Source organism: Streptomyces sp. WI03-4A (assembly GCF_033792105.1).
Lineage (GTDB): Bacteria > Actinomycetota > Actinomycetes > Streptomycetales > Streptomycetaceae > Streptomyces > Streptomyces collinus_A.
In genome coordinates this window covers 57,672-102,409 of the sequence record NZ_JARAUO010000034.1, presented here as the reverse complement: position 1 = coordinate 102,409, position 44,738 = coordinate 57,672, and the positions used below count along the sequence as shown (strand labels likewise).

Genomic DNA, 44,738 nt, shown 5'->3' with positions numbered 1-44,738 from the left:
GGGCCGGGCCGCCGCCCTGGGCACCCGCGCCGCCCCGGCCGGCGGCACCGGCCTGGGCGGACGGCGCCGCGGTGCTCTCCGGGTCCTCCGCGTCCAGCAGCCGCACGGCGTGCCGGCCGAGCTGGGCCACCAGCGCGCCCGGCAGCCAGGGGTCGCGGGACCGGCCGCCGGCGACGGTGTCCTCCGCTCCGGTCAGCTCCAGGATCCGGTCCAGGGAGGGCCGGGCGGCGGGGTCCTTGCGCAGGCAGTCACGGACGAGGTCCGCGATCCCCTCCGGCAGCCCGTCGAGGTCCGGCTCCTCCTGGGCGATCCGGAACATCAGCGCGTGCACCCCGCTGTCGCTGCTCCCGAAGGGGAGCACGCCGGTGGCCGCGTAGGCGAGCACCGAGCCGAGGCAGAAGACGTCGCACGCGGGCGTGATCCGGTCCCCGCGCACCTGCTCGGGCGCCATGAACCCCGGCGACCCGACCAGGGAGCCGGTCCGGGTCAGCCCGTCCCCGGCCAGCGTCTCCATCGCCCGCGCGATCCCGAAGTCGATCACCCGGGGTCCGTCGATGGTCACCAGCACGTTGGACGGCTTCAGGTCCCGGTGCACGATCCCGGCCGCGTGGATGTCCTTCAGCGCGTTCGCGAGCCCCGCCGCCAGGATCCGCACCGACCGCTCGGGCAGCGCCCCGTGGTCGTGCCCGACGACCTGCTGCAGGCTGGGCCCGGCCACGTACCCGGTGGCCACCCAGGGCACCACCGCCTCGGTGTCCGCGTCGAGCACGGGCGCGGTCCAGTAGCCGCCGACCCGCCGCGCGGCCTGCACCTCCTGCCGGAAGCGCGCCCGGAACTCCTCCTGCTCGGCCAGCTCCTGGCGGACCAGCTTCACGGCGACCGTACGGCCGCGGTCCGACCGGGCCAGGTAGACCTGCCCCATGCCACCCGCGCCGAGCCGCGCCAGCAGCCGGTACGCCCCGATCCGGTGCGGCTCCTCCGCTCCCAGCTTCTCCATCCCCGCGCCGCCTTCCCCCCATAGGTCTGCAACGGACCGAGGATAGTGCGGCGGCCGGGGGCGCCGTGCGGAGCGGGCTCTACGGTTGCGTAACGGCGACAGCCGGGCGGCCGGTACCCACCGCGGCCGCCCGCCGACTTCGACAGTCTGTCGCGGAAACGCCCCGCCCAGGGAACAGGACGCCCATGCCGCGTCCGTATCGCGGGCATTTACCCTCGCCCGCATGACCCCTCAGCCCAACCCCTCAGCCGGCGCCGCCGTGAAGGCCGCGGACCGCGCGCACGTGTTCCACTCCTGGTCCGCCCAGGACCTCATCGACCCGCTCGCCGTCGCAGGCGCCGAGGGTTCGTACTTCTGGGACTACGACGGCAAGCGGTACCTGGACTTCACCAGCGGGCTCGTCTACACGAACATCGGCTACCAGCACCCCAAGGTCGTCGCGGCCATCCAGGAGCAGGCCGCGAGGATGACGACCTTCGCGCCCGCCTTCGCGGTCGAGGCCCGCTCGGAGGCGGCCCGGCTGATCGCCGAGCGGACCCCCGGCGACCTGGACAAGATCTTCTTCACCAACGGCGGCGCCGACGCCGTCGAGCACGCGGTGCGCATGGCCCGGCTGCACACGGGCCGCCCCAAGGTGCTCTCCGCCTACCGCTCGTACCACGGCGGCACCCAGCAGGCCGTGAACCTCACCGGTGACCCGCGCCGCTGGGCCTCCGACAGCGGCAGCGCCGGCGTCGTCCACTTCTGGGCGCCCTTCCTCTACCGCTCCCGCTTCTACGCCGAGACCGAGGAGCAGGAGACCGCGCGGGCGCTGGAGCACCTGGAGACGACGATCGCCTTCGAGGGGCCGGGCACGGTCGCCGCGATCATCCTTGAGACCATCCCCGGCACCGCCGGGATCATGCTGCCGCCGCCCGGCTACCTGGCCGGGGTGCGCGAGCTCTGCGACAAGTACGGGATCGTCTTCGTCCTGGACGAGGTCATGGCCGGGTTCGGCCGGACCGGCGAGTGGTTCGCCGCCGACCTGTTCGGGGTCGTCCCGGACCTGATGACCTTCGCCAAGGGCGTGAACTCCGGGTACGTGCCGCTCGGCGGTGTCGCCATCTCCGGGCGGATAGCGGAGACCTTCGGCAAGCGGCCCTACCCCGGCGGGCTCACCTACTCCGGGCACCCGCTGGCCTGCGCCGCCGCCGTCGCGACGATCAACGCCATGGCGGAGGAGGGCGTCGTCGAGAACGCCGCGCGGCTCGGCTCGACGGTCCTCGGCCCGGCCCTCGCCACCCTGGCCGAGCGCCACCCGAGCGTGGGCGAGGTGCGCGGCACCGGCATGTTCTGGGCGCTGGAGCTGGTGCGGAACCGGGAGACCCGGGAGCCGCTCGTGCCGTACAACGCGGCCGGCGAGGCGAACGCCCCCATGGCCGCCTTCGCGGCCGCCGCCAAGCAGCACGGGCTGTGGCCCTTCGTGAACATGAACCGCACCCACGTGGTCCCGCCGTGCAACGTCACGGAGGCCGAACTGAAGGAGGGGCTCGAGGCCCTGGACGCGGCGCTGAGCGTGGCCGACACGTACACCGTATAGCCGAACTCGAACTGCCCCGCGCGGAACCCGAACGCGTAAGGTGACGTGCTCGTAAGTGAGGACGAGTACGTCACCCGCACGTGTGAGGAGAGGTCCGGACGATGCCCGGCAACGGCGGCGCCGTGACGCGCAGCACCCTGCGCCAGCAGATCGCGGACGCGCTGCGTGACGAGGTGCTGGCGGGCCGTCTCACGCCGGGCCGGGCGTTCACCGTCAAGGAGATCGCCGACCAGTACGGCGTCTCGGCCACCCCGGTCCGCGAGGCGCTGGTCGACCTCTCCGCGCAGGGCATCCTGGAGGCCGACCAGCACCGCGGTTTCCGGGTCCCCGAGTACTCGCTCGACGACTACCGGAACATGATCGAGGCCCGGTCCCTGGTCACCGACGGCATCTTCCAGTGCCTGACCGCCGGGCACCCGGCCTTCACCGACACCGAGAACCCGCGGACGGTGTCCGCCCTGGCGGCGGTGCGCCGGCGCGGCGAGGAGGCGCAACGCGCCTCCGCGTCCGGTGACCTGACCGTGCTGATCGGCTACGACCTGCGGTTCTGGCGCGAGCTGAGCGGCCTGTTCGGCAACCCTTACCTGGCCGACTTCCTGCACCGGCTGCGCGTGCAGTCCTGGGTGTGCGCGGTGCAGCACCTGCGCCGGCTGCCCGACGTGCGCGGCCGGCTGTGGGCCGGGCACACCGAACTGGTCGACGCGCTGGCCCGCCGCGAGGCCGACACCGCCCGCGCGATCGTGGCCGCCGCCAACGAGCACGCCCTGGCCCTGGTCGAACGGCTGGCCGCCGAGTGAGCGGCGCGGCGGAACACGGCGTGCGCATACCCCGCCGGCGGACCGCCGACGGCGCTCCCGGCCAGGTCGGGCTCTCCGTCGTGATCCCGGCCTACAACGAGGAACAGCGCCTCGGCCCCACCCTGGAGGCCATCACCCACTACCTCGCCGCGTACGAGGACACCTGGGAGGTGATCGTCGCCGACGACGGCTCGACCGACGGCACCCGCGAGGTCGGCGCCCTCGACCATCCCCGGGTACGCCTCGTCACCAGCCCCGGCAACCGCGGCAAGGGGCACGCGCTGCGGCTCGGGGTCGCCGCCTCCCGCGGCCACCGGGTCCTGGTCACCGACGCCGACCTCTCCGCGCCCATCGAGGAGCTGGAGCGCCTGGACGAGGCGCTCGGCGGGGGCAGCGCGGCGGCGATCGCCTCCCGCTCGGTGCCGGGCGCCGAGATAGCCGACCGGCAGCACCGGATGCGCGAACTGCTGGGCCGCGCCGGGAACTTCCTGATCCGCCGCACGGCCGTGCCCGGCATACGGGACACGCAGTGCGGCTTCAAGCTGTTCGAGGGCGACCGGGCCCGCGCGGCCTTCGGCGCCGCCCGCCTGGACGGCTGGGGCATCGACGTGGAGGTGCTGCACCACTTCCACCGCGCCGGCTGGCCGGTCGCCGAGGTCCCGGTCCGCTGGAGCCACCGCCCCGGTTCCAAGGTCGGCCCCCTGGACTACCTCCGGGTCCTCGCCGACCTGGTCCGCATCCGGGCCCGTTCGCTGCGCCCCGCCGACCTGTTCGCCGCCGTGCTCTTCCTGGTGATGTCGGTGGCCCTGTACTCCGGCCGCTTCTTCGACCCCTCCCACCGCTATCTGACCGACTCCATGCAGGACCAGAACCAGTGGGAGTGGTTCTTCGCGGTCACCGCCGACAACGTCGCCCACCTGCGCAACCCGCTCTTCACCGACCTCCAGGGCTTCCCGGACGGCGTCAACCTGATGGCCAACACGGTGATGCTGGGCCTGTCGGTGCCGTTCACGCCGGTCACCCTGCTGTGCGGGCCGGCCGTCGCGCTCAGTGTGTGCATGGCGCTGGGCCTGGCCGCGACCGCGGGCGCCTGGTACTGGCTGATCGTGAAGCGGATGGTGCGCCGCCGCACGGCCGCGTTCGTCGGGGCGTCCCTCGCCGCCTTCGCGCCGCCGATGGTCAGCCACGCCAACGCGCACCCCAACTTCGTCATCCTGTTCATGGTCCCGCTGCTCGTCGACCGCGCGCTGCGCCTGGCCGGCGGTGCCCGGGTGGTCCGGGACGGGATCGTGCTCGGACTGATGGCCGCCTACCAGATCTTCCTCGGCGAGGAGCCGCTGCTGCTCGCCGCGATGGGCATGCTCCTGTTCGCCGCCGCCTACGGTGCCGTGCGCCGGGACGTGGCGCGGGCGGCCCTGCGGCCGCTGCTGACCGGCCTGCTGATCGCCGGGGCCGTCTGCCTGCCGCTGGTGGCGTACGCGCTGTACTGGCAGTTCGCCGGGCCGCAGAGCTACGCGGGCATCGCGCACGGCGACAACGCGGGCAACAGCCCGCTGTCCCTGCTCGCCTTCGCCGAACGCTCCCTGATCGCGGGCGACGCGCAGACGGCAGGCCGGCTGGCGCTGAACCCGACCGAGCAGAACGCCTTCTACGGCTGGCCGCTGGTCGCCGTCGCCTTCGCCGTCGCCGTACGGCTGTGGGACCGCGCTCTGGTCAGGGCGCTGGCGTTCACCGCGGTGGCCGCGGCCGTCCTCTCCCTCGGCCCGAGGATCCGCATCCCGCTCACCGACACCGTCCTGCCCGGCCCCTGGGCCGCGCTCGCCCACCTGCCGCTGTTCGAGTCGGTCATCGAGGGCCGGGTGGCGATGATCTGCGCCCCGGCGCTGGGCATGCTCCTCGCGCTGGCCCTGGACCGTGCCGCCGCCTCCACGACCCCGTCCAGCCGGCACCTCGGCGTGCTGGGGGTGGCCTTCGCGCTGCTCCCGCTCGTCCCGGCCCCGCTGAAGTCCGTCGACCGGGTCGCGGTGCCCGCGTTCGTCACGGACGGGGAGTGGAAGTCGTACGTGCGGGACGGCGAGTCACTGGTCCCGGTGCCGCTGCCCGACCCGGGCGCCGCCGAGGCCCTGCACTGGCAGACGGCCGCCCACCTGGGCTTCAGACTGCCCGGCGGCTACTTCAACGGCCCCTACGGCGAGGACCGCGTCGGCATCTACGGCGCCGCCCCGCGCTACACCGCCAACATGCTCCGGGACGTCCGCTACACCGGGCTCGTCCCGGTCATCGGCAAGAACTGGCGGGCCCAGGCGCGGCGGGACTTCGCCTACTGGAAGGCGGGCGCCCTGGTCCTGGCCCCGCAGCCGAACGACGGCGCCCTGCGCACGGTCCTGAAAGACCTCACCGGCCACGACGGCAAGTGGACCGGTGGGGTATGGGTATGGGACCTGCACAAGGGGAACTGACCCCGGTCGCCACCGACTACCCTTCCCTGACCACCTGCTGCCGTGCGTGAACGCGCGCCTGCCGATGCGAGGAGCTCTCTTTGGCCTGTGACCTGTGGCTGGTACCGCTCGTCGACGTGTTGTGCCACACCCCGGACAACCCGTTCGCCGAGGAACTCGCGCACTACAACGACGCACTGGCCGCGGCCGGGCTCCCGCCGGTGCCGGTGTACCAGTACATGCCGGGCCTGTCCGGCGAGGTCGCCCCGGTGGCCGGCTTCGACTACGACGCGCTGCACTTCCTGCGCCGGGTGTACCTGCTCCAGGTGTGCGGGCTGCCGGTGACGCCGGTGGACGAACTCGGCGGCGACTACGAGCAGCTGCTGGAGATGTTCGAGGCGACGGCCCAGCAGTCCCACCTGGTCTGGCACTACGACCACGCGGGCGCCTACGTCCCGGTCGACTTCCCGCACCCGCTGTCCAACGAGGAACTGCTCGCCGGCGGCGGCCCGCTGGGCTCCTCGCAGGCCCTGCTGCGGGAGCTGGAGTTCGTGGCCCCGTCGATCGGCATCGATCCGGCCAATCCGCCGGCCGCGCCGGAACCGCCCTCCGCCCCGACGGAGCTGGAGGAACCGGCGGTCCCGGCGCCGTACGACCCGAGCCCCTTCGCCCGCGAACGCCACGTGTGGCTCGGCCTGCACGCGGCCGCGACGCGCTCGCTGGCGCAGGGCTCCATGATCGTGTTCAGCTGAGCCCGTCGCCGCACGGCCAGCGATCCGGCCCCCCGCCGAGCACCGAGCGCAGCAGCAGCGTGTGCACGAACCGGCCGGGGGCCGTGGGCGGGTACCGCCAGGCGAGCGGCCACGTCTGCCCCTCCAGCGCGGGCACCGGGATGAAGCAGACCCGGTACGGGCCGCTCGTCAGCCGGGTCACCTCCGGGGGCCAGCCGCGGTGGCCCGTGCTGCCCGCCGCCACGAGGAAGTAGACGCACCGCCGCCCGCTGCCCGACTCCACCACCGGCCCCGGGTCGCCCCCGGTCATCCGGGCCAGCCGGTCGGCGACCTCCCGCCCCCGGTCGCCATCGAGCCGCACGGCGTCGAATTGGACTCCCGCCTTGCGGAGTTGGACGCCGGTGGCAGGAACCCATTCCAGGGCGGGGTGACTTTCCGTGTTCATGGGCCCAGTGTCAGTGGGCGTCGCTACCGTCTTCCATGACTCTCCGTCGACCCTTCGCAACGGTCGGGAGTCGGGGCGGAGTGTCGATGACCGGTTGAGTTCGGTTGAGTCCGGGGGTGACCGCGATGGCGCGGGCGGAGAACAAGGTGGAGGCGGGCGGTACGGCGCATCTCGTCGCCGCTCTGGCGAAGGCACTGCGCGAGCAGCAGAGCCTGACGCAGGACGAGTTGGGCAGGCGGATCGGCTACACGGGCTCCGCGATCAGCGCGATGGAGACGTGCGCCCAGCCGGCCAGCGACAAGATGCTGGTGGCCCTTGAGGAGCAGATCGGGGGCGGGCTGGGAGTCTTCGAGAAGGCGCGGAAGTTCATGCTGCTGGACAAGTACCCGCCGCAGTTCAAGAACTTCGCGTTGATGGAGGCGGAGGCGGTGACGCTTTCCTCGTACCAGACGTTCGTGGTCGACGGCCTCTTCCAGACCCCGGCCTACGCCCGGGCGCTGATCGGGGGCGGGTTTCCCCGGCTTCCCGAGACGAAGGTGGAGGAGCTGGTCGAGGCCCGTATCGCTCGCAGGGCGCTGTTCGACAGGGATCCGCCTGCCATGGTCGAGCTGATCCTCGACGAGTCGGCACTCAGGCGGCCGTTCGGAAGCTGGGAGATCCTGCGCGAGCAATTACGCTCGCTTGCCGAGGATGCCGAGAGGGACAATGTCAGCGTTCAAGTGATGCCGATGGAACGGGCGTTGAGGGGCGGCCACGCGGGTGCTCACGGCAGCATGGTGCTGGTCGTGACGAAGGACCACCACCACGTGGTCTACCTCGAAGTGGAGGACCAGAGCGTCCTGGTCAGCGATCCGCCGACGGTGGCTCCCCTCTCACACCGTTATGCAAAGATCCGCACACAGGCTCTGAGCCCGGACGACTCGCTGAGCCTCATCCGAACGCTGGCGGGAGAAGAGCGAACATGACCGGCACCCTGCAGTGGCACAAGTCGAGTTACAGCGACGCCGGGGGCGGGCAGTGCCTCGAAGTCGCCCGCACCCCCGGCCTCATCCACATCCGGGACTCCAAGAACCCCGACGGCCCCCGACTCACCGTCTCGCCGGGGGCCTGGGCCGGATTCCTCAGAACACCGGCGTTCCCGCCTGCGTCAGCTTCCAGTTGGTGACGGCGAAGTCCGCCGGGTCGAGCGTCTTCTTCGTCGTCACGTAGTCGATCATCAGCTGGCGGATCTCGTTCGTGGAGCTGTAGGCGATCTCCGCCGAGGCGATGTGCGGGTATCCCGAACCGCCGTTGGCGCGGTAGTTGTTGACCGCCACGACGAAGACCTGGTCGTCGGCGACCGGGGCGCCCTCATAGGTCAGGTTCCTGATCCGGGAGCCCTCGGGCTGCGCGATGTCGATGTCGTACGAGACGCCCGCCGCCGTGTCGTACATGTAGTCCCAGAAGCTGTTGGCGTTGGTGAGGGTCGCGGTGTCGACCGCCGTGCCGGCCGGGACCTGGTGGTAGTACTTCGCCGCGTACTCCAGGTAGTCCTTGAGCTGGGCGCCCGTCAGCTTCTTGCCGTAGAGGGTGTTGTCGTAGATGTAGAGGCCGGCGATGTCCTTGATGGTGACGCTGCCCCGGGGGATGTCCGCGGTGCGGCTGAAGGGTGCCGCCACCGAGATCAGCGGGAGCGCCGCGTCGGCCGTGGACAGGCCCGCCTTGACCGTGTCGGCCTGCACCTTGTGGATGAAGTCCATGATCGGCACGTCCCGCCAGCAGGAGTCCGCCGCCGAGAGGTCGGCCGTGCAGGTGCCGACCGCCGTGTTCACGTACTTCACCACCAGCTCGTGGTCGGCCTCCAGGAGCTTCCTGATCTCCGGGTCCTCGGCAACGCCGCTGGGGTTGAGGGTCTGCGCCGTCTTGCCCGTCACCTTCCACTGGCCGTGGTGCAGTTCGAGCTCGAAGTCGAAGACGCTCAGCCGGTAGCCCCAGCAGTACGGCTCGGAGAGCAGGACCTCCTCGCCGGTCTCCGCGTTCTTGACGGTGTAGGACGGGACTTCCACGTGGGTGTGACCGACCAGGATCGCGTCGATGCCCGGCACCTGTTCTGCCACCAGGTTCGAGGCGTTCTCGACGTACGGGAGCGCGTCGCCGTAGGACGAGGAGCCGTCAAGACCGGAGTGGTCGGTCAGGAAGACGACGTCGCAGCCGAGCGCCCGCAGCCTCGGCACGTACTTCCTCGCCTGCTCGACCAGGCCCGGGAAGACCATCCGGCCGCCGACGTTGTCCTTGTCCCACAGGGCGATGCCGGGGTTGGTGAGGCCGAGGATGCCCACCTTGATGTCGGGTGCGCCGGGGACCCTGATGCGCTTGACCGTGTACGGCTGGAAGGCCGGGCGCAGGGTCTTGGCGTCGAGGGCGTTGGCGCCGAGCAGCGGGAAGTGGCACTGGCTCTCGAACCGGCGCAGGACGTCGATGCCGTAGTTGAACTCGTGGTTGCCGAGGGCGGCCGCGTCGTAGCGCATGTGGTTCATGGCGACGGCCATCGGGTGCCGGGGGCCGCGCTTGCCGCCCGTGCCGGTGATGGGGTCGACGCGGGCGAAGTAGTAGGCCAGGGAGGTGCCCTGGATGATGTCACCGGCGTCGACCAGCAGTACCCGGTCCTCGCCCTTGGCCTCGCGCTGCCGGCGGACGAGGGTCGCCACCCGGGCCACGCCCACGGAGTTGCCGGCCTTGTCGCTGTAGGCGGCGTCCTTGTAGTAGTCCCAGTCGAAGACGTGGCTGTGGAGGTCGGTGGTGCCGAGGATGGAGAACGACCAGGTGCGGGGCGTCTTCTCGGGCTCACGGCCGGCCGCTTCGGCGGGCGCCGCCGAGACGGTGCCGGCGGCGGCCACGGCCGCCGAGGTGACGGCCGACTTCTTCACGAACTCCCGGCGGTTCATGGGACTGACGGGCATACGGGGCTCCTGGGGTACGCGTGCGCGAGGGCGGGCGGACGGGGCGCGGCGGGACTACACGCGTAGATCGTGGCGCCGGCCGGACGGGCCCGGAACCAGGGGTGAGCCATGTCCAGGTCAAAGATGCGTCAGGGAGGCCGGCGTCAGGGGTGCCGGATGAGGCGGATCACCGGGGGCCACAGCACCCCGGCCGCCATCAGCAGCGAGGGCCCCAGGTGCACCGGGCACACCCACAGCGGGGGCCTGCCGTGCCGGACGACCTCGAAGACGGCCGGGTCAAAGCAGTCCGTGCCGCCGGCGTCGTCGCCCTCACCGCCGTACGGCCCCCGGCACCGTGCGTTCCGGTGGACGCTCATACCTCGATTGTCCCTCGCCCCCGAGGACGTACCCCGGGACGCGGAACCGCCCGCCGATCGCGCCGGGGCGGATCGACGGGCGGAACCGTGCAGCGGTGTCGCGGCCTACAGGAACGAGTTGATCTCGATCGTCTCGTCCCGGCCCGGGCCCACACCGATCGCGGAGATCGGGGCGCCGGACATCTCCTCCAGCGCCTTGACATAGTTCTGGGCGTTCTTCGGCAGGTCGGAGAAGGACTTCGCCTTGGTGATGTCCTCGGACCAGCCGGGCAGCGTCTCGTAGACGGGCTTCGCGTGGTGGAAGTCGGTCTGCGAGTACGGCAGTTCCTCGACCCGCTTGCCGTCGATCTCGTACGCCACGCAGACCGGGATCTGCTCCCAGCCGGTGAGGACGTCCAGCTTGGTGAGGAAGAAGTCGGTCAGGCCGTTCACCCGGGTCGCGTAGCGGGCGATGACCGCGTCGAACCAGCCGCAGCGGCGGTCACGGCCGGTGGTCACGCCCCGCTCGCCGCCGATCCGGCGCAGCGCCTCGCCGTCCTCGTCGAACAGCTCGGTCGGGAAGGGACCGGCGCCGACCCGGGTCGTGTACGCCTTCAGGATGCCGATGACCCGGCTGATCTTCGTCGGACCCACGCCGGCACCGGTGCAGGCGCCGCCCGCGGTCGGGTTCGAGGAGGTGACGAAGGGGTACGTGCCGTGGTCGATGTCGAGGAGGGTGCCCTGACCGCCCTCGAACAGGACGACCTTGTCCTCCTCCAGCGCCTGGTTGAGGACCAGCACGGTGTCGGTGACGTACGGCTTGATCTGCTCGGCGTAGCCCAGCAGTTCCTCGACCACCTGGTCGACGGCGATGGCACGCCGGTTGTACAGCTTGGTCAGGAGCTGGTTCTTGACGTCGAGGGCCGCCTCGACCTTCTGGGTCAGGATCGACTCGTCGTAGAGGTCCTGGACCCGGATGCCGACACGGTTGATCTTGTCGGCGTAGGTCGGGCCGATGCCACGTCCGGTCGTACCGATCTTGCGCTTTCCGAGGAAGCGCTCCGTGACCTTGTCGACGGTCACGTTGTACGGCGTGATGACGTGCGCGTTACCGCTGATCAGGAGCTTGGACGTGTCAACGCCACGCTCGTTCAGACCGCTCAGCTCGGAGAGCAGGACCGACGGGTCGACGACGACACCGTTGCCGATGACCGGCGTACAACCGGGAGAGAGGATTCCGGAAGGGAGGAGGTGGAGTGCATACTTCTGGTCGCCCACGACGACCGTGTGGCCGGCGTTGTTGCCGCCCTGGTAACGCACTACATAGTCCACCGAGCCACCGAGCAGGTCGGTCGCCTTCCCCTTGCCTTCGTCACCCCACTGAGCACCGAGCAGCACAAGTGCGGGCACGCGCGTACACCCCTTCCGGGCGGGGCATGTCCAAGGTCGGGGGCTTGGGCGTAAGGTTCACCGCCGCGCACCACCGCGACCGCCTTTGGTCGCACAACCGTCGGACCGGATGCCCCGGAATAGACGAAGCCCCTGGCGCAATAGCGCAAGGGGCTCTTGCACAAAGATGCTACCCGAGGAAGCGAGGCAGGACCGAGGTGGCGACCTTCGCGACGTCCGATCAGCTGCTGGTGATCATCGATCCGGCGGCACGGCACAGGGACGGGGAGTCCGTACGGATCGCGAAAGACGTGCTCAGCGCGGGTGCGACCACCAAGGTGTGTCTGCCGGACGGGCCCGAGGAATTCGCCCGGGCACTGGGCCGTCGGGGATCCCGGCGCCCGGTCGTGATCGGCGACGACCGGGCACTGGTCCGCGCGGTGACCCTGCTGCACCGCCACCGTGAGCTGGCCGGATGTGCGCTGTCGATGGTGCCGGTCGGGGAGGCCGCGCTCGCGGAGTCCCTCGGTGTGCCGGCCGGCGCGGTGGCGGCGGCCCGTGCCGTGCTGGACGGGGCGGAGCGGCGCCTGGACCTGCTCGTGGACGACAGCGACGGCGTGGTCCTGACCGCGCTCGGCATCCCGGCGGCGCCGGTGCGGGCGGCTTCCGCCGAACCGGTGACCGTGGCTGCGGAGCGCCCCCGGCTGCGCACCCGCTACCGCTCCCTGGTCCGCACCCTCGCCCCGCGCCCCACCCGCCTCGCCGCCGTCCCGGCCCCCGGCCCCTCCCGGCTGCGCGTGGAGGTCGACGGCGACACGGTCGTCGACCTGGACCAGCCGGTGGAGGCGGTGTCGGTGACCCCCGGCAGCCACGGCATCGCCGAGGTGGAGGTACGGCCCCTGTCCCTGGGCGCGGAGGCCACCCCGCTGCGCGCCTCGGGCCGCTCGGTGACGGTGGTCGGCGCGGACTTCCGCTACCGCGCGGACGCGGCGGTCGCGGGCCCGGTCCGCCGCCGCACCTGGACCGTCCGCGAGGACGCCTGGGCCCTGACCCTGCCCGCCCCCGGGTGACCCGGGGGCGCTGGGCCCGCTGATCACCTCAGCTCGACGTCCAGGCCCTCCAGGCCGCGGATCACGAAGTTCGGCTTCCGCTTCGGCTCCCCCGCCAGGCTCAACGTGGGGGCCCGCTCCAGCAGAGCGGTCATGGAGGCCGCGAGCTCGATGCGGGCCAGCGGGGCGCCGATGCAGTAGTGGATGCCCGCGCTGAAGGAGATGTGCGGGTTGTCCCCGCGGGTGACGTCCAGCCGGTCCGGGGCGGTGAAGACGGACGGGTCGTGGTTGGCGGAGCCGAAGAGCATGGCGATCTCCGCGCCGCGGGGGATCGTGGTGCCGTCGATCTCGATGTCGTCCAGGACCCAGCGCTCGAAGAGCTGGAGCGGGGTGTCGTAGCGCATCAGCTCCTCGATCGCGGCCGGGACCAGCGAGTGGTCCGCGCGCAGCGCCGCGAGCTGGTCCGGGTTGCGGAACAGCGCCCACCAGCCGTTCACCGTGGCGTTGACGGTGGCCTCGTGGCCGGCGTTGAGGAGCAGGACGGCCGTGGAGATCATCTCCTGCTCCGTCAGCCGGTCGCCCTCGTCATGGGCCGCGATCAGGCCCGAGATGAGGTCGTCGCCCGGGTTCTTGCGCCGCTCGGCGATCAGCTCGCGCAGGTAGCCGGAGAACTCGACCGACGCCCGCACGGCCCGCTCCGCGGAGTCCCCGGGCGGGTTCAGCTCGTACATCCCGCAGATGTCCGCCGACCAGGGCCGCAGCGGCGCCCGGTCCGACTCGGGGATGCCCAGCATCTCGGCGATCACGGCCACCGGCAGCGGCTCGGCCACGTCCGTCAGCAGGTCGCCGCCGCCCGCCGCCACCAGGCCGGCCACCAGCTCGTTCGCCAGGTTCCTGACGTACGGCACCAGCGCCTCCACCGTGCGCGGGGTGAACGCCTTCGACACCAGCCGCCGTATCCGGGTGTGGTCCGGCGGCTCCAGGTCGAGCATGCCGTGGTCGTTGAGGGTGTGGAACGGCTCGTGCTCCGGAGCGGGCGGGGTCCGGCCGAAGTCCTCGTGGGTGAACCGGTGCTGGTAGGTGCGGCCCAGCCGGCGGTCCCGCAGCAGCGCCGAGACGTCCGCGTGGTGCGGGACCAGCCACTGGTCGGTCGGCTCGTACCGGATCACCCGGCCGCGCGAGCGCAGCTCGGCGTAGGCGGGGTACGGGTCGGCGAGGAACGCCGGGTCCCACGGGTCGAAAGCGAGGTCGGAAGGAGCTGCCATGGACGGACGCTAGCCCGGCTCACCCCGGCGTGACCAGCCTCGCCTCGTACGCGAACACCGCCGCCTGGGTGCGGTCCCGCAGCCCCAGCTTCACCAGGATCCGGCTCACATGGGTCTTGATCGTGGACTCGGCGACCACCAGCCGCCCGGCGATCTCCGCGTTGGACAGGCCGTGCGCGATCAGCACCAGCACCTCCGTCTCCCGCTCCGTCAGCTCCCCGTACGCCGCCTGCGCCGACGGCATCAGGCCGGGCGCCTCGGCGAGCCGGGAGAACTCCGTGATCAGCCGCCTGGTCACCGAGGGCGCCAGCAGCGCCTCCCCGGCCGCCACCACCCGCACCCCGTCCGCGAGCTGCCGCGCCGAAGCGTCCTTCAGCAGGAACCCGGAGGCCCCGGCGCGCAGCGCCTGGTACACGTACTCGTCCAGGTCGAACGTGGTCAGCACCAGCACCTTGGCCGCCGCGTCCGCGGCCACGATCTCCCGGGTCGCCTCGATGCCGTTCAGCTCGGGCATCCGGATGTCCATCAGCACCACGTCCGGGGCGAGCTCCCGCACCCGCTCGACCGCCTCGCGGCCGTTGACGGCCTCGCCGGCGACCTCGATGTCCGGCATCGCGTTCAGCAGGACGGAGAAGCCCTCGCGGACCATCATCTGGTCGTCCGCGATCAGTACGCGGATCGTCATGCCCCGTCCTCGCTCGCGGTCGCCCCGGCCGGCACCGGCAGGAACACGGTGACCTCGTGGCCGCCGTCGGCCGCCGGGCCCGCCGTCATCTCGCCGCCCAGCATCGAGACCCGCTCCCGCATCCCGGTGACGCCGTGCCCGGCGCCGGGCGAGGGCTTGACCAGGTGGGGCGCGGGCGGCGGGCCGTTGACTATGCGCAGGCCCAGGCCGCCGAGGACGTACCCGATCTCCACCCGGGCGTCCGCCCCCGGCGCGTGCCGCAGCGTGTTGCTCAGCGCCTCCTGCACGATCCGGTACGCCGACAGCTCCACGCCCTGCGGCAGTTCGCGCACCGCGCCGGTCACCGTCTTCGTCACCTCCAGGCCGGCCTCCCGCACGTTGGCGAGCAGCGCGTCCAGGTCGGCGAGGGTGGGCTGGGGGGCGTCGGGCGCCTCGTAGTCCTCCGCGCGGACGACTCCCAGCACCCGGCGCAGCTCGGTCAGGGCCGCCACCGCGTTCTCCCGGATGGTGGCGAACGCCTTCTCCAGCTCCGGCGGCGGATTCTCCACCCGGTAGGGCGCGGCCTCGGCCTGGATGGCGACCACCGACATGTGGTGGGCGACCACGTCGTGCAGCTCGCGGGCGATGGTGGTGCGCTCCTCCAGCAGGGTGCGCCGGGAGCGCTCCGCCTCGGTCACCGTCTGCTGGGCGGTGACCTCCTGCTGGGCCTCGCGGCGGATGTGCCGGACGGTGACGGCGAGCAGGATCAGCGCGGAGAGGATCAGCATCGGGCCGACGTCGGTGCTGTAGTGGTCCCAGCCGAAGAGGCTCTCGGCGACGAAGCCGTAGGCGGCGGTCATCACCCACATCCAGGCCGCCGCGCGGGGGCGGGTGCGCAGGGCGACGACCGTGAGCACCACCAGGTGGGTCAGGAAGCTGCCGGGCAGCCACGGCCAGTCGCCCCAGCCGCTCACGCCGCCGAAGACCAGCGCGACCGTGGACGCGGCGAGCGAGCACCAGAACGCCCCGACCGGGCGCACCAGGGTCAGCAGCACCGGCCCCAGCGCCAGCAGCCCGCACAGCAGGGACGCGAGTCCGGCGCCCGCCGTGCTCGCCAGGGCGAAGAGCATGGCCACCACGCCGAGGGCGACGACCACGGCGTGCGGGGCCCAGGCCGCGTACTCGCGCAGGCGGCCCGAGCCGCGCGGGGCGGACGGGCCGTCCGCGCCGGCCCGGGGCAGCGGCCGGTAGGCGAAGGCGTCGTGGAACAGGTCCTGCCGCAGCCCGCGCAGGGCGTCCGCGGCCAGTCGGTACTCCGGGCTGCGCTGCTTGGTCGCACCGCCCCGCGGCACCGACCGCGTCTGGGTCGTCTCGGTCACGTGCCACACGGTAGGCCGGAACGAGTACGCCGGTCGTCACCAGTGAGAAGGGTTCTACGGCGTCCTTCTCAGGTACTACGGGCGCCGACCGGGGGCCGGGTGCGGTGTCCTGGGGCGGGGGTCAGTAGCCGGACGGGCGGACCAGGCCCGACTCGTAGGCGAAGACCGCCGCCTGGGTGCGGTCCCTCAGGCCCAGCTTCACCAGGATGCGGCCCACGTGGGTCTTCACGGTCTGCTCGGCGACCACCAGCCGTCCGGCTATCTCCGCGTTCGACAGGCCCTGCGCGATCAGGGCCAGGACCTCCGTCTCCCGTTCGGTCAGCTCGCCCACCCGCTGTCTGAGCGGGAGGCGCGGGGAGCCGTCCAGGCGGGAGAACTCGGCGATCAGCCGGCGGGTGATTCCCGGGGCGAGCAGCGCGTCCCCGGCCGCCACCACCCGGACCGCCTCGGCGAGCTGGTCGGCCGAGGCGTCCTTCAGCAGGAACCCGGCGGCCCCCGCGCGCAGCGCCTCGTAGACGTACTCGTCCAGGTCGAACGTGGTCAGCACCAGGACCCTGATGCCCGGGTGGTCGGCCGTGATCAGCCGGGTCGCCTCGATGCCGCCCAGCTCGGGCATCCGGATGTCCATCAGCACCACGTCCGGGGCCAGTTCGGCGACCTTGGCGACGGCGTCCCGGCCGTCCACCGCCTGCCCGATCACCTCGATGTCCGGCTTGGTGTTGAGCAGCACGGTGAAGCCCTGCCGGACCATCTGCTGGTCGTCGGCGATGAGGACGCGGATGACACCGGCGCTGCCTGCGGTCATGAGGTCAGTTCTCCTGTCGGGCGGGGTGGGGGCTACTGCGCCGGCGGGGCCGTGAGCGGGGCGCCGTCGCGGGGGAGGAAGGCCGAGACCGCGAAGCCGCCGCGCGGGGTCACGGCCGCGGTGACGTGACCGCCGAGCATGGCCGCGCGCTCCCGCATGCCGAGCAGCCCGTGCCCGGCGCCCGGAGAAGGCGGGACCGGCCGTGCCGGCGGCGAGTTGGTCACCGCGAGGCGCACGCCGTCCGGGAGGTGCGCGACCTCGACCCGGACCCGGGAACCCGGCGCGTGCCGCAGGGCGTTGCTCAGCGCCTCCTGCACGATCCGGTACGCCGACAGCTCCACCCCGGGAGCGTAGGGCCGCGCCCTGCCCTTGGTCTGGGCGGTCACGTCCAGGCCCGCCGCGCGGGTGTTCTCGATCAGCGCGTCGAGCCGGTCGAGGGTGGGCTGCGGGGCGTCCGGGGCCGCGCCGCCGCCTGGGGCGCCGAGACCGTAGGGGTCCTCGGGGTTCTCCGAGCGCAGCACGCCGAGCACCCGGCGCAGCTCGGTGAGCGCCTCCAGCGCGTTCTGCCGGATGCCGTCCAGGTTCTCGATCAGCTCCGGCGTCGGGTCCGTGACGAGGTGCGGGGCAACCTGCGCCTGGATGGAGATGACCGACATGTGGTGGGCGACCACGTCGTGCAGTTCGCGCGCGATCCGGCTGCGCTCCTCCAGCAAGGTGCGGCGGGCCCGCTCCTCGCTGGTCAGGGTGGTCTGCTCGACGAGTTCGGCGCGCGCCTCCCGGCGGCCGCGCAGGGCGGTGCCGAGCACCACGACGACCGTGCAGAGCACCACCGTGACGACCCCGGTGGGCTGGTAGTCCCCGCCGCCCCACACGCCTTCCAGGAGGTAGGTGAGCAGCACGGTCAGGGACAGCGCCTCGACCGACACCCGGGTGCGCACGCGCAGCGCGAGCAGCAGCAGGACCAGCAGGTGGGCGATGATGCCGGCCGCGGTCCAGGGCCAGGTGAACGACGCCCCGGCCGCCGAGTCGAGACCGCCGTGCACCGCGACGGCCCCCACCACGGTCGCCGTCGTCGACAGCCACCAGCCGGCGACCGGCCGCGACAGCGCGAGGACGATCGCGCCGCCCTGCCCGAGGCCGATCGCGAAGGCCGGTCCGAAGGGCAGCCGCCCGTGGTCCCCGAGCTGGGCCGTGGCGCCGAGCGTGACCCCGAACGCGGCCAGGCACAGCAGGCCGTGCGGCAGCCAGCGCAGCCACACCGAGGCGGGCAACGGATCGGGGCGGAGTGTCCACAGGTCGTCGTGCAGCACCGCCAGCCGGCGCCGGGCCCAGTCCGTGAGCACCACGAACACCCGGCCCCCCGTCTCCGTCACGCGGACCACCCTAGGGCTTGTCGCCGAAGTGGGCTCAGGCACGGCGGATCGCCCGCGCGGCCTTCCCGTCCCCGGCCCGGTGCACCCGGACCACCCGGGAGCGCCCGCGGCCGGTGCCGGCGGGACGGCGCCGCGAGCCCTGTTCCCAGGACCGGAACGCGGTCCGGCACAGGGCGAGCACCAGGGCGAACACCGGCAGCCACAGCAGCCGGTACGCCACCCAGTCCAGGCCGTCGGGGACGGTGTGCAGGCCGGGCAGGCGGCCGGCCCGCAGCGCGGTGGCGGTCGTGGCCATCAGGGCCGTCTGGTGCCACAGGAAGATCGTCATGGCGGAGAGGTTGACCAGGGCCACGGCCGCCCAGGCGAGCGGGCGGCGCATCGCCGCGCGCAGCCGGTCGCGCAGCAGCAGGGCGAGCCCGCACTGGGCAAGGCCGAAGGTGACGGCCGCCAGGGTCGGGGGGTTGAGGTTGGAGACCGGGTGGCCCGGCACACCGACCATCGACGCCGGGTAGCCCGCCCCCAGTACGAGCGCGGCCGTGGCCGTCGCACCGCCGAGCAGCAGCACGAAGGCCGCCCGCCGGGACTCCAGTTCGCCGCGGGTCCAGGCGGCGCCCAGGGTGTACGGGACCAGCCAGCCGGCCGCCAGGTTCACCCAGCCCAGCCAGGAGGGGCCGACGTGCAGGCCGAAGCGGAGCAGGTCCACGTGCGCGACGACCGCCAGCGGCCAGAGCGGGCTGAGCCGGGCGACCAGCGGGGTGGCCGCCGTCAGGGCGGCGAAGACCAGGAGGAACCACAGCGGGGACAGGGCCAGTTTGACCAGCGTGTGCAGGGTGCCGAAGGGGGTGCCGGTCAGCAGCAGGGCGGTCGCCGCCACCGTCCACAGGGTGAGGAGGGCGAGGACCGGCCGCAGCAGGCGGCTCAGCCGGCCGCGCAGCCAGGCGCCGTACGGCACGCCGCGGGCGCGGGCCGAGGCATGGCTGCGGGTGGCCACATGACCGCCGACCAGGAAGAAGACGGCCAGGGTCTGGAAGGCCCAGGAGACCGGGGCGAGCCAGGGCAGGTGCTGCAGCGGGCTCGCCGCGCGCAGCGTCCCGTCGTCCGCGACCAGGGCCGTGACCAGCCAGTGGCCGAGGACGACGCCGAGGATCGCGAAGGCGCGCAGCGCGTCGACCGCGCGGTCGCGGGACGCGGGGGTGGCGGCGTCCACCCGGTGGGCACCCTGGCGTATCGCGTGCAGCGCGCGGCGCGGGCCGCGGGGGGCCGGCTCAGACACGGGTCACCTCCGAGGTCTCGCCGAGGGTGATCCGGGCCAGGTTGGTGAGGGAGGCCGAGCCCGGGGTGAAGTAGCCGCTGTGGTCGGCGCCGGCCGCGTCGAAGACCCGGGCGCCGAAAGCGCGGGAGACGGGGTCGGTGCCGAAGCCGACGGTGGTGAACAGCAGGTCGGCGCGGACGTGCGGGACGTGCGCCACCCAGTCGCCGGTGCCGCGGGCCGCCCAGATCCGGGCGCGGGTGCGCAGCCCGGCGGCGGTGCCGGCGCCCGTGCCGGGGCTGCCGACGAGGGCGATGTCGTCGGCGTCCAGGCCGGCGGCGGCCCGGCCGCAGACCACCGAGCCGTAGGAGTGGCAGAGCAGGGAGAGCCGGGACCCGGCCGGTGTCAGCGCGCGCAACTGCCGCACCAGGGCGCGCAGTCGGGGGGCGGCGTGCTCGGCGCGGGTCGTGGTGGTCACCGTGGCGCTGACGGTGCCCGGGGTCCGGTAGCCCAGCCAGGCGACCACGGCGACGCGGGTGCCGGCGGGGGCGCGGCGGAGGAGGTCCCGGTACAGGGCCGCCGCGGCCCGGTGGAAGCGGCCGTAGGTGTCCAGGGAGGTGTCGGAGCCGGGGACGAGGACCGCCACCCGGTCGGCGGCCGCCAGGTCGCCGAGGACCTCGGTGGCGAGGCCGGCGCCGCGGCCGTCGTAGGCGAGCAGGTGCCGGGAGCGGGCGGCCAGCGCGCGGTCGGCGGCGGCGCGGTGCCCGTCGCCGTGCGCGGCGGCCATGCGGGCCGCCTCGGCGGCGTCGGCCCGGTTCGCCTCGTACGCGGTGTGCAGGGTGGCCGGGGTGAGGGGGCCCACGGCGGCGGGCGGCGGCGCGGGGATCCCGGGGCGGGCGGCACCCGCGAGCGGCACCACGAGGGCGGCGGTCAGGAGTGCCGGGATCAGGGCCCGGCGCGCGGTGCGCGCGGCCCGGCGCAGGGTCCTCCGCGCGGTCTTCTCCGTCGGCGCCCGCCCCATGCTGGTCCTCCCCCGTACGCCCGGCCATCGGGCTTGTACGACAGGGAAGTTAGGGAACGGGGGCCGTCGACCGCGTCCCGCTGGAGAGCCGTCCGGCGGCGTAGCTCTCAGGTACTACGGGTATGACCGGGGGCGCCCCCGAGGGGGCCGGACCGCGGACCGGGAACGTGCCAGGCGCGACACCGGCCTTTCTCACCAGGCCAGTTGGGCGATCTCCTCCGCCACCACCGCGCACGCGTCCGCCGCCGGGTCGATCAGCGGGAAGTGCCCGACGTCCTCCAGCAGCGTCAGGCCCACCACCTCGCCGGCCTTGGCCGCCGCGTCCGCGTAGGCCTCGGCCACCGCCTGCGGCACGTCGAGGTCGGCGCGCCCCTGGACCAGGGTCGTCGCGATGCCCGTCGGCAGCAGCAGCGCGGGGTCGGCGTACGGCTGCCGCTCCGCGAACCGGTCGTGGCCGCCCAGGAGTTGGAGGGAGGCGTTCCCGCAGACGTCCAGCTTCTCGGCCATCGCGAGGTCCGCGATCGGGGCGAGCGCGACCACGCCGCGCAGCGGCGCCGGGCCGTCAAGGCGCCACGGGGCGCCGGCGGGCAGGACATGGCGGGCCGCGGCCCACAGGGCGAGGTGGCCGCCCGCCGAGTGGCCGGTGAGGACCGTGCGGCGCTGGTCGGCGCGTGGGAGCAGCTCGCGGGCCAACGCGGGCAGCGCGTCCAGGGCCGCCGCCACGTCGTCGAAGGTGTCGGGCCAGCGGCCGGCCAGGGGGGCCGGGGCCGCGCCGCTCTCGGAGCCGGTGTTCTGCGCGGGGATCTGCGGCTCGCCGCCCCTGCGGTACTCGACGTTGGCCACCGCGAAGCCCCGGCGGGCCAGGAAGTCGGCGAAGGGGGTGATGTGGCGGCGGTCGTAGGGCTCCCGCCACGCACCGCCGTGCAGGACGACGACCAGCGGGGCGAGCGGGGTGTCGGTGCGCGGGACGTAGAAGTCGATCACCTGGTCGGGGTGGTCGCCGTAGGCGGCGGTGGCGTCGGGGTCGACCGGCGGGTGCGCGAAGGCCGACTCCTCCTCGGCGGCGGCGCGGGCAGCGGCGTCGTCGTCCGGCATGCTCCAACCTCTCAGCGGCGAAGGGAGGCCTCCCGGGCCTTCGGCACCGGGGGCGGTTCAGGCGGACCGGGCGGGCATACGTCGTCGGCCGTTGGCCGGGACGGTACCAGGCCCGTGACGTGCGGGGGCGGGACGCGGTCGCACCCCGCCCCCTCCGGTCCGGTCGCGCTAGCCGAGCACCTCGCCCAGCACCCGGGCCGCCCGCTCGGTGTCGGCGAAGCCGACGTACAGCGGAGTGAAACCGAAGCGCAGGACGTCCGGGTGACGGAAGTCGCCCACCACCCCGCGGTCGATCAGACGCTTCATCACCTCACCCGCGTCGGCGCAGCGCAGGGCGATCTGGCTGCCCCGCTCCGCGTGCGGCAGCGGGGTCACGGACTCGACCCGGCCCGGCTCGGTGTACGCGGCGACGCACTCCAGGAAGAAGTCCGTCAGCGCGAGCGACTTCGCCCGCACCGCGGCGACCCGCACGCCGTCCCAGACCTCCAGGGCCGCCTCCAGGGCCAGCATGGACAAGATGTCCGGCGTGCCGACCCGGCCGCGCGGCGCACCGGGCGCCGGGGCGTACGACGGGCTCATCCCGAAGGGCTCGGCGTGCGAGTTCCAGCCGGGCAGGGGCGAGTCGAAACGGTCCTGGAGCTCCTCGCGCACATACAGGTACGCCGGCGAACCCGGGCCGCCGTTCAGGTACTTGTAGGTGCAGCCGACCGCCAGGTCGACCCCGTGCTCGTCCAGCCCCACCGGCAGCGCGCCCGCGCTGTGGCACAGGTCCCAGACCGCGAGCGCGCCGCAGGCGTGGACCGCGGCCGTCAGGGCGGGCAGGTCGTGCAGGCGGCCGGTGCGGTAGTCGACGTGGTTCAGCAGGACCGCCGCCGTACGGCCGGACAGCGCCGACGGCAGCTCGGCGGGCGTCACCGGGCGCAGGGTGCGGCCGGTCAGCCGGGCCGCCGACTCGGCGATGTAGCCGTCCGTGGGGAACGTCGTCGCGTCGACCAGGACCTCGTCACGGTCCGTGCCGGCCATGCGGATCGCCGCCACCAGCGCCTTGAAGACGTTGACGCTGGTGGAGTCGCCCACCACGATCTGGCCCGGGGCCGCGCCGACCAGCGGGGCGATGCGGTCGCCGATCCGCTCGGGCGCCGTCCACCAGCCGCTCTCCTCCCAGGAGCGGATGCGCAGCTCGCCCCACTGCCTGCGGACGACGTCCTCGACCCGGCCCGGCACGTGGGCGGGCAGCGCGCCGAGGGAGTTGCCGTCCAGGTAGACCACGTCGTCCAGGACGAAGCGGGAGCGCAGCGGGGCCAGCTCGTCGGCCGCGTCCAGCTCCTGCGCGCGCGAGACCAGCTCAGACATAGGACCTCGCCGTCCACAGCTCGGGGAAGACGTTCTTGCGGGCACGCTTCTCCAGCCAGGCCACGCCCGCGGAGCCGCCGGTGCCGGTCTTGGCGCCCATCGCGCGGCGGGTGGCGACCAGGTGGTCGTTGCGCCAGCGCCACACCAGCTCGGCCACGTCCGTCAGCGCCTCGCCCAGCCGGGCCAGGTCGGCGTGCTCGTCGCCGGAGTAGACCGCCTGCCAGGCCGCCTCCACGGCGTCCGACGGCTCGTGGCGCAGGGTCACGTCCCGGGTCAGCACGGCGTCCGGGATCGCGTGGCCGCGCCGCGCGAGGAGCCGCACGACCTCGTCGTACAGGCTCGGCTCGTGCAGGGCCTTCTCCAGCTCCGCGTGGACGCGGGGGGCGCCGCGGTGCGGGACGAGCATGGAGGCGGACTTGTCGCCGAGCAGGAACTCCATCCGGCGGTACATCGCCGACTGGAAACCGGAGCCCTCGCCGAGGGCGCCGCGGTAGGCGTTGAACTGTGCGGGGGTGAGCTGGCCGAGCGGCTTCCAGGAGGCGTTCAGGGCCTCCAGTTCGCGTACGGAGCGCTTCAGCGCGGCGACGGCGGTCGGCACGTCGTCCGAGCGGAGCGCCTGCGCGGCGGTCTCCCACTCGTGCACGATCACGGTGAACCACAGCTCCATGACCTGGGTCGTGACCAGGAAGACCATCTCTCCGGGGTCGTCGGAGAGGGTGTGCTGGAGATGGGTGAGCACGTCCGCCTTGACGTAGTCCTCGTACGGCGTGGTGCCTGCGAAGTCGAGATGCGGGGTCTCGGGCTCAGCGGCCTCGTGAGGGAGGTGAGCCGGTTGGGACATCGCTGTCTCCTGTGTTACTCCGGGTAGCGGTCCGCCCCTGCCGATGCCGGCACGGGGGCCCCGGTCCCCAAGCGGAATCCTCCGTAATCCCCCCGGATACGGCAAGGCCCGTCTGCTGCCAGACGGGCCACACCGGTCGCACCCGTACCGGTCAGCCCAGGGTCTGGGCCGCCGTCGGGGAGGAGTCCTTCAGGAACTGCGAGCAGCGCTCGTACTCCTCCTGCTCACCGATCGACTGCGCGGCGCGGGCGAGGGCGTGCAGGGCGCGCAGGAAGCCGCGGTTGGGCTCGTGCTCCCACGGGACCGGGCCGTGGCCCTTCCAGCCGCTGCGGCGCAGCGCGTCGAGGCCACGGTGGTAGCCGGTGCGGGCATAGGCGTACGACTCCACGACCGAGCCCCGCTCGAACGCCTCGTCGGCCAGCTGGGCCCAGGCGAGGGAGGAGGTCGGGTACTTGGCGGCGACATCCGCGGATGCGGTGCCCTGCGCGAGCAGCTCGCGGGGCTCCGGGTCGTCGGGAAGGTGGGTCGGAGGCGGCCCGCCGAGAAGGTTCTCGTGAATCGTCATGCCCCCAGTCTCCCGCACTGGTAGCAGGGACACCCGCCCCCAGGGTCACGAGACAGCAGGCGTCGGCACCGAAAGGGGCGCGGGGAACTGCGCGACCGGCCCCCACGCACCCGCACCCGGCAGCGAAGACCCCGCCCCCTACCTCCCGCTCCGCTCCCCCTCCAGAGGAGGACTCATCACGTTCCCATGCCTCCGGCACTCGGGCCGCCGACACCCAGGCCCCGGCCTCCGCACCAGCGCGAACGCCAACGCCGACCCCACCACCAGAACCGCGGAACAGATGGGCATCGCACGATCGAACGCCGCGTCGAAAGCCGCGGGAACCCGATACGCCTCCGGCCCCATCCCCGTCAGCAGCGGCAGCGCCGCCACCGCGATCAGCCCCGCCGCCCGCGCCGCCGCGTTGTTGATGCCGCTGGCCAGTCCCGCCCGCGAGGTGTCGACGGAGGCGAGCACCGTGGCGGTCAGCGGCGCCACCAGGGCGACCATGCCCGCCCCCATCACCAGCAGCGCCGGAAGGACGTCCCGCAGGTAGTCCGCGTCCGGCCCCACCCGGAGCATCAGCAGCATCGCCGCCGCGCAGAGCAGCGGTCCGACGGTCAGCGGCAGCCGGGGACCGGTCCGGTCGGCCAGCGCGCCCGAGCGGGCCGAGAACAGCAGCATCAGGGCCGTCGTGGGGAGCAGCGCGGTCCCGGCCTGCAGTGCCGAGTAGCCCGCCACCACCTGGAGCTGGAGCGCGGTGAGGAAGAAGAAGCCGCCGAAGGCCGCGTACACGCACAGCGTCACCAGGTTGACCGCCGTGAACTGGCGTGAGGCGAAGATGTCCGGCGGCAGCATCGGGTCGGCCCGGTGCCGCTCGACCTGGACGAAGGCGACGGCGGCCACGACACCTCCCACCGCGCTCAGCCCGACCGCGACGGCATCGTGACCGGTCTGGCCGGCCTCGATCAGGGCGTACGTCAGCAGCGCCAGCGCCAGCGCGCCGAGGACCGCGCCGAGCACGTCGAACCGGGTCCCGGAGCGGCCCGCGTCGGACTCCGGGACGTGGCGCAGGGCCACCGGCACGCACAGCAGCGCCAGCGGCACGTTGAGCAGGAACACCCAGCGCCAGCCCGGGCCGTCCACCAGCCAGCCGCCCAGGAAGGGCCCCACGGCCGCGCCGATGCCGCCGAAGCCGGACCACAGGCCGACCGCCCGGCTCCGGTCGTCCGGGTCGAAGGACGCCTGGATCAGCGCGAGGGAACCCGGGGTGAGCAGTGCGCCGCCGATGCCCTGGAGGGCGCGGGCGGCGATGAGGACGCCGGGGTCCGGCGCCAGGCCGCACAGCAGCGAGGCGGCCGCGAACCAGACGACCCCCAGCACGAAGATCCGCCGGCGGCCGTAGCGGTCACCCAGCGAACCGCCCAGCAGGATCAGGCCGGCCAGCGTGACCATGTACGCGTTGACCGTCCACTGCAGCGCGCCCAGGCTCGCGCCGAGGTCGCGGCCGATCGTCGGCAGCGCCACGTTGACGACGGTCGAGTCCAGCATCGCCATGCTGGAGCCGAGGACCGTGGTGAACAGGACCCACCTGCCGCGGGGCGAGGCCAGCCGGACGTCGGGCATGCCTTCAGGTATACAGCGAGCCCGCCGCCCGGGTCAGGCGACGGGCTCACCGCGAGGTACCGCCACGGGCTACTTGATCTTGTTGCCCGCCGAGCGCAGGTTGCGGGTGGCCTCGACGACACGCTCGGCCATCGACGCCTCGGCCAGCTTGCCCCAGGTGCGCGGGTCGTAGGTCTTCTTGTCGCCGACCTCGCCGTCGACCTTCAGGACGCCGTCGTAGTTCTTGAACATGTGGGCGGCGACCGGACGGGTGAAGGCGTACTGGGTGTCCGTGTCGATGTTCATCTTGACGACGCCGTTCTCCAGCGCGGTCAGGATCTCCTGCTCGGTGGAGCCGGAGCCGCCGTGGAAGACGAAGTCGAACGGGGACTGCTTGCCGAACTTGGCGGACACGCCGTCGGCCAGCTCCTTCAGCAGCTCGGGGCGGAGCACGACGTTGCCCGGCTTGTACACGCCGTGCACGTTGCCGAACGAGGCGGCGAGCAGGTAGCGGCCCTTCTCGCCCAGGCCGAGGGCCTCGGCGGTGCGGATCGCGTCCTCGACCGTGGTGTACAGCGAGTCGTTGATCTCGTGGGAGACGCCGTCCTCCTCACCACCGGTCGGGGTGATCTCCACCTCGAGGATGATGTTCGCCCGGCGGGCCGTCTCCAGCAGTTCCTGCGCGATGGCCAGGTTGTCCGCGAGGGTCTCGGCGGAGCCGTCCCACATGTGCGACTGGAACAGCGGGTTGCGGCCGGCCTTGACGCGCTCCTCGGAGACCGCCAGCAGCGGACGCACGTACCCGTCGAGCTTGTCCTTCGGGCAGTGGTCGGTGTGCAGCGCGATGTTGACCGGGTACTTCTCGGCGAGGATGTGCGCGTACTCGGCGAGCGCGACGGCGCCGGTCACCATGTCCTTGCTGTACTGGCCGCCGAGGAACTCCGCGCCACCCGTGGAGATCTGGACGATGCCGTCGCTCTCCGCCTCCGCGAAGCCGCGCAGCGCCGCGTTCAGGGTCTGGCTCGAGGTGACGTTGATGGCCGGGTAGGCGAACTTGCCTGCCTTCGCCCGGTCGAGCATCTCGTTGTAGACCTCGGGGGTTGCGATGGGCATCTGTCCGCTCCTTGAGTGTGCGGGTTGGCGATCTGCGTACTACGGCCCTGACCTAGACCTAGGGTGTGACGTCATCGTCGTCCCCATCTTTCCAGACATGGACCGCTGGTCCATGCGCCGGTCAAGTCCAGGTCAATCCGGCGCGTCAGTCCAGACCCAGTTCATCCTTCGAGAAGGCGAACACGTACGGCACGCCCGCCTGCTCGGCGATCGCCTCGGCCGCGCCCGTCGCCCGGTCCACGATCGTGGCCACGGCGACGACCTCCGCGCCGGCCTCGCGCAGCGCCTCCACGGCCGTCAGCACGGAGCCGCCGGTCGTCGAGGTGTCCTCGACGGCCAGCACCCGGCGGCCCGCGACCTCGGCACCCTCGATCCGGCGCTGCAGGCCGTGCGCCTTGCCCGCCTTGCGCACCACGAAGGCGTCCAGCGTCCGGCCGCGCGCGTGCGAGGCGTGCAGCATGGCGGTGGCCACCGGGTCGGCGCCCAGGGTGAGGCCGCCGACCGCCTCGAAGTCCAGCTCCGCGGTCAGGTCGAGCATGACCTCACCGACCAGCGGCGCGGCCTCGCCGTCCAGCGTGATCCGGCGAAGGTCGATGTAGTAGTCGGCTTCCTTGCCCGACGACAGGGTCACCTTGCCGTGCACCACGGCCTTGTCCTTGATCTGCTGCAGCAGCGCGCCACGTACGTCCGTCATGGGGCACAGCTTAGAGGCGCCGCCAGCTCCAGGTGGTCGACGCCTCCAGCGGCTCCAGCGGTGTGACCAGGCGCGGGAGGGTGTTCAGCCCGTTGGGCGGTCCGGTCTGCGGCTCCACGCAGACGGCCTCGGCCTGCTCGTCGTAGACGACCACCCACTCCTCCCGGCCGGTGACCCGCAGTTCGAGCTGCCCCGGCCAGGTGAGGGTGACGTCGACGCCGCCGGGCATGCCGAAGCAGTCGTCCCAGGGGCCGGGCCGCGGGTCGAGGCGGTTGCCGGTGGGCAGGTGGTCGGCGCCGCGCTCCTCCTGCCAGGCGGGCTTGAAGTCGAGCCGCACGTCCTCGCCGCCGAGGCTGCGGTTGAACCACGGGTGCCAGCCGATCTGCGCCGGGAAGGAGTCGTCGTACGCCTCCACGGACATGGTCAGCGTCAGGCTGTCCTCGGCCAGCGCGACGACGTGCGTGACCCGGCCGCGGTGCGGCCAGGGGTCGGTCAGGTCGTGGGTGATGACGGCCTCGTCGGCCGAGGTGCGGGCGGTGCGCCAGTCGCCGTCGCGCGCGGTGCCGTGGATGGCGTGCGGCGGGGAGTTGAGGGGCATCTGGCGCAGGGTGGCGCCGTCCATGAAGCGGCCCTCCCTGATCCGGCCGCACCACGGCACCATCGGGAAGCAGCCGTAGCGCTCGCCCTGGCGCAGCAGCTCCACGCCGCCGATCCGGAGCCCACCGATACGGCCGCCGTTGCCGGGCCGCACGCTCACTTCCGCGTCGCCCGCGGTCAGCGTGATGTCTTCGTTACTCACGTGTCGACCCTACTGGGGCGATCAAGAGGGCGTCCGCCGGCCGGGCGGTGCGGGACAGGCCCTAGGGGTGGCGTCGGCGCAGGGCGCGGCCCAGCACGATGGCCGAGGCGACGGCCAGCGCGGCGGCGGGCGCGGCCCAGCGCAGGGCCGCCTTCCCGGCGACGGTCTGCGGGGCCGGCACCGGGGCGTAGCGGCCGCGCGGCGGCGCGTGGTCGACCTCCTCCGCGCTGCGGCCGATCATCGTGCGGCGCGCGTGCGCGGCCTCGGCGGGCGGCTCGCCCGTGGCGTCGAAGCCGGACCTGCGGTCGGTGTCCGGGTCCGCCTCGCGGTCGAGGGAGGGCGGGGGCACGTCGGTGTCGAAGACGGAGCTCGGGCCGGACTCGCCCTCGCTCCCGGGGCCGGTGCCGGGAGGCGGTGCGGAGTCGGGCTCGGAATCGGGCTCGACGGTGTGTCCCGTGTCGGGGGTCCGCCCGGACGCGGACCCGGACACGCTCCCGGCCTCCGAGTCGGCCTGGCCCGCCGCCTGACCGTCCCCGCCCGCCTGGCCGTCGGGGGCCGCCTGGCCGTCGGGGTTCGCCTCGCTGTCGGGGCCGTCCTCGTCCGGCCGGCTCTCGGACAGGTTCTCCAGGAAGCGGCTCAGCAGGCGGGTGACCGCCGAGTGGACCGCGTCCGAAGGCAGTTCCGCGATGCGTCCGTCCGCGTCGGCCGTGCCCTCGACCGTGACGGTGGTGCCGTCCCCGCCGTCGCCGCCGGCCGCCCCGCCGTCCGTGAGGCGCAGGGTGAGGGCGAGTTTGACGGTGCCGGTGCCGCGGGCCTCGGCGGCCTCGCCGTCGACGGCGTAGGTGCCGTCCGCGCGGGGCGTGAGCCGGACGGCGCCGCGATAGGTGACGGAGTGGCCGCCGACGCGCAACTTCAGCCGCCCGGTCACGGGTTCGGCCCCGGCGTCCTGCTGGAGCCCGGGGACCGCACGCGCCACCCGGGCGGGGTCGGCGAGGGCTTCTCTGAGCCGGTCGGCCGGAACCGGGACGAAGACCTGGTGCTCCATGTCGGCTGAGCCTACCCAGGAGTGAGGGGAACGTACCCCCCTTCAGTACCGCGGATGCACCAGCGTCGACGCCGGCAGCCCGCCGATCCGCGTACGCCGTGCCGCCAGACCGTCGGCCGCCAGCCCGCGCGGGGTCAGGGTGTGCGGTCGCGGCCCGCGCGGGTGCAGGCGCAGCGGCGGCGCCGTGGCGCCCGGGGCGGCCAGCAGGAAGCCCCAGTCGTGCGGGGCCCGGGGTTCCCCGGCCGAGCGGTCGGGGCCGGCCGGGAAGCCGGGGTCGCGGCCGAGCACCCGGTAGGGGGAGAACCCGAAACCGGACGCGCGCAGCGTCGCGGCCACCGTCCAGAAGACGCGGGGGCGGGTGGCGACGGGTCCGGCGTGCACCACCAGGCGCCCGTCGGCGGCGAGGACACGACGCGCCAGGCCGTAGAACTCCTGCGAGTAGAGCTTCGTGCTGGCCGTGATGCCGGGATCGGGGAGGTCCGCGATCACCACGTCGTACGGGACCGGTGGCGCCGCGCGCAGCCAGGTGAGCGCGTCGGCGGCGGTGACGTGGACGCGGGGGTCGTCGTAGGCGTGGCCGTTGAGGGCGGACAGGCCGGGGTCGGTGCGGGCCAGACCGATCAGTTCGGCGTCGAGGTCGACGACGTCGACGCGGCGCACGCCCGGCTGCCGCAGCACCTCGCGGGCGGCCAGGCCGTCACCGCCGCCGAGGACCAGCACGCGGGCATGCGGCCCGGTCATCGCCGGCCGGACCAGCGCCTCGTGGTAGCGGCGCTCGTCGCGGCCGCCCACCCGCAGCCGGCCGTCGAGGAAGAGGTCCAGGGGACGGCCCCGGGTGCCGCCGGCGAGGACGACCTCCTGGACGCCGGTCTGCACGGCGACCCGGACGTCCTTGCCGTACACCGCGTGGCGGGCGGCCCGTTCGAACTCGTCGGCGAGGGCGGCGGCGGTGGCGAGGACGCCGAGGACGGTGAGGCCGACGAGGAGCAGGGTCCAGCGGGCACGCCGGGTCAGATCGCGGCGGAACAGGCCGAGGACCAGGGCGCCGCCGGCCACGACGTTGACCGAGCCGGTGCACAGCGCGCCCGTGAGCTGGCCGAGGAACGGCAGGAGCAGGAACGGGAAGGCCAGCCCGCCGACGAGGGCGCCGACGTAGTCCGCGGCGAACAGGTCGGCGACCGCGCCGCCCGCGTCCTGCCGGCGGATCCGCTGGATCAGCTCCATCAGCAGCGGCACCTCGGCGCCGACGAGCAGGCCGATGGCGAGCGAGAAGGCGACCAGCAGGCAGCGCGGCCCTTCGGCCCAGATACCGCCCCAGCCGCCGGTCCAGGCGAAGACGGCGTAGAGCGCCATCGCGCTGCACCCGCCGACCAGCGCCAGGACGATCTCGATCGCCCCGAAGCCGGCGGCCGCGTGCCAGCGCAGCCGTTTGGCGGCGAGCGAGCCGATGCCCATCGCGAAGACCATCACGGACAGCACGACGGAGGCCTGGGTGACCGAGTCGCCGATCAGGTACGAGGCGAACGCGACGAGTTCCAGTTCGTAGACGAGTCCACAGGCCGCGCAGACGAAGACGCAGACGAGGACCAGGAACCGCCCGGTGCCCGGCCGTACGGGCAGCCGTGCGGGACCCGGCCAGGGCGGGGCGGCCGGGCGCGCGGGGGCCTGCGGTTCGATCACTCTGCGACGTTACGTCACATCACGGGTACGCTTCGTCACCCACACGTGTGGATCTCGCGGCAGTCGGCGTACGGCTGGTTTATGTCGTCCTAACGTGACGAGGTCCGGGGCACCCGCGCCCCGACCCGGGTCCGGGTGGCCACCAGCTGTCCGTCCTGCGGGTAGGCGTGCCAGGTGCGCCAGTGCACCTGGCCCTCGTGCCGCTGGGCCAGCATGGCGGTGAAGGCGTGCGGGCTGCCGGGGAAGACCCCGGCGAGGCCGTGCGGGTGCTCGGAGACCAGGGCGAGCAGCTCCTGGGCCCGGCCCGCGAACGAGCCCGGCGTGAGCACCTCGACGCGCGCGGCGAACTCGTACTCCCAGTCCCCGACCCGCTTGGCGACGCCCAGCGGCAGCGGGGTGCTGGAGCCGGGGATGCAGGCGACCGTCTCCGAACAGTCGCCCCGCTCCTCCTGGAGCAGCACCTGGTGGGACGCGCCGAGCAGCCTCAACTGCAGTTTCGCGCCGGTCAGTTCCAGGTCGAGGGTGGCCAGTGCAGGCAGCGGCTCGCGTCCGAGGGCCCAGGCGAGGTCGGCGGCCCGCGTATCGGTGTAGGAGGTGTTCAGGGTCGTGAGCATGGATCGGCTCCGCTAACACGCGCAGAAGAGGGGGAGATCGGCCATGTCAGCCCGGTCAGCCCAGCCGGCCCGGCCGGGGAGGGGAGTCTGCGGGACGTCCGATGGGCTGCGTAGGTGATTTAGAGGGAATCATGAACAGAGGCGTCACCACAGCGTTTTTACCCAACTTCGTGGGGTTTCCATCCCTCAGAGGGCCCCACAGCTCAACTGTTCAACTACGCCGTGCCGGCCGTCTCCCCCGACGCCCCGTCAGTTGCCGCCCCCGCACCCGCCGCCACCGCAGGACGAGCCCCCGCCGCACGAGGAGCCCCCGCAGGACGAACCCCCGCCGCACGACGAGTGACCACCGCACGAGTGGTGCCCCCCGGAGTGGTGGCCTCCCGAGTGGTGCCCGCCGGACGAGGACGAACCGCTGTCCCCGGACGACGAGGAACCGCTGTCCCCGGCCCACCAGCTCCCGCCGCTCCCGCCCGCGCCGTACGACGCCGACCGGCCCGCCCGCCGTCCGCGCCGCGACCTGCCCTTCGCGGACGCGACGACCCCGAAGCAGACGACCGCTGCCACCACCACCACGAACACGACGCCCATGGCGTCACCTTCTTTCGTCCCCCGGTTTCCGGCCCCCCGTGGGCCGCGGTGAACGGGGGATGCCCGGCCACCGGAACCCCGAAAGCCGAGTTGAGGAACTTCAGAGGGTGCCGGATCCGCGCCCGACAGCGGTGTCACCCGAACGGCCCAACATGACGTGTCGCCCGCATGGATGATCAATTGGCTGAGCAGTGTCACAAACCGAGGCAATCCGTGAAAGGCGAATGAAATGCGCATTCGACGAATCCTCGCCGCCGTCATCGCCGCGGCAGCCCTCGCCGGAATCGGCCTCACCAGCGCCGCCGCCGCCAGCCTCACCCGGGGTGAGTGCGAACAGGGCGGGGGAACGGTCGATTGGGCGAACAACACCTGCAGTGGCGGTGAGTTCGACGGACAGATGGTCGACTGAACCCCCACCAGGCGCCCCACAGCCACGCGCTGCGGGGCGCTGGGCTTCTTGAGTAACTCCCGAGCTTGGGCGCAGGATGGCCGGCATGACCTCCACCGCGCGCCCGCACCTGAACCGCCGGCTTGCCGAGTTCGGGACGACGATCTTCGCCGAGATGTCCGCCCTCGCCGTGGCGACCGGGTCGATCAACCTGGGGCAGGGCTTCCCCGATACCGACGGTCCCGAGGAGGTACGGGAGGCGGCCGTGCGCGCGCTGCGCGACGGGCGCGGCAACCAGTACCCGCCGGGCCCGGGCGTCCCCGAGCTGCGCACCGCGATCGCCGCGCACCAGCTGCGCCGCTACGGCCTGGCCCACGACCCCGACACCGAGGTGCTGGTCACCGCGGGCGCCACGGAGGCGATCGCGGCGTCGCTGCTGGCGCTCCTGGAGCCCGGGGACGAGGTGGTGGCCCTGGAGCCGTACTACGACTCCTACGCCGCGAGCATCGCCATGGCGGGCGGCAGGCGGGTGCCGGTGACCCTGCGGCCGGACGGCGGCCGGTTCCGGCTCGACCTCGACGAGCTGCGCGCCGCCGTCACGGACCGCACCCGGCTGCTGCTGGTCAACACCCCGCACAACCCGACCGGCACGGTCCTCACCCGCGCCGAGCTGGCGGCCGTCGCCGCGCTGGCGGTGGAACGCGATCTGCTGGTGGTGACCGACGAGGTCTACGAGCACCTGGTCTTCGACGAGGCGGAGCACGTGCCGCTGGCCGCGTTCCCCGGGATGCGGGAGCGGACGGTGACGATCGGTTCGGCGGGCAAGACGTTCTCGTTCACCGGCTGGAAGGTCGGCTGGGTGACGGCCGCGCCGGAGCTGGTGACCGCCGTGCGCTCGGCCAAGCAGTTCCTGACGTACGTCTCCTCGGGCCCCTTCCAGTACGCGGTGGCCGAGGCCCTGGCGCTGCCCGACTCCTATTTCGAGGGCTTCCGCCGGGACATGCGCGCCCGCCGGGACATCCTCGCGGAGGGGCTGACCCGGGCCGGATTCGAGGTCTTCCGGCCGGCGGGCACCTACTTCATCACGACCGACATCCGCCCGCTCGGCGAGAAGGACGGCTTCACCTTCTGCCGCGCCCTGCCGGAGCGGGCCGGCGTGGTGGCCATCCCCAACGCGGTCTTCTACGACGACCGGGAGGCGGGGTCGCCGTTCGTGCGGTTCGCGTTCTGCAAGCGCGAAGAGGTGCTCCGGGAGGCCGCCGAACGGCTGCGGCGGCTGTGACCAGGGTCTGGGGGCGGCGCCCCCAGACCTGACCGGACCCGGTTACTCCCCGTCGTCCTCGGGCTCCTCGGAGTCGTTGACCTCCTGCTCGAGACCGAGCTGCTCGACCAGCCACTTGTCGAACTCGATCGCGGCCCGCACCCAGCTGACCGTGGACGAGACGAAGTGGTTCAGGTCGACGCCGGTACCGATCAGCATCTGGGCCTCACCGATGAGGCGGACCGTGCCGTCGTCGTGGGTGTGGGTGTACACCTTGGGCCACAGGGTGCGGCGGTTCCAGTCGTCGACGGACTCCAGCAGCTGGACCTTCTCGTCGATCTTGTGCGGCCGGTCGTAGAACGTCCGCACCGAGAAGACCGCCTGCTCGTCCTCCCCGCGGAACATGAAGTACGTGCGGAACTGCTCCCACGGAGCCGCGAGGTCACCCTCCTCGTCGACGACGTACTTCAGCTCCATCTGTTCGAGGAGCTGCTTCACGAGGTCCTGATCCGGGACGACGGGGCCGGCCGGTCCCTGCGGCTGCGGTTCGGGCTGGCCCCCGAAGTTCGGGATCGAGGACGGGTCGATGCTCACTGTTTTTCCCTTCATGCGGATTCCGCCATCCTCCCCCAGAGGGGGAGGGGGGTGGCAAGCCCCGGCCACCCCGTGTCAGCCGAGGGCTGACACGGGGCGCACGCCCGCCGGGGCGCCACCGGGTCCGCGTACCCCCGGTCAGAGGGTCTTGCCCGTCGCCGGGCCGACCAGCAGCCCCTCGCCGAAGCGGTCCACCCGGACCGTGTCGCCGTCCTTGATCTCGCCGGACAGGATCTCCTTGGCGAGCCGGTCGCCGATCGAGGTCTGCACCAGGCGGCGCAGCGGGCGGGCGCCGTAGGCCGGGTCCATCCCCTCCTCGGCGAGCCAGGCCAGCGCCTCGGGGGTGATGTCCAGCGTGAGGCGCCGCTCGGCCAGCCGCCTGGCCAGCCTCTCGATCTGGAGCTGCGCGATCCGCTCCAGCTCGGGCTTGGTGAGCGCGGAGAAGACCACGAAGTCGTCGAGCCGGTTCAGGAATTCCGGCTTGAAAGAGGCCCGTACGACCTCCAGGACCTGCTCCCGCTTCTCCGCCTCGCTGGGGATCGGGTCCACCAGGTACTGGCTGCCCAGGTTGGAGGTGAGCACCAGGATGGTGTTGCGGAAGTCGACCGTGCGGCCCTGTCCGTCGGTGAGCCGGCCGTCGTCCAGCACCTGGAGCAGGACGTCGAAGACCTCCGGGTGGGCCTTCTCGACCTCGTCCAGCAGCACCACGCTGTACGGCCGCCGGCGGACCGCCTCGGTGAGCTGGCCGCCCTCCTCGTAGCCGACGTAGCCGGGAGGCGCGCCGACCAGCCGGGCCACGCTGTGCTTCTCGCCGTACTCCGACATGTCGATGCGGACCATGGCCCGCTCGTCGTCGAACAGGAAGTCGGCGAGGGCCTTGGCGAGTTCTGTCTTGCCGACGCCGGTCGGGCCGAGGAAGAGGAAGGACCCGGTCGGCCGGTCGGGGTCGGCGATGCCGGCGCGCGAGCGCCGTACGGCGTCGCTCACCGCGCGCACCGCCTCGCCCTGGCCGATGAGCCGCCGGCCCAGCTCGTCCTCCATGCGCAGCAGCTTCTGCGTCTCGCCCTCCATCAGGCGGCCGGCCGGGATGCCGGTCCAGGCGGCGACGACGTCGGCGATGTCGTCGGAGCCGACCTCCTCCTTGACCATGGTGTCCCGGGCGACCTCCTCCTCGGCCTCGGAGGCGGCCTCCAGCTCCTTCTCCAGCTCCGGGATCTCGCCGTACAGCAGCTTGGCGGCGGTGTCGAAGTCGCCGTCGCGCTGGGCGCGCTCGGCCTGGCCGCGCAGGTCGTCCAGGCGCTCCTTCAGCTCACCGACCCGGTTGAGGGACTCCTTCTCCTTCTCCCAGCGGGCGGTCAGGCCGCGCAGCTCCTCCTCCTTGTCGGCGAGGTCGCGGCGCAGCTTGTCCAGGCGTTCGCGGGAGGCCGGGTCGGTCTCCTTGGCGATCGCCAGCTCCTCCATCTTCAGCCGGTCGACGGAGCGCTGGAGCTCGTCGATCTCGACCGGCGAGGAGTCGATCTCCATGCGCAGCCGGGAGGCCGACTCGTCCACCAGGTCGATGGCCTTGTCCGGCAGGAAGCGGGAGGTGATGTACCGGTCGGACAGGGTCGCGGCGGCCACCAGCGCACTGTCCGCGATCTGCACCTTGTGGTGGGCCTCGTAGCGGCCCTTCAGGCCGCGCAGGATCGCGATGGTGTCCTCGACGGTCGGCTCGGCGACCAGCACCTGCTGGAAGCGGCGCTCCAGGGCGGGGTCCTTCTCGATCCGCTCGCGGTACTCGTCCAGCGTGGTCGCGCCGACCATGCGCAGCTCGCCGCGGGCCAGCATCGGCTTGAGCATGTTGCCCGCGTCCATGGCGGAGTCGCCGCCGGCCCCGGCGCCCACGACGGTGTGCAGCTCGTCGATGAAGGTGATGATCTGCCCGTCGGAGTCCTTGATCTCGGCGAGCACGGCCTTCAGCCGCTCCTCGAACTCGCCGCGGTACTTCGCGCCGGCGACCATCGCGCCGAGGTCGAGCGCGACCAGCCGCTTGTCGCGCAGGGACTCGGGCACGTCGCCCTTGACGATCCGCTGGGCGAGCCCCTCGACCACGGCGGTCTTGCCGACGCCCGGCTCGCCGATGAGGACCGGGTTGTTCTTGGTACGGCGGCTCAGCACCTGCACGACCCGCCGGATCTCCTGGTCCCGGCCGATGACCGGGTCGAGGCGGCCCTCGCGGGCGGCGGCGGTGAAGTCGGTGCCGAACTTCTCCAGGGCCTTGTACTGGCCCTCGGGATCGGCGGTGGTCACGCGGCGTCCTCCCCTGGCCTTGCGAAAGGCCTCTTGCAGCTTCCTGGCGTCGGCGCCCTGCGCCGTGAGCACGTCACCGGCCGCCCCGCCCTTGGCGGCGATGCCGATGAGCAGGTGCTCGGTGGACAGGTACTCGTCACCGAGTTCCGCGGCCCGTTCGGTGGCGTCCGCGATCACGGCGAGCAGCTCGCGGTTGGGCTGCGGGGGCGCGACGGTGGAGCCGGTCACGCTGGGCAGCCGGGCGAGGACACGCTCGGCGCCGGAGCGTACGGCCGCCTGGTCGGCCTCGACGGCCGCGAGCAGGTCGGTGATGTTCTCGTTGTCCTGCCCCGCGAGCAGGGCGAGGAGCAGGTGAGCGGGTGTGAGGTCCGGGTGTCCCTCGGCCAGGGCGCGGTTGCCGGCGGTGTTGATCGCGTCCCGGCTCCTGTTGGTCAGCTCGGCGTCCACGTGTCGGTTCTCCTCCTCGGCGTCGGCCCGGTGGCCGTGTCTCCCACTTGTCTCCCACTGCTGCTGACCTGACCAGCATACGCAAAGTTGAGTCTATTCCACTCAAGGTGGGGATTGCAGCTTCCTGCGACTAGGTTTCGGAACCATGGCCACGCACTCCCAGGACCCGACTTCCCCGGACGAGCTCTATCTCGCCTTCTGGCGGGAGCGGCACCTGTGCACCCTGACGACCCTGCGCCGCGACGGCAGCCCGCACGTGGTGCCGGTGGGGGTGACGTACGACCCGGAGGCGGGGCTGGCCCGGGTGATCACCGGCCGGACGAGCGCGAAGGTGGCCCACGTCCTCGCGGCCGGCGCCGAGGGCGGGCGGGTCGCGGTGTGCCAGGTGGACGGCCGGCGCTGGGCCACGCTGGAGGGCCGGGCCCGGGTGAGCGACGACCCGGAGCGGGTGGCGGAGGCCGAGCGGCGCTACGCCGAGCGGTACCGGCGGCAGCCCCGGGAGAACCCGCTCCGGGTGGTGATCGAGATCGAGCTGGAGCGGGCGCTCGGACACGGTTGAGACCGGGACCGGACCGGGGCGGTCAACCGGTTGGTTTCGGCCACCGTGACAGCGCTCCCACACACCGAAATGTCGCCACAAACTGCAGCGGCGTCACCGTGTTCAGGTCACGGTGACGCCGCTGCGGGGGGAAGCACCTGAGCGATCTTTTACGACGGGGGAATCGCGTCAGGCACTGCGGGGGGTGGCCGAAATGGTCCTTACGTCCGAGACTTCCGGTTCTGCCAGCCGGTGGTCTCGTTGGTCCAGATTCACGAAGATCATGCCGTACCGGACGGCGCACCGTACCGGCTGCGGCGCCCCACGTGGCTTGCGCAGACACCGGTACGCCCGCACGTCCTCTTCGTCGTCGCGGGTGACGACGACCGGCTCGCCGAACACGGTCACCATCAGCGAGTCACCGCTGTGGGGGATCGCGGTGACCAGGTCGATGAAGTGCCAGCCCGAGCGGTACGCGGTGGCCATCTCACGACGGAAGGACCGGTCGTCGGGAGGGGTGGTCATGCCGGCCGCCCCGACGCCTGGAGGTGTGTGCTCTGCCCCCAACCGGTGTCCGTCGGCGTGGCGACGACGACTCCCGTCGGCTCACTGGCGCCCCAGCCGGTGTCCAGCTTGGTCACGCCGACCGCCTGCGCCGTCCCCGCCCCAGCACCGAAGACCACGGCCGCAGAGAAGGCAACGGCAAGCGCCGATCGAAGCATTCTCTTGTACATAGTCGGCTTCGTCCTCACTCAACGAGTTTCCTTCCCCCGTGCCACGAAGACGATGGCTCATTCAGGCACGTCAATGCCACAGGGGCGATGCATCATGTTCCTGCATGTTCAGGACCCTGGGGGGTGGAGATTTGCCGAAAAATGACCCAAAAGGGACACATCAGCACGCGATAACCGATCTCTGTGAGGAGGGGACACAGCTCTACGCCAGCGCATTGAGCACCGGCCGGATCGCCCGCGCCGAGATCGAGGACGCCCCCTGCCTCCTCGAGTTCGCTCTGCTGCACCCGGATCCTGACGACGAGAAGTGGCTGCGGCCGGTTCCGCCGGCCGTCGCGCTCGCCCAGCGGCTGCACCCGCTCGAACGGGAGATCCTGGACCGTCGCCGGTTCTCCATCGAACTGACCGAATCCTTCGAGCCATTCATGGCGCTCAGCGCCCTGGCACCCGCCCCCACGCATGCCATCACGGTGCTCGAAGGCTCCGACCGGATCAACGCGGCGCTCAACCTCGCCACGGCCGAGTGCCGGCACGAGGTGCTGACCGTGCAGCCGGGCGGCGGGCGCAGCGAGCAGATCCTCAAGCAGGCCCTCGAACGGGACCGGCCGCTCATGGAGCGCGGGGTGAGCATGCGCACCCTGTACCAGCACACCGTCCGGCACAGCCTGGGCACCATGGCGTACGTGGACGTCATGTCCCGCGGCAAGGTCGAGATACGCACGCTGGAGGAGCTGATCGGGCGGCTCATCATCTGCGACGCGACCGTCGCCTTCGTGCCGGCCCACGACGACCAGCAGGTCGCCCTCGAACTGCGCCACCCCGGCCTCGTCAAATACCTGATCAAGGTCTTCGAGCACCTCTGGCGCCGCGCCACCCCGCTGCGCGAGGAGGTGCCCTACGAGCCCGCCCGCGACGGCATCACCGGCGTCCAGCACTCCATCGCCAAACTCCTGGTCGAGGGCCACGTCGACGAGGCGATAGCCCGCCGCCTCGGCATGAACGTGCGCACCTGCCGCGCCCACATCGCCAAGCTCGCCCAGGCGCTCGGCAGCGGCAGCCGGGCCCAGCTCGGCTACCTCATCGCCCAGTCCGGACTCCTCGAACAGGACATGTCCGCGCCGGGGCACACCGACCGCACCTGAGCACGGGCCCGGCGCCGCTCGGCACCCGGTCACGCCGTCGGGCACCCCGCCCCGCCGTCCGGCGCCGGCCGTGCCGGACGGCGGCCCCGGCGGCCCCCGGCGGCCCCCGGACCTCCGTGCGGCCCCCCGTGCGGCGGTCCCGCGGCACACCCCCACCGCACACCACACGGCACACCCGCACGGCACGCCCCACCCCCGCCCCGTCCCCGCACCACCGAGCAGGAGGGAGCCCGGCAGTGACCCCGGCGCCGCATCCGGACCACGGCATGGAAGAGCTGTGTCCGGCAGGATCGGAGCTGTACGCACAGGCCCTGCGCGCAGGCCACGTCACCGACGCGCAGGCCGGGGCGGCCCCCTGCCTGCTGCGGTTCGGTCTGCTGCAGCCGAACGTCGACGACCCCGGCAGGCTGGAACCGGTGGCCGCCGCCGTCGCCCTGCACGAGCTGCTGCGCGGCTCGGCGGAACGCGTCGCCGACGAGCGGCGCCGCGAGGCCCGCCTGACCGAGACGTTCGCGCCGCTGCTGCGGACCCAGGAGCCGCCCGCGGGGCCCACCGGCGGCCCCGCGACGATCCGGATGCACAGCGGCCTGGAGCGGATCAACCAGGCCATCTCCCAGGTCATGGCGGACTCCGCCGAGGAACTCCTGGCGATCCATTCGCACCCCACCCACACCCGCACACCCCCCAGCCTGTTCGCGCTCGCCCTCGACCGCGACCAGGCCCTGCTCGACCGCGGCGCCCGGATCCGCACCCTCTACCAGCACACCCTGCGGCACGCGCCCACCGTGCAGGCCCGTTACGAGCGGCTGCGGGGCGACGTCGAGGCCCGCACCCTGAACGAGGTCACCGAGCGGCTCCTCGTCTTCGACCGCACGGTCGCCTTCCTCCCCGCGAACAAGGACCGCACCCTCGCCCTGGAGATCCGGCTGCCCGCCCTCGTCGACTACCTCGTGACCGTCTTCGACCGCCTCTGGCACCTGGCGACCCCGCTGCACCCGCGCGGCGGCCGGCAGCCGTCCCTGGACGGCGTCACGCCCCGCCAGCGGGCCATCGCCGCCCTCCTCGTGGAGGGCCACACCGACACCGCCATCGCCGACCGCCTCGGCATGAACGTACGCACCGCCCGCCTGCACATCGCCAAGCTCGCCGCCACCCTGGGCAGCGAGAGCCGCGCCCAACTCGGCTACCTGATCGGCGAGTCGGGCATCCTGAAGCAGGCGCGGACGGCGCACTGAGGGCGACTGGGCCGGCGGTGAGGGCCCGGCCGGGCCCGGCTGTGCGGCTGTGCGGCCGTCTCAGCGCACGCCAGGGGTCTCCTGGTCGGGGATCCTGAGTGCGGGCGGGGCCGCCGGGGAGCCGGGGTGCGGGGGGCCGTCCAGGCCCACCTGGGCGATGCGGACGCCGAGTTGGGTACGGCTGGCCGCGCCGAGGGTGTCCGAGAGCCGGGCGATGTGGGCCCGGCAGGTGCGGACGCTGATGCCGAGCCGCTCGGCGATCACCGCGTCCTGGTGCCCCTCCGCGAGCAGCGCGGCGATGGACCGCTCGCGGTGCGAGATGCCCTCGATGCCGGTGTCGGGCAGGGGCGCGGTCAGCGGCAGCGCGAGCCGCCACAGCCGCTCGAAGACGGTCACCAGGTACTCCACCAGCGCCGGGTGGCGCAGCTCCAGGGCCATCGTGCGCTCGGTGTTGGCGGGGATGAAGGCGACCGTGCGGTCGAAGAGGATCAGCCGGTCGATGACCTCGTCCAGGGTGCGGGCCTCGACCGTGTCGCCCATCAGTTCCAGGTAGTTGAGCAGCCCCTGCCCGTGCCGGGCCACGTGGGTGTACAGGTCGCGCATGCGTACGCCCCGGCCGCGCAGCGTCAGCGCCCGGTGCAGCCCCTCGGTCAGCTCGGCCTCGCGCCGGATGCCGCCGGGCTGCACCGTGAGCACCTCGCTCGTGCACGCCTCGGTGGCCTCGTCCATCGCGGCCTGGATGCGGGAGAGCCCGTCCAGCACGCGGAGGGCGGTACCCTCACCCGGCGCCGAGAGCGCCTGGAGCTGGCGGCCCAGACCGGCGTACCACTCGAAGGCGCTGACCGCCGAGCCCACCCGCCGCTGGCTCTCCCTGACCTCGTCGTAGACCCCGCGCAGCAGCCGGGTCATGACCTCCTGCGGGGAGGTCGGCACCAGCCAGTCCATGTCGTCCGGGTCCGGGTGCAGCAGCGCCAGCTCCAGCAGGCAGGGCACCGGATCCGCGTCCGTGCGCGGCACCCGTCCCCGGCGTACGGCCCGGGAGTACACGCGGTCCCCGGCGTCGCACAGCCGGTCGGCACCGTGTGGATGCTGCTCCGCCCCGCGCCCGGCCATCGGCCATTCCACCCCCGGTTTGCTGCCACTTCCGCAGCGCAACTATGCGCGGCCGGGACCGGGTCCGCAACAAGGCTCCGTCCGCCGAGGGCACCGGAATCGGGGGGTGTGCCCCGGTATCGTCCGGCCTCCGCCCGTCGCATTGCAACAAGCTGATGGTGGTGGCCGGAACGTCACACAGGCATCGTTGGTCCCGCTTCCCCCGGGTGCCACGGCCCCCGGAGAGCGGTCCCGGTCAGGCACCCCCCGCACGGCCGGGGCCGCCGCATCGCGCCCACGGGGGTGGCGCGATGCGGGGAGGCCGTGACGGCTACTTCAGGCCGACGGCGGCGCAGGCCGCCTTGTACTTGGGGGTGCAGATGTCGGCGACCGTGTAGATGCCGTCGGCGATGACCGTGTCCTTGACCCGGTTCTTGGTCAGGGCGCTCACCTGGACCAGCTTGGACGGAATGCTCTTGTCGGTCGGGCTGTCGACGTGGTCCTGGGTGAGGGCGTCGAACTGGATGTCCTTGCCCTGCACCTTGGTGACGGCCATCTGCGCGGCGGCCTGGGCCTCGTCCGGGTAGGACTTGTACACGCTCATGTACTGCTCGCCGGTGAGGATCCGCTGGACGGCGTCCAGTTCGGCGTCCTGGCCGGTGATCGGGGGCAGGGTGGTGGCACCGGCCGCCTTGAGGGCCTTGATGACACCAGCCGCCATGCCGTCGTTGGCGGCGTACACGCCGGCGATGTTGCTCTTGCCGATCTTCGCGATCGCCTGGGCCATCCTGGCCTGGGCGATCTCCGGCTTCCAGTCCTTGGTGTCCCAGCTGTCCGCGATCGTGACCTTGTCCTTCAGCTCGGAGAGCGCGCCCTCCTTGAACTGCTTGGCGTTCGGGTCGGTGGGCGAGCCGTTCACCATGACGACCTTGTCGGAGGTGTCGACGCCCGAGCCCAGCGCGTCCAGCAGGGTACGGGCCTGCACCTCGCCGACCAGCTCGTTGTCGAAGGAGATGTAGGCGTCGATCGGGCCCTCGGCCAGCCGGTCGTAGGCGATGACCGGGATGCCCGCGTCCTTGGCCTTCTTCACCTCGCCGGCGATGGCGTGCGAGTCGACCGCGTCGAGCAGGATGATGTCGACCTTGTCGTCGATCATCTGCTGCATCTGGCCGGCCTGCCGGGCGGAGTCCGCGTCGGCGTTGGCGTACGAGACGTGGCCCTTGTTGTGGGTCAGCTCCGCGACCTGGTTCTTGATGATGGGGTAGTCGAACTTGTCGTAGCGGGTGTTCGCCTTCTCCGGCAGCAGGAGTCCGATCGTGACGTCGTCCCCCTTCGTCGGCGTCGCGCTCGCGCCGTCGCCCGTAGCGTCCAGCACGCCGCAGCCGGCGAGCGAAAGGGTCATCGTGGACGCGGCCACGGACATGGCTATACGACGCATTCAGGGGCTCACTTCAGGTGCGTTCCGGACGTGGGTGCAGCTTTACGACCCAGGTGTCTGAAAAGACAACTTGGACCCGACACCCGGCGTCAAGCGGAACTACTTAACGAGTGCGCAACAGCACGCTCCGCTGCATCTGTGAAGGTGGAGCGGAATCGTCTCCAAACAGTCTTTACGGACCCTCCACCCAACGGGAGTTCACAGGGAGGCAAAGATCAGTGCAACCGAATGCAATCCAGACGAGTCGTGCCGACCCGCGGTCGCGGACCGCCTCCCCGACTCGACCAGACGACCGAACGAACCCAGCCAGCCGGGCGCCGGACACGCGAGAGGGGCCCGGAGAATCCGGGCCCCTCTCGTCCGCGCCGACGGGTCGGCGCGTCAGTCGTTCTGCTGCCGCTTGGGCCGCCACACCACCAGCGCGCTGGTCTGCTGGACCTCCTGGTACGGGACCAGGTCGCGGCGGTAGGAGGCGTGGACGGCCGCCTCCCGCTGCCGCATCGCGGCCGCCGCGCCGTCGAGCGCCGACTGGAGTTCGGCGACCCGGGACTGGAGGGCCGCGACCTGGTTCTCCAGTTCGATGATGCGCTTGATGCCGGCCAGGTTGATGCCCTCGTCCTGCGACAACGCCTGCACCTGGCGGAGCAGTTCGATGTCGCGGGCCGAGTAGCGGCGGCCCCGCCCGGCCGTGCGGTCGGGCGAGACCAGACCCAGCCGGTCGTACTGGCGCAGCGTCTGCGGGTGGAGTCCGGAGAGCTGGGCCGCCACCGAGATGACGTAGACCGGGGTCTCCTCGGTCAGTTCGTACGGGTTACGCCGACGGCCGGATGTGTCCATGGGGCGCTCAATCTCCCTTCGCGGCCTCGAACAGCTCCGCCCGCGGGTCCTCGCCCGCGGTCGCCTCGCGATACGCCTCCAGTGCGTCACGAGCCTTCCCCGACAGGTCCTTGGGGACACTCACCTCGACGGTGATCAGCAGATCGCCGCGCGTGCCGTCCTTGCGGACCGCGCCCTTGCCCCGCGCCCGCATGGTGCGGCCGTTGGGGGTGCCGGGCGGCAGCTTCAGGGTGACCGCGGGGCCGCCCAGGGTCGGGACCCGGACCTCGCCGCCGAGCGCGGCCTCGGTGAACGTCACCGGGACGGTCACCGTGAGG

General features: G+C 72.7%; 42 protein-coding genes (1 of these 42 only partly in view). 12 read left to right on the top strand and 30 right to left on the bottom strand.

The features are described 5' to 3' along the window. Positions 1–997 (bottom strand): serine/threonine-protein kinase (locus tag PV343_RS28755; RefSeq protein ID WP_319149910.1); only part of this gene is annotated, 997 nt, incomplete at its 3' end. A 223-nt stretch (positions 998–1,220) separates the two neighbouring features. Here PV343_RS28755 and PV343_RS28750 point away from each other — a divergent pair. The 4 genes from PV343_RS28750 to PV343_RS28735 all read left to right on the top strand — a co-directional run bounded on the left by PV343_RS28750 (position 1,221) and on the right by PV343_RS28735 (position 6,563). Further along, on the top strand, positions 1,221–2,576 hold the full coding sequence (locus tag PV343_RS28750; protein WP_319149908.1) for an aspartate aminotransferase family protein: 1,356 nt from the start codon (positions 1,221–1,223) through the stop codon (positions 2,574–2,576). Between the two features lie 101 nt (positions 2,577–2,677). Next, positions 2,678–3,373, top strand: a complete 696-nt coding sequence (locus PV343_RS28745; protein ID WP_319149907.1) for a GntR family transcriptional regulator — start codon at positions 2,678–2,680, stop codon at positions 3,371–3,373. A gap of 20 nt (positions 3,374–3,393) precedes the next feature. After that, entirely contained in the window at positions 3,394–5,832 is a 2,439-nt protein-coding gene (locus PV343_RS28740; protein ID WP_319149906.1) for a dolichyl-phosphate beta-glucosyltransferase, read from the top strand. Positions 5,833–5,912: 80 nt separating this feature from the next. Further along, on the top strand, positions 5,913–6,563 hold the full coding sequence (locus tag PV343_RS28735) for a hypothetical protein (protein WP_319149905.1): 651 nt from the start codon (positions 5,913–5,915) through the stop codon (positions 6,561–6,563). On the opposite strand, the gene PV343_RS28730 is transcribed toward PV343_RS28735, so the two are convergent. After that, positions 6,556–6,987 carry a hypothetical protein gene (locus tag PV343_RS28730; RefSeq protein ID WP_319149904.1) on the bottom strand — a complete coding sequence of 144 codons (432 nt, stop codon included), beginning with the start codon at positions 6,985–6,987 and terminating at the stop codon, positions 6,556–6,558. The two genes, PV343_RS28735 and PV343_RS28730, sit on opposite strands and share 8 nt — an antisense overlap. Positions 6,988–7,103: 116 nt before the next feature. Here PV343_RS28730 and PV343_RS28725 point away from each other — a divergent pair, with 116 nt between their 5' ends. Both PV343_RS28725 and PV343_RS28720 read left to right on the top strand, forming a co-directional pair. Continuing rightward, entirely contained in the window at positions 7,104–7,952 is an 849-nt protein-coding gene (locus PV343_RS28725; RefSeq protein WP_415923519.1) for a helix-turn-helix domain-containing protein, read from the top strand. Continuing rightward, positions 7,949–8,152 (top strand): DUF397 domain-containing protein, encoded by a 204-nt coding sequence (locus PV343_RS28720; protein ID WP_319149903.1) that lies wholly within the window; start codon positions 7,949–7,951, stop codon positions 8,150–8,152. Before PV343_RS28725 ends, PV343_RS28720 begins: the two co-directional genes overlap by 4 nt. Here PV343_RS28720 and PV343_RS28715 read toward each other — a convergent pair. The 3 genes from PV343_RS28715 to PV343_RS28705 all read right to left on the bottom strand — a co-directional run bounded on the left by PV343_RS28715 (position 8,109) and on the right by PV343_RS28705 (position 11,671). Then, complete coding sequence (locus tag PV343_RS28715) at positions 8,109–9,926, bottom strand: bifunctional metallophosphatase/5'-nucleotidase (RefSeq protein WP_319149902.1); 1,818 nt, start codon at positions 9,924–9,926, stop codon at positions 8,109–8,111. The genes PV343_RS28720 and PV343_RS28715 overlap by 44 nt on opposite strands. A 143-nt stretch (positions 9,927–10,069) precedes the next feature. Continuing rightward, complete coding sequence (locus tag PV343_RS28710; protein ID WP_319149901.1) at positions 10,070–10,282, bottom strand: hypothetical protein; 213 nt, start codon at positions 10,280–10,282, stop codon at positions 10,070–10,072. Positions 10,283–10,387: 105 nt separating this feature from the next. Further along, positions 10,388–11,671: an adenylosuccinate synthase gene (locus PV343_RS28705; RefSeq protein WP_020941292.1), complete on the bottom strand. Its 1,284-nt coding sequence runs from the start codon at positions 11,669–11,671 to the stop codon at positions 10,388–10,390. Between the two features lie 197 nt (positions 11,672–11,868). Between PV343_RS28705 and PV343_RS28700 the strand changes: the two genes are divergently transcribed. Next, complete coding sequence (locus PV343_RS28700; RefSeq protein WP_319149900.1) at positions 11,869–12,720, top strand: diacylglycerol kinase; 852 nt, start codon at positions 11,869–11,871, stop codon at positions 12,718–12,720. Positions 12,721–12,743: 23 nt separating this feature from the next. Here PV343_RS28700 and PV343_RS28695 read toward each other — a convergent pair whose 3' ends face one another. The 18 genes from PV343_RS28695 to PV343_RS28610 form a co-directional block, all read right to left on the bottom strand. Next, entirely contained in the window at positions 12,744–13,964 is a 1,221-nt protein-coding gene (locus PV343_RS28695; RefSeq protein WP_319149899.1) for a cytochrome P450, read from the bottom strand. 19 nt (positions 13,965–13,983) lie between these two features. After that, on the bottom strand, positions 13,984–14,649 hold the full coding sequence (locus tag PV343_RS28690) for a response regulator transcription factor (RefSeq protein ID WP_319149898.1): 666 nt from the start codon (positions 14,647–14,649) through the stop codon (positions 13,984–13,986). After that, positions 14,646–16,007, bottom strand: a complete 1,362-nt coding sequence (locus PV343_RS28685) for a sensor histidine kinase (protein WP_319149897.1) — start codon at positions 16,005–16,007, stop codon at positions 14,646–14,648. Before PV343_RS28685 ends, PV343_RS28690 begins: the two co-directional genes overlap by 4 nt. A 121-nt stretch (positions 16,008–16,128) precedes the next feature. Beyond that, positions 16,129–16,812 (bottom strand): response regulator transcription factor, encoded by a 684-nt coding sequence (locus tag PV343_RS28680; RefSeq protein ID WP_319149896.1) that lies wholly within the window; start codon positions 16,810–16,812, stop codon positions 16,129–16,131. Between the two features lie 32 nt (positions 16,813–16,844). Beyond that, on the bottom strand, positions 16,845–18,185 hold the full coding sequence (locus PV343_RS28675; RefSeq protein WP_319149895.1) for a sensor histidine kinase: 1,341 nt from the start codon (positions 18,183–18,185) through the stop codon (positions 16,845–16,847). Between the two features lie 34 nt (positions 18,186–18,219). Beyond that, positions 18,220–19,458, bottom strand: a complete 1,239-nt coding sequence (locus PV343_RS28670) for an acyltransferase family protein (protein ID WP_319149893.1) — start codon at positions 19,456–19,458, stop codon at positions 18,220–18,222. After that, positions 19,451–20,455 (bottom strand): alpha/beta hydrolase, encoded by a 1,005-nt coding sequence (locus tag PV343_RS28665; protein WP_319149892.1) that lies wholly within the window; start codon positions 20,453–20,455, stop codon positions 19,451–19,453. Before PV343_RS28665 ends, PV343_RS28670 begins: the two co-directional genes overlap by 8 nt. A 192-nt stretch (positions 20,456–20,647) precedes the next feature. Beyond that, a complete protein-coding gene (locus PV343_RS28660) occupies positions 20,648–21,550 on the bottom strand; it encodes an alpha/beta hydrolase (protein WP_319149891.1) in 903 nt (300 codons plus the stop codon). Between the two features lie 168 nt (positions 21,551–21,718). Continuing rightward, entirely contained in the window at positions 21,719–22,903 is a 1,185-nt protein-coding gene (gene kynU / locus PV343_RS28655) for a kynureninase (protein WP_319149890.1), read from the bottom strand. Then, positions 22,896–23,744, bottom strand: coding sequence for a tryptophan 2,3-dioxygenase family protein (locus PV343_RS28650; RefSeq protein WP_319149889.1), 849 nt, complete (start codon positions 23,742–23,744; stop codon positions 22,896–22,898). The genes kynU and PV343_RS28650 overlap by 8 nt, the downstream gene beginning before the upstream one ends. A gap of 151 nt (positions 23,745–23,895) precedes the next feature. Continuing rightward, on the bottom strand, positions 23,896–24,309 hold the full coding sequence (locus PV343_RS28645) for a DUF3151 domain-containing protein (protein ID WP_317444529.1): 414 nt from the start codon (positions 24,307–24,309) through the stop codon (positions 23,896–23,898). Positions 24,310–24,447: 138 nt separating this feature from the next. Then, entirely contained in the window at positions 24,448–25,914 is a 1,467-nt protein-coding gene (locus PV343_RS28640) for an MFS transporter (protein ID WP_319149887.1), read from the bottom strand. A 69-nt stretch (positions 25,915–25,983) separates the two neighbouring features. Then, positions 25,984–27,006 carry a class II fructose-bisphosphate aldolase gene (fbaA, locus tag PV343_RS28635; protein WP_319149886.1) on the bottom strand — a complete coding sequence of 341 codons (1,023 nt, stop codon included), beginning with the start codon at positions 27,004–27,006 and terminating at the stop codon, positions 25,984–25,986. 145 nt (positions 27,007–27,151) lie between these two features. Beyond that, positions 27,152–27,700 carry an orotate phosphoribosyltransferase gene (gene pyrE, locus PV343_RS28630; RefSeq protein ID WP_020941272.1) on the bottom strand — a complete coding sequence of 183 codons (549 nt, stop codon included), beginning with the start codon at positions 27,698–27,700 and terminating at the stop codon, positions 27,152–27,154. A 10-nt stretch (positions 27,701–27,710) separates the two neighbouring features. Then, the gene (locus PV343_RS28625; protein WP_319149885.1) at positions 27,711–28,499 is read right to left on the bottom strand and encodes an aldose 1-epimerase; all 789 of its coding nucleotides are present in this window, start codon (positions 28,497–28,499) and stop codon (positions 27,711–27,713) included. A gap of 61 nt (positions 28,500–28,560) precedes the next feature. Then, on the bottom strand, positions 28,561–29,544 hold the full coding sequence (locus tag PV343_RS28620; protein WP_319149884.1) for an SRPBCC family protein: 984 nt from the start codon (positions 29,542–29,544) through the stop codon (positions 28,561–28,563). 42 nt (positions 29,545–29,586) lie between these two features. Continuing rightward, a complete protein-coding gene (locus PV343_RS28615) occupies positions 29,587–31,224 on the bottom strand; it encodes a polyamine aminopropyltransferase (RefSeq protein WP_319149883.1) in 1,638 nt (545 codons plus the stop codon). An 89-nt stretch (positions 31,225–31,313) separates the two neighbouring features. Next, the gene (locus PV343_RS28610) at positions 31,314–31,838 is read right to left on the bottom strand and encodes a DUF2617 family protein (protein ID WP_319149882.1); all 525 of its coding nucleotides are present in this window, start codon (positions 31,836–31,838) and stop codon (positions 31,314–31,316) included. A gap of 817 nt (positions 31,839–32,655) precedes the next feature. Here PV343_RS28610 and PV343_RS28605 point away from each other — a divergent pair. Next, a complete protein-coding gene (locus PV343_RS28605) occupies positions 32,656–32,835 on the top strand; it encodes a hypothetical protein (RefSeq protein ID WP_319149880.1) in 180 nt (59 codons plus the stop codon). A gap of 76 nt (positions 32,836–32,911) precedes the next feature. Beyond that, entirely contained in the window at positions 32,912–34,096 is a 1,185-nt protein-coding gene (locus PV343_RS28600) for a pyridoxal phosphate-dependent aminotransferase (RefSeq protein WP_319149879.1), read from the top strand. Positions 34,097–34,138: 42 nt separating this feature from the next. Here PV343_RS28600 and PV343_RS28595 read toward each other — a convergent pair whose 3' ends face one another. Beyond that, positions 34,139–34,669, bottom strand: a complete 531-nt coding sequence (locus PV343_RS28595; protein ID WP_319149878.1) for a YbjN domain-containing protein — start codon at positions 34,667–34,669, stop codon at positions 34,139–34,141. A 138-nt stretch (positions 34,670–34,807) separates the two neighbouring features. Continuing rightward, positions 34,808–37,405, bottom strand: a complete 2,598-nt coding sequence (gene clpB / locus PV343_RS28590) for an ATP-dependent chaperone ClpB (RefSeq protein ID WP_319149877.1) — start codon at positions 37,403–37,405, stop codon at positions 34,808–34,810. A 145-nt stretch (positions 37,406–37,550) separates the two neighbouring features. Between clpB and PV343_RS28585 the strand changes: the two genes are divergently transcribed. Beyond that, on the top strand, positions 37,551–37,964 hold the full coding sequence (locus tag PV343_RS28585) for a pyridoxamine 5'-phosphate oxidase family protein (protein WP_319149876.1): 414 nt from the start codon (positions 37,551–37,553) through the stop codon (positions 37,962–37,964). Between the two features lie 168 nt (positions 37,965–38,132). Here PV343_RS28585 and PV343_RS28580 read toward each other — a convergent pair whose 3' ends face one another. Beyond that, positions 38,133–38,468: a hypothetical protein gene (locus PV343_RS28580; protein WP_319149875.1), complete on the bottom strand. Its 336-nt coding sequence runs from the start codon at positions 38,466–38,468 to the stop codon at positions 38,133–38,135. Positions 38,469–38,781: 313 nt separating this feature from the next. Between PV343_RS28580 and PV343_RS28575 the strand changes: the two genes are divergently transcribed. Together PV343_RS28575 and PV343_RS28570 are read left to right on the top strand one after the other, a co-directional pair. After that, entirely contained in the window at positions 38,782–39,819 is a 1,038-nt protein-coding gene (locus PV343_RS28575) for a helix-turn-helix transcriptional regulator (protein ID WP_319149874.1), read from the top strand. 236 nt (positions 39,820–40,055) lie between these two features. Next, the gene (locus tag PV343_RS28570) at positions 40,056–41,054 is read left to right on the top strand and encodes a helix-turn-helix transcriptional regulator (RefSeq protein ID WP_319149873.1); all 999 of its coding nucleotides are present in this window, start codon (positions 40,056–40,058) and stop codon (positions 41,052–41,054) included. Positions 41,055–41,114: 60 nt separating this feature from the next. On the opposite strand, the gene PV343_RS28565 is transcribed toward PV343_RS28570, so the two are convergent. The 4 genes from PV343_RS28565 to dnaJ all read right to left on the bottom strand — a co-directional run. Beyond that, positions 41,115–42,167, bottom strand: coding sequence for a helix-turn-helix transcriptional regulator (locus PV343_RS28565; RefSeq protein ID WP_319149872.1), 1,053 nt, complete (start codon positions 42,165–42,167; stop codon positions 41,115–41,117). A gap of 310 nt (positions 42,168–42,477) precedes the next feature. Then, the gene (locus tag PV343_RS28560; protein ID WP_319149871.1) at positions 42,478–43,584 is read right to left on the bottom strand and encodes a sugar ABC transporter substrate-binding protein; all 1,107 of its coding nucleotides are present in this window, start codon (positions 43,582–43,584) and stop codon (positions 42,478–42,480) included. A 381-nt stretch (positions 43,585–43,965) separates the two neighbouring features. Continuing rightward, complete coding sequence (locus tag PV343_RS28555; RefSeq protein WP_020941256.1) at positions 43,966–44,421, bottom strand: heat shock protein transcriptional repressor HspR; 456 nt, start codon at positions 44,419–44,421, stop codon at positions 43,966–43,968. A gap of 7 nt (positions 44,422–44,428) precedes the next feature. Beyond that, on the bottom strand, positions 44,429–44,738 hold the end of the coding sequence (gene dnaJ, locus PV343_RS28550; RefSeq protein ID WP_319149870.1) for a molecular chaperone DnaJ. The gene runs 866 nt beyond the window's last position; only the last 310 of its 1,176 coding nucleotides appear in the window; its start codon lies off the right edge, out of view — the gene reads right to left on this strand; the stop codon is at positions 44,429–44,431.

What these genes read in the sequence shown, in the direction of transcription:
- PV343_RS28750 (WP_319149908.1), top strand. Translation starts at nt 1,221, where the DNA reads ATGACCCCTCAGCCCAACCCCTCAGCCGGCGCCGCCGTGAAGGCCGCG.
- PV343_RS28745 (WP_319149907.1), top strand. Translation starts at nt 2,678, where the DNA reads ATGCCCGGCAACGGCGGCGCCGTGACGCGCAGCACCCTGCGCCAGCAG.
- PV343_RS28730 (WP_319149904.1), bottom strand. Translation starts at nt 6,987, where the DNA reads ATGAACACGGAAAGTCACCCCGCCCTGGAATGGGTTCCTGCCACCGGC.
- PV343_RS28720 (WP_319149903.1), top strand. Translation starts at nt 7,949, where the DNA reads ATGACCGGCACCCTGCAGTGGCACAAGTCGAGTTACAGCGACGCCGGG.
- PV343_RS28715 (WP_319149902.1), bottom strand. Translation starts at nt 9,926, where the DNA reads ATGCCCGTCAGTCCCATGAACCGCCGGGAGTTCGTGAAGAAGTCGGCC.
- PV343_RS28710 (WP_319149901.1), bottom strand. Translation starts at nt 10,282, where the DNA reads ATGAGCGTCCACCGGAACGCACGGTGCCGGGGGCCGTACGGCGGTGAG.
- PV343_RS28695 (WP_319149899.1), bottom strand. Translation starts at nt 13,964, where the DNA reads ATGGCAGCTCCTTCCGACCTCGCTTTCGACCCGTGGGACCCGGCGTTC.
- PV343_RS28690 (WP_319149898.1), bottom strand. Translation starts at nt 14,649, where the DNA reads ATGACGATCCGCGTACTGATCGCGGACGACCAGATGATGGTCCGCGAG.
- PV343_RS28680 (WP_319149896.1), bottom strand. Translation starts at nt 16,812, where the DNA reads ATGACCGCAGGCAGCGCCGGTGTCATCCGCGTCCTCATCGCCGACGAC.
- PV343_RS28665 (WP_319149892.1), bottom strand. Translation starts at nt 20,455, where the DNA reads ATGGGGCGGGCGCCGACGGAGAAGACCGCGCGGAGGACCCTGCGCCGG.
- PV343_RS28660 (WP_319149891.1), bottom strand. Translation starts at nt 21,550, where the DNA reads ATGCCGGACGACGACGCCGCTGCCCGCGCCGCCGCCGAGGAGGAGTCG.
- kynU (WP_319149890.1), bottom strand. Translation starts at nt 22,903, where the DNA reads ATGTCTGAGCTGGTCTCGCGCGCGCAGGAGCTGGACGCGGCCGACGAG.
- PV343_RS28650 (WP_319149889.1), bottom strand. Translation starts at nt 23,744, where the DNA reads ATGTCCCAACCGGCTCACCTCCCTCACGAGGCCGCTGAGCCCGAGACC.
- PV343_RS28645 (WP_317444529.1), bottom strand. Translation starts at nt 24,309, where the DNA reads ATGACGATTCACGAGAACCTTCTCGGCGGGCCGCCTCCGACCCACCTT.
- PV343_RS28640 (WP_319149887.1), bottom strand. Translation starts at nt 25,914, where the DNA reads ATGCCCGACGTCCGGCTGGCCTCGCCCCGCGGCAGGTGGGTCCTGTTC.
- fbaA (WP_319149886.1), bottom strand. Translation starts at nt 27,006, where the DNA reads ATGCCCATCGCAACCCCCGAGGTCTACAACGAGATGCTCGACCGGGCG.
- pyrE (WP_020941272.1), bottom strand. Translation starts at nt 27,700, where the DNA reads ATGACGGACGTACGTGGCGCGCTGCTGCAGCAGATCAAGGACAAGGCC.
- PV343_RS28620 (WP_319149884.1), bottom strand. Translation starts at nt 29,544, where the DNA reads ATGGAGCACCAGGTCTTCGTCCCGGTTCCGGCCGACCGGCTCAGAGAA.
- PV343_RS28610 (WP_319149882.1), bottom strand. Translation starts at nt 31,838, where the DNA reads ATGCTCACGACCCTGAACACCTCCTACACCGATACGCGGGCCGCCGAC.
- PV343_RS28605 (WP_319149880.1), top strand. Translation starts at nt 32,656, where the DNA reads ATGCGCATTCGACGAATCCTCGCCGCCGTCATCGCCGCGGCAGCCCTC.
- PV343_RS28600 (WP_319149879.1), top strand. Translation starts at nt 32,912, where the DNA reads ATGGCCGGCATGACCTCCACCGCGCGCCCGCACCTGAACCGCCGGCTT.
- PV343_RS28585 (WP_319149876.1), top strand. Translation starts at nt 37,551, where the DNA reads ATGGCCACGCACTCCCAGGACCCGACTTCCCCGGACGAGCTCTATCTC.
- PV343_RS28580 (WP_319149875.1), bottom strand. Translation starts at nt 38,468, where the DNA reads ATGACCACCCCTCCCGACGACCGGTCCTTCCGTCGTGAGATGGCCACC.
- PV343_RS28575 (WP_319149874.1), top strand. Translation starts at nt 38,782, where the DNA reads ATGTTCAGGACCCTGGGGGGTGGAGATTTGCCGAAAAATGACCCAAAA.
- PV343_RS28565 (WP_319149872.1), bottom strand. Translation starts at nt 42,167, where the DNA reads ATGGCCGGGCGCGGGGCGGAGCAGCATCCACACGGTGCCGACCGGCTG.
- PV343_RS28560 (WP_319149871.1), bottom strand. Translation starts at nt 43,584, where the DNA reads ATGCGTCGTATAGCCATGTCCGTGGCCGCGTCCACGATGACCCTTTCG.
- PV343_RS28555 (WP_020941256.1), bottom strand. Translation starts at nt 44,421, where the DNA reads ATGGACACATCCGGCCGTCGGCGTAACCCGTACGAACTGACCGAGGAG.